This is a genomic window from Lysinibacillus sp. NPDC096418, assembly GCF_044762775.1.
GTDB lineage: Bacteria > Bacillota > Bacilli > Bacillales_A > Planococcaceae > Lysinibacillus.
The window spans coordinates 1-54584 of sequence record NZ_JBIWEY010000032.1 but is presented as its reverse complement, the minus strand read 5'-3'; the positions used below and the strand labels follow the sequence as shown (position 1 = coordinate 54584).

The window sequence follows — 54584 nt, the reverse complement described above, 5'->3', positions numbered from 1 at the left end:
CAAAAATCTTATTAAATTTAAAGTATAAAGAAATCGGGGTTCATTTGGGTTAAGGTGCTGTAAATTTACAGCACCCCAACATTTGATTTAGAACCTCTATTATGAACGGAAGGTCTTTTCTAGACAACTATTTTATTTAAATTAATCCATTTTTGATGATGGTGCAAACTGATACATGTTGTACAATAGAAATGTATTAGGTGTGTTGATTAAGGGGATATCGTATCAATTCATCAAGATTTAACGGATTGTAGTAGTGGGCGGCTTTCACACTCGCAAAAACAGGAAAGCGAGTAGCCAAAACCTGAAATCCACTTTTCAATAAATAGGATTGGACAAAATTAGTTGATCAATACAGCTGGTACATTATTTTTTTGCAAAGTAGGGATTCACATGTTAGAAGTTTATATTGATGCTGCAAGTGCCGGTAATCCTGGCCCAAGTGGCATTGGCATCTTCATCAAAGGTGAAGGTCATCATGAGCAAATTAGTGAATTTATAGGGTCATCCAATAATCATATTGCAGAATTTACCGCTCTCATACGTGGTTTAGAAGAAGCAAAAAAACTTGGCACATCACTTGTTTCCGTTCGTTCCGATTCAAAAATTGTTGTTGCCTCTATGGAAAAAGAATATGTAAAAAACGAAGAATTTAAACCTCTCCTTGCGCAGGCATTACAACTTGCTGCGAGTTTCGATCTATTCTTCATCAAATGGGTACCGAGTGACCAAAACAAAGCCGCAGATGCGTTAGCACGTGCGGCGATTTTGAAAGGTAAATAAAGCATAGTGTCTTGTCGCACAAGTTGAGTGAATTCACTCCCATCTTGAGCGACTTCACTCGCAACTTGAGCGACCTCACTCCCAACTTGAGCGACCTCACTCCCAACTTGAGCGACTTCACTCTCATCTTGAGCGACCTCACTCCCAACTTGAGCGACTTCACTCTCATCTTGAGCGACCTCACTCCCAACTTGAGCGACCACCAGTATGGTGAATTATGTAGTGCAATTTTATCTTCAATCTTCTTCTAATGAAACTGGAGAGAAAACATAATGTTCTCTTTCTATAGGGGTAGCAACCGAAATAGGAACACGTTCAGAGAAAATTGGTCCATCCACTACGATTGTGTGAAATTCTCCGTTCTCGCCACAAGCATCGATGCCTGCTGCTTCTAGTTCCTCCATTAAATCTTTTGTTAACCTTTTACCGACATAGGAAGCAGGCATCATCTTTGTATTCACGACAATTATCCACGCTTCAAAACCAGCTTCTAATAGTTCTTCCACTACTGAGCGTCTCGCAAAGTTCCACAACGGATGAACTGCGACAATATCCGATTTCGCACATGTTGTTTGGACCCATTTTAAATGATCTTCCAAATCAATATCACCGAACACGCCGTGTGTAATGCCTTCCGCTCGACATGTATCCATCGCATCGATAAATTCTTCTTCATAGGAGCCCCAACTTGCAGATTTAGTTAAAAGAGGTACGCCTAATCGATCGACTTGTGCTTGTACAACGTCTAAAGGAATTGCATGAGACTTAGAAATCTCGTTATCTTCCTCAAACATCGTCAATATTTTTTTCGGAACCATGCCTATTTGCAATGCATGATAATAAGCTAGTGCCGAATCTTTCCCACCACTCCATGAAGCAACGAAAAGTTCGTTTTTCATAGTAGATTCACTTCCTTTTTAATAGTTGCTACCTCGTTAAATTATTCAACTCAACATTAGCGTAATTTTTACAGCTCTATCTTAATGTAAGAGAATATTTAGGGAATGTCGAGTTATTCATTTTGAGAGATAAACTGTTTAATTTCGACTCATCCATTTCCTCATTTCACTCACCCCTCATATCTCCTTAGACTGTATTTTCTAAAAAAGGTATGGCACAAATTAATTGCAACTCTCTCAATACAAAAATTTCTAAATAGATTCGTTTTTCCAATTATTCAGAATAAAGTATTGACAACTTATTATCACGGTGGTATCCTTTGACACATTAGTAGTTTAGCGAACGAAAGCGTAAAATTACTATATTCTAGCTTTCTAGTAGGACATTTATTATTTATGTGAGGGGAAAATGACTATGAAACGTATTTTTACATTACTTTTCGCGTTCACAGCTGTACTTTTTTTAGCAGCTTGTGGTACATCTGATGAAAAGAAACCAAATTCAGACAACTCGACTGGCAAAGAAGAAACACCACAAACAGAAAAAATCATTGTTGGGATCGATGACCAATTTGCACCAATGGGCTTCCGCGATGAAAACAATGAAATCGTAGGCTTTGATATCGACTATGCTCGCGCAGCTGCGGAGCATATGGATGTAGAATTTGAATTCCAGCCAATTAACTGGGACTCAAAAGAAGTAGAACTACTTAGTGGTCGTATTGATTTAATCTGGAATGGATACACAATTAATGATACACGTAAGGAACAAGTATTATTTACGAAGCCTTACTTAGCAAATGCGCAAGTTGTGGTAACAAAAAAAGATTCTTCCATTAAAGAACTTAGTGAATTAGCTGGTCTAGAAGTTGGACTTCAAGCTAAATCGTCTGCACTTGATGCATTAAATGCTCACCCAATTCATAAAGAAATTAAAAAAATTACTGAATTTAAAGATAACGTTTTGGCATTAACAGATTTAAAAACAGGTCGTGTGGATGCTGTCGTGGTCGATGCGGTTGTAGCAGAATATTACATGACACAACAGCCTGATACATTCAAACTATTAGAAGAATCACTTGCACCTGAACAATATGGTGTTGGTGTAAAACCTGGCAATGAAGCTTTACTAGAAAAACTTCAAGCAGCTTTAGATCAAATGAACGAAGATGGTACTGCAGCTGAAATCTCTGAAAAATGGTTCGGAGAAAACAAGGTTTTAAAATAATTGAATGTGATGAAAGAGGCTGTCTAAATCGTATTTGAGACAGCCTCTTCTGTGCGAAAATTAAGGCTATCCACTAAGTGATAATTCATTTAGTGGATGACCCCTTTTGGGAGGGAAATTATTATGGCGGACTACTGGCAAACAATGATCATGCCGATGCTTGAAGGAGCAAAAATGACAGTACTGCTGTTCATCATTGCAATTCTTGTATCGATTCCACTAGGCTTCTTACTTACATTAGCTGCGAAAAGCCGCTTCAAACCGCTAGCTTGGTTTGCACAAACGTATATTTATGTAATGCGTGGTACGCCACTATTACTACAGCTTTTATTAATTTGCTTTGGTTTACCAATGATGCCGGTAATCGGAGAATACCTTGTACTTGATCGATTCGTAGCGGCTTGCCTCGGGTTTATCTTAAATTACGCAGCGTACTTTGCAGAAATTTTCCGTGGAGGCTTGCTTGCCATTGATAAAGGCCAATATGAGGCTGCACAGGTACTCGGTTTATCAAAATGGCAAACGACAACTCGTATTATTATGCCACAAATGTTCCGTGTGGCACTGCCCGCATTGTCTAATGAATCCGTGACACTTATAAAAGACACAGCACTTCTATATGCAGTAGCCGTTCCAGAGCTACTTCACTTCGCACAAACTGCCGTAAACCGTGATTTCACGATTGTACCGTACTTTATCGCAGGGGCTATTTATTTAGTGATGACGCTCATCTTAACGGTAGTATTTAAGTGGTTGGAAAGACGTTTTAAATTTGAATAGAGGTGAATCATATGGCACTTGTTGAAGTAACGAATTTGAAAAAATCATTCGATGAGCTAGAAGTACTCAAGCAAATCACATTCAATATTGAGAAAAATGATGTTGTTGCCGTAATCGGTCCATCTGGTTCGGGTAAAAGTACCATGCTTCGTAGTTTGATTCATTTAGAAGAAATTAACGGTGGTAGTATTTTTGTGGACGGTGACTATTTAGTAAAAGACAATACTTACGCCAAACCACAAGACATTAAAAAGATTACAGCGAAAATGGGCATGGTGTTCCAACACTTCAACTTATTCCCCCATTTAACTGTGCAACAAAACCTAGAAATCGCACCAGGCTTACTGAAACCCGAATCGCCTGAAGCAATTGCTCGTCGCTGCCAAGATTTACTACAAAAAGTAGGATTGCTCGATAAAGCAAAAGCCTACCCTGCCAATCTATCGGGTGGGCAAAAACAGCGCGTTGCCATTGCACGTGCACTAATGATGAATCCGCAAATTTTATTATTTGATGAACCAACCTCTGCCCTCGATCCAGAGCTGACTGGTGAAGTATTAAAAGTAATGAAGGATTTAGCCGAGGAGCATATGACAATGATTGTCGTAACGCACGAAATGGGCTTTGCCAAAGAAGTGGCAAACAAAGTTGTGTTTATGGACGGCGGAGAAATTATCGAAGCCAATTCTCCAGAAGAATTCTTCACAAATCCGCAAAACGATCGTACAAAAGCATTCTTGCAGAAGAACTTGAAGTAATAGGTTAAGGGGATGTCCAATAAGTCTCTTTCAGTAGAATAACTACCTTTCTATATAGTAAAAATCCGCTTCGCTTTCCGCAGGCACAGCATAAGTCGCAACCCTCGCTACGCGCGGTTTGTTACGTCTTACTTCTTGTGCTATTCCTGCAGGAGTCTATGCGGATTTTTAACTGTATATCAATAAAAAGCTACTCTCAGTAAACTATTTTACTTTTAGGACAGTGCATATATAAATGATTACTGTATTGGCATATTAAATGAAGTCTGCCAAATTCCTTGTTCATTTTTTAGCATCCCTACTAACATATCTCTATTTGTAAGAGAGGCTTTCAATCTACTTAAAGTACGAATATGTACTCTTTCTATATATGAACAACATTCTTCGCCTTGATTTTTGCTAAGCGAAGTAAATATACTATAAATACTACCACTAGAACCCCTGCCCCTGTTAAGTAAACGGATGCATAGCCTGCTTGTACCGCAACGATTCCTAAGATGTAGGAGCCTAGCGCAATCCCAAGGTCAAACATTGTAAAGTATGTCGCCGTTGCATAGCCGCTACGGGTATGTGCCGTCGATTGCACAGCTAATGCCTGTAAGCTAGTCGTCACAGCCCCGTAGCCAAAACCGACAAAAATAGCCGCCGCTAGAAACAATACAGGACCTGACACAAAGGCAAGCATCACTAATCCTATAGCAAATAAAATGATCCCCGGAATAATTACATATTGCGCACCTTTTGTATCATAAAGCTTCCCTGTATACGGGCGTGTAATCAACATTGATGCGGCAAATACGGCATAGAAGACGCTCGCTATCGCCATCAAATCCTTTTGCTGTGCATACACCGATAAGAACGATAAAACACTCGCATATGCGAATGCTACTAAACTAGCAATCGCAGCAACCGGCAATGCACGGCGTTCAAGTAAATCACCGAATGTAAATGTTAGCTTCCCTTGATGTGCTGGCTGCGGTAAGTCATCCGTATTCACAGAAATCGCCAATAGCCCGCCAGCTAGGACGCAAATACTCATCACAATAAATAACACATTAAAGCTACTATACTGAATTAGTAGTAAGCCAACAAATGGACCAATGACAACTGCCAGATTCGTAGACATAGCAAAATAGCCAAGCCCTGCCCCTTTTCGACTTTTGGGCACAATATCCGCCGCTAACGAACTAACAGCCGTTGTAATAATACTAAAGAAAATCCCCTGAATAAAACGTAAACCAAGTAGAAGTCCAAATGGATCAATCAATAAATATAAAACTGTACAAACAAAATAGCCCACAATCGAAAGGACTAGCAGTTTTTTCTTGCCGAATACATCCAATAGTTTACCCGAAAACGGACGGACAATAATGGCAGATAATAAGAAGCTTGATAGTAATAAGCCAGCTTCTTTATCAGTTTGATGCAGGATGCCTATTGCATATAACGGTAACGTTGTCACTAAACCATAAAACACAAAAAACACCGAAATGTTGATCAAAAATAAACTGATGAACCTTTTCGTCCAAATTTGCGTATTTTCTTCTTGTTGCATATCAATCAACCTTTCATTTTTTGCAGTAGATTCATAAACTGTTGTTGCTCTTGAACCGTCATCGAGCCAATCATTTCTTCCTCAAACGCTAAAATTGTTTGCTCGATGGCCGGTAAGGATTCCTCTGCCATTCCTGTCAACGTTACAATCTTTTCGCGCTTATCTGTCCCATCCACTCTTTGCACCCACCCTAGTGTTTCAAGCCTTGCGACAGCTCTAGTAATACTCGGTGCCTCAACATTTAAATACTTCCAAATTTGCGTCAATGTCATAGGGCCATGCGTATGTAAGCAATATATAATTGTCCATTGTGAGCTATACAAATTATGCTGTTTCAATGTTTCATTTAAACAATTCGTTAAATACCTATTTTTTTGGAATAGCGCATGGAATATCGGATTCAACTTTTCACCACCTAAATTATTTACCTAGTTAAATAATTACTATACTCTTCTGTTTTAGTGTTGTAAAGGATTGCTTTTACTCTCGCCATTATTACTTATTTGCATAGAATGAAATTTAATGGACATAGTTTTTATATTGCAAAAAAATAAATGCCCCCAAAGTTTGTACATCCTACTCCAGGGACATTTGTATTCGCATTGCCTTATTTATTGCTTTGTTTTGGTTGTTGTGCGTTATTATGAATCACTGCATTAAACTCAGCAGAATATTCTTCACGATCATTTCTTTTGTGTGTATCTTCTTTCTTTTTCTTCTTAAAGCTCGTTTTACCTTTCTTTGCCATTACCTGTCCACCTCCAAAATTTAAAAACCAATAGTTATTTTCAATTTCAGGAATATAGGGTTGTTGGTTTCCGCACAAACTAGTATAAGTTAATACATCTCTGCTGATTGTAGCGGAGGGTGCGCGAGCTTCCTGCGGAAAATGTAAGCGAACCGAGACCATAATCAACCCGCTTGCTTCAATTATATATTTTTCTTTTTATTGGATTGTTGATTTTTATCGTGGTTTGTTTTATTGTTTGCATTTTTTGCTTTGGCATCCCATTCAGCAGAAAATTCTTCGTTTAGGTTGTCATTCGGGTTATTGTTGTTACTGTTACTATCGTCAAGGTCTTTACTTTTGTAGGTACCATAAGGGTTATGCGTTCTTGTATTCAATGTCTTGTTATTGTTTTTCCCCATCTACGTTCACCTCCTAAAACCTAATGTGCGCAAGATAGAAGGTTTTATTCTTTAGGGATAATTCTTATTTGAGGGGGAAAAATATACACATAATAATGGGGTCATTAGTAGCAGAGAATAAAAAAATGGGGATAAAAGAGGTTGTGTACTGAGGGTACTTTAATTATGCTATGTTTTGATATAAAGGTAAAAATCCACGTGAACTGCACAAGAAGTAAAACGCAACAAACCGTGTGTACCGAGGGTTGCGACTTACGTTGTACCCGCGGATTTTTACCATTTAGAGAGCCAGTTGTATTGCTTAAAGGGACTTATTGGATAGTCTCATTAAAAAACTTTATTAAGTACAAGCCCTAATTACTTTCCATGTTAAAAAATATTCATGTTCCATTCACTCGTAATATGCTTTAGTAATCGAACGCCAACAACACTATTTCCAATGTCATCTATTGCCGGCCCATATATGCCAATTCCACATCCAGTAGGGAATGGAGAATATAAACTTGCGTGACTTGGAACAGCAGCAAGAATCGCTCCTGAGACACCACTTTTAGCAGGTAATCCTATAAAAGCTGCAAATTTACCTGAGTAATTATACATGCCACAAGTAACCATTAACGCTTTCGTTAATTTTGCCACTTCCTTTGGAAATAACTGTTCTTTCAAAATGGGATGATAACCGTCATTGCCAATCACCAATCCAATCATTGCTAAATCCGAAACATCTACTTCAATGGCACATTGCTTCAAATATACTTCTAGAGCTTGCTCTACTTCGCAATCTAAATAGCCTGAATCCATCAAAAAGTAGGCAATTGCTCGATTTCGATTTGCCGTTCCCCATTCGGATTGAAAGACTTCTTCATTTACAATTAGTTTTTTTCCAACCATCTTTTCTAGTAAATATAGTATATTATCTAATTTCTCCTGTGATGAATTTCCTGAAACCATAGAAGATACTGTAATAGCACCTGCATTGATCATAGGATTGAAAGGCTTTCCAGGTTCATGACTTTCTAGACGAACAATTGAGTTATAAGTATCACCTGTAGGCTCTACATCCACACGCTCTAACACATAAGACAATCCCCTATCCATACAAGCTGAAATAAAAGCAACAATTTTAGAAACACTTTGTAGTGTAAACTTGTCAGTCGTATCTCCAGCTTTCATTTCAGTTCCGTCTGAGCCAATTATTGAAATTGCTAACCGATTAGGATTTTCCAGTGCTAGTGCAGGTATATAGTCAGCGCAGCTCCCCTCTTTTGCATAAGGACGAAACTGCTCAAGCCACCCTTCTAAGAACTGACTATTTTGATGTTCAATATTTTTTTTATTTGATAAATCCATTTTGCTCTCTCCTTCAAGTAAAAACAGAGCCCCCATAGATTTATGCTATGAAGACTCTATTTCGATTGCTCGAATCTGTTGGATATTTTGTGTCTTTCATCATTCAACAATAAATAGTATATCCAAGAAATTATTTGCTAGCAAAATATCGATACTCCTTGTCTCAAAAAGCTAATTTCGCACTTAATTGTGCAAAATTAATAACAGATTCGTGTTACTAATTAACTAGTCCGATTCACTAAAAAATGGAGATATCTCAAAATATTTTGAGACACCTCCATTCCTGCCTGTCGCTCAGACAATCGTATATTCAGTTATGTTTAGTAGCGCACCGACTGCACCTGAGAAGCCATGGTCATTGATGAAAACCGGCGTATGTTTCTTAGTACGTGTGTAATTGGCAATGACATTCGTTAAATGCTCATTGTTGCTCAGTGTAGACCCAATATACACGATATGTTGGGCTTTTTTTTCCTCTGCGTACTGAATGCTAAGTGTTGTAATGACCTCACCGACTAGTCCTTGGACAGTCGCTATAATATCTTCAGAGTGGTGTTTAACATCTTCTGTAATTCCGACTTTCCCGAAGTTACTCGCCGTTAATTGACCATCTATCGGTGTGTCCATCCCTTGATAAATATCGCTGACACGTAAATCAATGTCTTCACGCTTCCCCTTTGCTGCCATTTCACGAATGGAATTGTAATCCGTAATACCAGTTGTTAGCGCGGATAGACCGATTAATGTACCACCACCAATACCTGTCCCACCTACTCGAATATCCGTATTGCCTTCCATGTAGTGAATAGATGTACCCGTACCAATGTTTGTAATCATACTGCGATCAAAGTGATGGCCTTCTTTTTTAAGCAAAAAACGTACACCTTTCAACGTTGCTTCAAACTCTACTATATAATGAATTGATTTCATCATTTTAATGACGTCAAGTAATTGCTCAGTACGTCCCCCCGTAACTCCAATATCCTCGATATCTGGATGATCTAAAATCCAGTCTTTTACAGCCTGCAAATCATTAGACGGAAATGTCGTTAAAATTAGCTCATTGTGTTCATCTAAATACGCTATTTTCGTCAATGTGCCGCCTGTATCAATACCTATAGCCTTTGGCATACTATTTCTCCTTTAACTTTATTCAGTAAAAGCCCTTACCTCTAAAAAAGGTGAGATGAATACTGAGTTTTGCTTTTATTCAGCAGTAATTAAACACCGACTGAATAAAGTTAATGCCCCCCTGCGGATGTCACAGTTGAATTATACTTTTACAATTCAAAATCCCGACTCAATTACGCCGAGGCATAATTGATTATTCGCCCTTATTAAACTTTACCCCTGTTGAAATGATTGTGCAATAACTTGATAGTCATTCGTATGAAAAACATAAAAAATAATCAAATTTATGCTATCAAAACCGCATTCCATTCCTTTTTATGTAAAAAAAAGAGCCGATGCTAATGCATCCGACTCTTTGATTATTGCTATTATAACATGAAAATATTATTGTGCAGAGTATCCGCCATCAATTACAAGTTCGCCACCTGTAATGTAAGAAGCTTCGTCTGATGCTAAGAATAAAATTGCGTTCGCAACTTCTTCTGGTTGTCCAAGACGACCCATTGGAGTAGCTCTTACAAGCATGTCCATAGCTTCTTTGAATTGACCGATGTTTGCAGTCATTGGTGTTTCAATTACGCCTGGGAATACTGTATTTACACGGATATTGTGTTTACCTAATTCAGCTGCTGCAGCACGTGCGATTGCGCGTAAAGAACCTTTAGATGCTGAGTAAGCGTTTAAGCCAGACCCGATAAGAGCTGTATATGAAGAAGTATTTACGATAGCACCTTTACCAGCTTCTTTCATATATTTAGAAACATGTTTAATGCCTAAGAATGGACCGAATGAGTTGATTTTGTGCATTAAAGCCCAGTCTTGATCTGTAAGATCTTGTGGTGATTTTTGAGACGAAATTCCAGCGTTATTGATTAAGATGTCGATACGACCATATTTGTCAACGATAGCTTTTGTTACTTCCGCCCAGTTTTCATCAGAAGAAACGTCTAATTTCATGCCTTCTACGTTTTCTAATTCAGAAATTTTAGCTAGGTTGTCCTCATTGATGTCGGCAGCAATTACTGTTGCGCCTTCGTTTGCAAATAATTGTGCCATTGAAGCGCCCATTCCTGAAGCTCCACCCGTAATAATTGCAATCTTGTTGTCTAAACGACCCATAATTAAATCTCTCCCCTTCTTGTTAAACTCACCTTTACGAATTTGAGTCTATTTCGTTAGCTCTCTACCACTAACTGAAATAGTCTAAATAGTTTACAGCTAAACCTTATCATCTTTTTTAATAGATTTCAAAGAATTTGTCCAAAAAATGAACAATATATTTTTTATTTCCTCTTTTTTGCGATACCATATACTATAGAGGCAGGACAACTTGAACGGAGGATCACACATGAAAGATCAAAAAAAACTTTATAAAGAAGCGATGCAAGTTTTAAAGGACACGAGTCGCACCTTTTATATACCAATTACTTTTTTAAAAAACGATCTAAAATTGTCTGTCGCAGCAGCATACTTAGCAATGCGTGCGATTGATGAAATCGAGGATCACGAAAACCTTTCAAATGATGTAAAATTCGACTTATTATCTGCAACAAGCGAGTTTTTAAAAGGAGAGTTCGATGCAGCTGCATACGATGCATTACTGGCACCTTATGCTAGCGAGTTACCAGAAGTAACATTACGTCTAGCAGATTGGGTACTTTTCTGCCCAGAAGGTTCTCGTCCTATTGTTCAAGCTTCGACAAGTGAAATGGCTTTTGGAATGGCGAAATGGTCAAAAGCAAACTGGCAAGTCCACACGCGCGAAGATTTGGATGAATATACATACTACGTGGCAGGACTTGTCGGGACAATGTTATCGGAGATTTGGGAATGGGGCGCAGGCATCAAGACAGATCGTGATTTAGCCATTGGGTATGGACGTGGCTTACAAGCAGTCAATATTTTACGCAACCAGCACGAAGACATGGACGAACGTGGTGTAAGCTTCGTACCAGATGGCTGGACTCGTGATGATTTATTTACTTATGCAGAGGAAAACTTAGCAAAAGGTGACCTTTACATGAAAGACATTAACAAACGAACAGTTCTACTATTCTGTCGTCTACCACTAGCATTAGCACACAAAACATTAAAAGCTATGCAAGAAGGTCGTGAAAAAATGTCACGTGCCGAGGTAGAACAAACTGTCGAGGAAGTACAAGCAGACTAATCAGTGAACTGATACTCATATACTTCTACGGAGTGCTTACCGTACCTCTAAAATGCAAAAAAGTAAAACCCCTCCATGAATTATTTCATGAAGGGGTTATTTTTTACACAACGCTCACTATATCCAATATAATTTCATACCCAAAGTACAGCGACAGCATACAAAGCCCTGCAAAAATAATTTTCTCCGCACTGCTTCCTGTTTTAATAGTCAGTGGAAAACGCACCGATATTTTAATCGGGAAAAACAACTTAATGCCCTTCTTCGTCCCCATATCGAGAATCAAGTGGCTAGCCATCCCCAATAAAATACCTATTGTCAACGATCTGTACGGGACAATAGCATCCATTAGCAGTGCTACTAAAACCAAAAATAGCAAACTATGCGTGAAAGACCGATGCCCAAACAACCTATTGACGATTTTTGAACTAATAGGAAACGTTCTCCCTATCTTACTACCACTGTGGCATATATCGGGTAGCAACGCACCGACCACACCTGCCCCAACTAATAAGAGCGGGCTTTCATTTGAAGTTTGCGCAAAAGCAAGACTTGCTGTGATGCCTCCTACGATATGTGTATTCCCTAGCATAGCCTTTATTCTCCTTGCAAGTTAATGATTTCTGTATTCCAAATTTAACATACTTTCAACCAAAAGAGAACACACATCCCAAACATATGTTCATATTTTTTTTGTACCGCGTATTATTGGGAGATGCTGAAATATTTCTTTGAACGATAATCTATAAATATTAATTTATTTAAAAATAGATGTCTCCTTTTCAGCCCTACGACTGTATATAACTGTTGAATTGAAATATGCGACGATTTGCATTTCTCATTTCATAAACAAACGTAAAGGGGCTTGAAACATATGAACTTACTTATCAATGAATCGCCATTACAAGTATTGCCATCGCTTGCTGTAAAAATCGGTCTAAATCAAGCACTAGTATTACAACAAATGCACTATTGGTTACGTATTTCTAAGAACATCCGAGATGGACATAAGTGGGTCTATAAAACGTTGGAGGATTGGCATAAGGAATTTCCTTTTTGGTCAAAAAGTACACTGGAACGCATTATTCGCAAACTGGAGGAAGATCGACTGATTATGGTCGGCAATTACAATCGCATGAAGATGGACCGTACGAAATGGTATCGCGTGAATTATGAAGCCGTAGAGATTTTTCAGAATGAGGATTTGCGTTACGGAAAATTGACGATATCCAATAACGAAACTTGCGAACCACCATGTCAGCAAAATGCCGAAAACGGTGTCAGCAATTTGACGACACCAATAACCAGAGATTACACAAAGAATACGACAGAAAATCCCTCAATAGATTTACAACATGCACCTGTAAAAATAACAGCCTTTCAGTTTTATGAAGAAAATGGATTCGGACTATTAAATTCTTATGTTGCAGAAAAAATAGGTTTTTGGATTAATGATTGCTGCGAGGAATTGGTGATATACGCCATGAAAACAGCGGTTGAAAATCATGTAGCGAAATGGAACTACGTTGAATCGGTATTACGTGATTGGCAGCAAAAACACCTAAAAACTGTTGCGGAGGCAGACGCCTATAAACAATCGTTTAAAAACAAAAAGCAAGTACAGCATAACCAAAAACGCACCGAGGTCATCCCAGAATGGTTCCACAAACGCCATGAACAATTCACGCCTGTAGAAGCCCCTCTCTCCTTCGACTTTGAGGCAGAACGGTTGAAAATTCTTGAGAAACTGAGGGGCCCTAGTTCGCAAACAATTAAAACATGAATTATCGGAAATTTATCGCTATTAGCGATTTTACTAAGTTGAACAGCCCGAGCTGTATGTTTGATATTTCTACCAAACAAAATAAAAGACTACTTGATAGTGAATCATCAAGTAGCCTTTAAATAGCACGTTCCCTCAAACGTTAAGATATTAAACCAATGTCTTCGTCGGTAGCAAATAATATCAACTGAAAACAAAATAATGTTCGTTTCTAGTTGATATTATTTAAAGAAAGATAGTTTATTTACTAACGATATCTAGGCACCAACAGAAGTTATCCCATGCAGAATACCAGCCATTGAAAATTTCAGAAGAATCGTCCCAACGAACCTCGAATTTCTTTTGACCGTTAATGTCCAATAAATACAAAGCAAGGGTATCATCTGCCTTAGAGACAGCGATTTTCATACCTGTTTCAAGTTCTTCTTCAGTGAATGGTACGTCCGACACTGAGCGTAGTTGTGCTTGTTCAAATACTGGTTTGTTGATAATTTTGTAATTCATAATAATCCTCCAATAAAACTTTGTATTAATTTACGTTCCTATATTCTCTATAAATCATAGGACTATAAAAGTATATACTATATTCTTTCCGCAATGAAAACAATAAGAAAATTAGCTTAGCTTTTTTAAAATCGGACAAATAATAGGTAAAACACTTTTATTATATAGTAAAAACTATGAACCAGAAATGGCAAGTGTGAATTCAATAGTGAATTCACACTTGCCTATAACCAGCTATCCCCAATTGTTGGTAGCCCTAAGAGAACAACTAGCTTGTTCTTTAATTAATGTTAGTAATTTGGTCGATATAAAGAGAATAATTTGTATCTAGTTTTTTGCTGTTTTCATTGATGATTTTACCTTCATACAATGATTCCCCTGTACGCAAATCACCAATATAGAACGAATGACTGTCAGAAACACGATTCACAAAATAAAGTTTATCATCTGTAATCTGCAAAAAAGGTGTGTCTTTTTCATCAACATCACTTGGATAATTAAAGTTTACAGGCTCTTCCCACTGTTTCTTTTCGATATTATAACGATTCAGCTTTAAATCGTTGGCTGAAAGAACTGGAATGAATATTTCTGCCTCATGAAGAAACATCAAGCCCTTATTTGGTTTTAATTCGGCAGGTAGCTCCCATTCTTCCACTTCATTATTAACATTATTATAAAGATACATGTGGCTAGAGATAATATCAGGCCTACCCCCGCCCATTCTATCTTTAGATTTTTCTACCATATAAAAGTAATAGTTTTCATTTTGAATTTTATTGAAATCATTAAACATTGTGATATTTGAATAAAATCCTTCTTCTTGCTCTATTTTCGCAATCATTGAATCCAGTTCTAATTCCTTACTCTTTTCATTTACTGTATAAACATGCAACTCTTGCCCACCTGTAAGGAGATAGCCAGTTACTAATATCTTTATTTCTTCATCTTCTACATAGACATCATTCACATACATACTGCCATAGCTTGCTTTGGCTGGCGCATTGATTTCAAACGATGAACTGTTGTTTGTCTGTTTATCGAGTATATCGATTTGAAGTGCAACAGATTTCCCTTGAATTACTCTCTGGGCATTATTTGGATCAGTTGTGTAAATCAAACGCTCTTCGTCTTCAAAGTACTTCCATGGAGCTAAATGTTTTCCACGCATAAACTTACGGTGTTCTTGAATATATTTTTGAAACATTAAAGGTACTGAAGGAGCTATTAAACCTTCAATATCTGCTTGGCGACTCGACTGATTAGTCGCCCCCTCCTTTGATATGTTCAACAAACGATAAATAGCTCCATTGTGATAATTCCCTTGAAGGATAAGGTTTTCGATTTCTTCCTTATTTCCGCTAGTCGTTTCAATTTTAAAGGGGAAATCGTTTTTAGTTGCCCTTGCTGCTTGGATATAGTGAGATCCAATTGCCGTAACGATTACAAAACTAATCAATATCATTTTCCAATATTTTTTCATATTAATCCCCCCTATTAAACCCTGATTTTATGCTTTAGTAAATGATTCGCAATCCAAATGGCACTTCCTAAAACGATTATGCAAGTTACCAATTCCATTAGATAGATTTCAATTAGGTAAAAATAGCTTGTGTATAATTCATCCAATACTAACGGTGTAATAAGAACGCCGAACGATAACATTCCATATAAGACCCCACAAAAAATACCTTTTAAACCATAGCTTCGCTCAAACAATATGGCCGTGAAAAGTATCGCTACAAAAACTAGCCCTATTCCATAAATCAGGAAAAATCCAGTAAATGTGTTCGGATACAGAAAGGCCAACATATCTGTATTATATATTTCAGAAAGCGGGAAATATGCTCTAAAATCTGCTGGTACTATACTTTTCACAATCTGCATTTCGATAGGAATCAATAATATTTGTAAGGTTATAAAACCAAATACCAAAAACATAACGGTAGACAATTTGGCGAAATAAATATTAATTCTACTAGTCGGTAACATTAATAATCTGTAAATGAACGTATTTTTTCCGAACCAATCGCGATACCAAATAAAGAAAACATAAATCATCAACATGGCGATACAAAAAACAATCGGCAATATAATCCAACTAGAATTAGCGAGATGGCTAAAAGAAAACACACTGTATTGCTCAATATATTGGCTCACTGAAAGTTGATTTTCATACATCATCTGATTTGCATTTTTTATATATCCTTTTGAGACAATAACCGCACCGATGAGCTGCGATACAACTGTCAATCCAATTAGAACTAGATACAATTTGAAAAATCGATTGATTTCGAAATTAACTAGTTTTAAATAGCTTTTCATCTACGATACACCTCCCGCATCACATCAACGACTGATTTCCCTTCATTCTCACGTACTTCCTCTACGCTAAAATCCTTTAAAACTTCACCTTCATCAATAAGCACTGCTCTATCTATCAAGTGCTCAATATCATTAATCTCATGGGTTGTGAGAATTACACCACGATCTTCAATCAAATGGCTTGTAAACACTTCTGCAATTTGTTCACGAGAAAATATATCAATACCCGAGAATGGTTCATCCATCAGTAAGTAATCTACATCCAGTGCCAAGCCTAATAACATATTGACTTTAGCTGTATTCCCCTTCGATAAATTAGCAATCCGTTCAGTAGGGTCTAATTTGAAAAATTTCAGCAACTCCTCTGCTCTTTGAGGATTCCAACTTTTATAAAAATCCGCCATGAACGCGAAAGCTTCAGCAATTTTCATTTGTGGCAACATCGTGATTGTATCTGGAATAAAAGTGATTTTGTCATAGCTTTCTTTCTTGATTTTTTCCCCATCTATCAAAATCTCACCGCTATTAATCGGCGTGAGGGCCATAATCGCTTTCATAATTGTGGTCTTCCCTACTCCATTTATCCCGATTAAACAAGTAATTTCACCTTTTTTAGCAGTGAAGGAGATGCCTTTTAAAACCTGTTTTCTACCATATTTTTTCTTGACATTTTTCACTTCGATCATTTCGATTCCTCCGCTTCCCCGCTTTCGGCATCATACTTTTGCTCGACTAATTCCAACACCTCGGATAAAGGGACATCAATAGATTTTATTGAACCTACAAATAAGTCAATCGCTTCGATAATCAATTCTTCACGGACACTTTTTAGAACCGCTTCATCTTTCGTAATACAACTTGGCATATTTCCTTCAGTAAAAATCAATCCTTGTTCCTCCATTTCCTTATAAGCTCGTTGTGCGGTATTGGGGTTAATCTTCAGCTGATTGGCCAGTTCCCTTCTTGATGGAATCTCCTGACCGGGTTCAAAATATCCCTTGGCGATTTGCTCTTTAAAATGCCGGATAACCTGAACATAAAGCGGATCCCGATTATTAAACTTCACATTCAATACACTCAACTCCCAAAAATCAATTTTTCGCGTATTAATCACTTAATACACACCGCGCATAATAATAGGTTATATACTTAACCACGCACTAAATAATCTTGCACATGCTCCCGCTAATGCAGCCTGTGTATTAGCCATTTAATACACTATCCTCAAAAAATGTATTAAACTGTTAATACACTCCTCGGAATGTATTATAGGCTTAATACACATTTTATGTCAACCCAGTTTTAACAATAATTAACATCGTTGTTTATTCCCCCTTATTCTCTATCCTTTTCACAAACGAAGCCATTCGATTTTAGAACTTGAAATATATTTGGATAAATTGACTATTTCAGTAATTCTCGCTGGCACCTTTATTAGATAATTATCGTCAATAATACCAACACACAGAAAGAGTGATTCTATTGACTACTGAGCAAAAATCTATCAATACACAATACCGCACTTTGCGAACCGTTTATTTGTTAGCTATAGTTATCACTATTCTATTAGGACTAGCCTCTAGAAAATGGGGTTCTCTGCTGCCGCCATTTGTAGTGCAAAACGCAGGAGACATGCTATGGGCGACGATGGTCTATTTTGGATTTCGATTTTTATTCGTACGTAAAAGCACACTCGTAGCTATTTCGTTTAGCTTTTTGTTTAGCTTCGGTATTGAGTTTAGCCAGTTGTATCAACAAGACTGGATTAATCAGATTCGTGGGACATCGCTCGGGGCTTTAATATTAGGCAGAGGTTTTCTTGTAAAGGATTTGATTCGATATACAGTGGGGATAATACTCGCTACTATATTAGATAAAGTCGCACGTACGTTCAACTTGGCGGGTAAATAAAACGAAATATCTCGTGAATAAGGTCTGACGCTTTCAACATAGCCGGTGATTATCTAAAAATTATTAAGGATTCTCAAAATCATAAATAGTAATTCACAGTGTTGAAGTACGAAGAAAAAGAGAAGTAGGTGATATTCCGATACACATCCCCTGCTTCTCTCGTTAAATTGTTATTTAAATAAAGGATGTTCCACAATAAAGCTGATCCAACCATCCTTGTATTCTGCACGAATGTCCCCATTATGAAGCTCGACGATTCTTTTTGAAATCGAAAGTCCAAGACCAGTTCCTTGTGCATCTATTCTCGCTTTATCTCCTCTAAAAAACCGTTCAAACATTTTATTTACGTCTTCTTCAGGAGGGTTTTCCACTCTGTTTGATACTTGTAAAACGGCGGTATTCCTTCTAGACGTAAAGGATATTTGTATCTCAGAAGGTTTCACGCTGTATTTAATGGCATTCATAATTAGATTTTCATAAACACGTACCATTTTTTCTACATCAATTAAAACAGGGATGTCCTCATCTGTTATCGAACTTCGAGCAGCTAATTGTTCTTCTTCAAACATTGGAATATATTCGCCAACTATTTGCTGCAACAAACTCGCCAGGTCAACTTTACTCAGGTTTAACATAGCATCAGGACTCGATAAGCGGGTAAATTCAAACAGTTCATCAATTAGGTGTTTTAGTCTATGTGATTTTGAATAAATGGTTTCAAAGTATTCGTGGAATTGATCTTTATTTTCATATTGCCCTCTTTTTATTAAATTCAAATATCCAATAATTGATGTTAATGGCGTCCGTAAATCATGGGAAATATTTGTTATTAGTTCATTTTTCACCTTTTCTAGTTGTCTTTCATGGATAAATTTATTTTCTAACTCCTTTGACATGTAATTAATGTTCCCTGCTAGCTGCGATAATTCATCCTTCCCTTTTATGTCAATTGTTAGCCCGAGTTTACCATTAGCAATTTGTTGAACGGTTTCAGAAATATAACTCAAATACAGTATTTTTTTCCTTATGAGCAATGTAAAAATTACAATGAATGTTAGTATTACAATAGAAAACCAAAATGTCAGTAACAAACCAGCTTTCAAAATACTTCCATTCGGATTGATGAAAGTATCCATTTTAGAAATGACGATCATTACAGCATACGTTCCAAAAAAACTAATGACAATCATTAAAAGTAGATTTACGGTTAGTGTATTTCGAAACTTAATTGGTTTCATATTTTATACCCAACTCCCCAAATCGTTTTAATATATAATGGTCGTTTGGGATCTTCCTCTATTTTATTTCTAATTTTTGTAATGTGTACCATCACTGTATTATCCGATTTATAAAAATCATCCTTCCAAACTGCCTCATAAATTTTTTCTATACTTAAGACAATCCCCTTGTTTCGAGCAAGAAGTTCTAAAATATCAAATTCTTTCGGCGTCAACCTAATTTCTTTCCCTTGTACCCAAACCTGACGTGTATCTGTATTTATCGTTAAATCGTCAATCTCAATAACGCTTTTGTCGAAAGATGACTCATTATTGTACTTTTTATATCTTCTTAATTGGGATTTCACCCTAGCGATTAATTCCAATGGGTTAAATGGTTTAGATAAATAATCATCGGCACCAGAAGCAAGGCCTTTGATTTTATCTAGATCTTCTGATTTTGCAGAAAGCATAATGATCGGCATGCTGCGTTCTTCCCTAATCTTCATGCATGCTTGAATACCATCCATTTTCGGCATCATAATGTCTAAAATAATTAGGTCAAATACACGTTCTTCTAACATTTTCAATGCTTCAATAGCATCTTCAGCCTTTTGAGTTTGCATACCTTCATTTTCCAAATAAACTGCAATAAGATTTCTGATCGCTTTATCGTCATCCACAATTAGTATTCTTGACATTGTAAAACTCCTCCGTATGATTTGTTAACCTAGTACAACTAAAGATGTAGGCAGGTGGAAAATTTCTATATTCTCTTTTCACATCAATTTTGGTGAAAAATTGATTAAAGAATGCCTTTTTTATTTTTGTATATTGGAACGTAATGAATTGCCCATCCTCTTTTAAAATTTTTGTGGTATTTAATAAAATTTCATTTGAAACCTTTTTGGGTAAACTCGCAAAAGGAAGACCCGAAATAACATAATCCACATAAGGGATTCCGTACTCCCTCAAATATCGTTCAATTTTTTCGGCAGATTCATGTACAATAAATAAATTATTTTCCTCTTTATATTTTTCTTTCAACGTTGAATAGAATTCTTTATTATTCTCCACTAATACTAGCACCGTCTTAGGATTTCTTTTTTTAATTAATTTTTCTGTGAACACCCCTGTACCTGGGCCATATTCAACAATATATTTTGCTTCCTTAAAATCGATTTTTTCAATCATTCTATCACCAAGAAAATTTGAACTAGGAAGAACAGCCCCTACTGTTTTTGGATTAATAAGAAATTGAAGTAAGAATGATATTTTTATCATATTTAAACACCTCATTGGTTTGAATTGCTAATTATATTTTAGGATTCAAACCTTAAGAGGAAGTGACGAAAATCCTTAAGAATTCTTAAGTTTTAATTGCGCTACCCTGCCTTGTTTGTGAAAAAAACGTATATTTGGAAATTTTCTTTTTCAAAATACACGTTTTGTATAAATGCTAGTTTAATGATCTTCAAAAATAAATAGCTCATTGACTGTAACCTGTAAGACTGATGCCAATTTAAAAGCTAAATGCAAAGTTGGATCATACTTTGCATTTTCAATAGCATTAACAGTTTGTCTTGAAACACCACAATGTTTTGCCAGCTCATCTTGAGAAAGTTTTAATTGTTTACGGACTTCTCTAATATTATTTTTCATTAGGCATACTTTCTTGAAAAAAATAAAAGTGAAGCAAGATAAACAATACAAATTGTAAATAAAAGAACATAGGAACTCATTCCGAGATTGATCGATTGTTCTGTACTACTGCGATAAATATCTACACCTACTTCAATGACTAATAAACCAATAATAACACTGAACGTATACGACATTGCTTTAGATTTTATATAATCCTGGCGTTCATCTTGTCGTTTTGCGATAGAATACAAAGTGAAAATAATAATGCCAATTGAAACTGCAATTAAACTTAAAAAGATAACAACAACAATATTCATTTCATTCACCCCAAACACTAAAATGTAAAAACCTTTTGACATTTAAAGTGTAATTCAACTTTATTTTTATGTCAAATACTTTTGACATTTTAAACCCACTTTTTGACTGTCCTTCTTAGCAAAAATAAACCCTCCTAAGATTCGTCTCTTAAGAGGGTTGCTATATTTTTAATCATTTTTATTTAACCAGTATTTTAACTGAAATTAATATCAGAACCCTAATGAAAGCGATTTAATAATTTCTGCACCAAATTCCAAACAACTCTTGCATATCGTCACTCCTGGCCCATTTACTAATTCGCCTACTTCTTCTTTCGTTCTTCGGCAAAATGAACAAGTCGAGCCTTTTTCTGAATTGCTTATATTTTTTTCGTTTGAAGTCTTCTCTAAGCCATTGTACAGTTCATCGAACACTTCTGGTTTATCATAATCGAAATCACCTTTTAACCTTACCGCAATATTTGTTTAAGCAACCGCCATTCCTTCGTAAAAGCGTTGTCTTTCTAATTGCTCACTACTTCTAGACTTTTCTTCGCATAACAAACTTTGTTTCTCTAATTCCAAAATAAAAAGGCAACAACATCAGGGGTTTGGCCCTTTATGTTACTGCCTATTTCGGGTGATATATATTAACGGATTATTTTAAAAGTTCTGTATAAATAAAAAATTATACCATTATCTCTCTCTGCCGTTCTTACAAACCGAATTGCTTCAATGCAATTTTTTCGTTTTCAAGGCAACGATTACAGTTCTTTAACTTCGATTTCTCCGTTTTTGATAATCACAAGTGAACCTTTATTTATTTCTTTCCCAAGTTTAAATGGTTTTGAAGTTTTATTCTTGATACCTTGACAAGGCGAACAACCAGAAGTACAAAAACTAACCAAAAGGGCTTCATCCGGTACTGTTTGAGAGCTAGAAATAGTAATAGAATTTCCACCTTGATCAAAACCGGATGCTGAAAAGAGCAGCTGATCGTCACCCACAAAGTTTTCCAGTAGCTGAAGCATAAAAGCACCCTGAGCTACTAGTAGGTCAAATGTTATTATACCAAACCCCGTGACTTGTAAAATAGTTCCTGCATCGGTAGATATACACTGAGGGAGATTAACCACTGTTGAGTTAAATGTTGTGTTCAAAAATCCGATTGAAACCAAACTATCTTGAAGTATACAGTTTGGGCAAATATTTACGATAACCTTACTATCCGCAGTTTGAAGATTTACACTACCTGAACAATCACATTTAGGTATTTCGCATACATCTATTGCTTTTAGTACTTTTGAAACAGGTACAACATCACATGGTTTCAAACGACTTTTACAACGGCAGCTTGAATAATTTTTTTTACCCGAACTCAAAAAAGCATCTCCTTTTTTCTTATTTAATAATAATTTACTCAAATTATTATTTTTTGTTTGTACACTTTTCCACTGATACACATTGTTAAGAAGTACAAGATCATATTGTTTTATATTTCAATTTCTAGTTAAAAATGACATATAAATAGAAAAGAGTAGTGAAAGTACCCTACTTCAATACTGGCTGTTTTCGTAGTGATAATTGCTGTTAAAACATAAAGACAGAATTCATCTACAATATGTGTAGAACGAACTCTGTCTTTATGTTTTAATATTTCGTGAATCGAGTATTTATCTAGCTCTCTCTGTTTATGTACAATTCTTCATAACCTAAAGTCATAATTACTATTATAGATATCGACCTGCTTGCTCTCTACAAAGCAGGTGCATCAGATATGCTAACAAAAACATCCCCTTTAAAAACTCTTCCATCAGATGTTGTTACCACTATTGTATGGTCACCAGAAGAAGCAGCTGATTGAACCCATGTAGTAGAACCATTAGCCACTAAATTATAAGTTTGAGTGTAACTACCCTGTTGAATTTGAACGGTTACATTTGTCCCTGTATTGTTTGTAACATGAAATTTATAGTCCTTCGAATCTGATGGTTGCGCCCAAGTCATTTTATAGATACCATTACCTTTAAAAATATCTGTATCAGAAATAATTAAATGGTTTGCTGTTCCTTGAAAATCTTCAACATCATCGCTTATTTCGGCATCTGATTCAATAGGAATTTTATCAGTACTCTTTATAACCTGTATTTTATAGGAAATATCTTTTTTGGTAGTTCAGAGTTCTTGGAAACTAATAAATCTTCTAATTCCATTTTCAAGCTTTCGCTAGATAATTCACTGTACTCAGGAATAGTTATTTTTAGTATTGGTTCAGGTTCAATTGAAGGATGATAAAGTTCCACATCGTTATAATTTTTTTCTTGTATATAATCAGATACAAGATCTGAAACTCCCCTCATAAACCACTCTGTCTCAACTTCTTGTAAGCTTCTTTTAGTAATTTCGATGTTATAGTGGCTCAAATCTGTTTTATTTACATTTTCCTCTAAATACTTTTTCAGTTGTACTTCACTTTTAGTTTCATCCATTACAATCCAGATTATCGGGTCTGTATCACCTATTTGAAAACTAAATAATCCAAATTCATCCCACACATTATCAAGTACAGATGCAATACGGCCTCCTTGTTTCTCATCATCATCATCATTATTAGAAGAGAAACTATCATTTTTGTCGATGTCTATATTAATTACTAAGACGACTACAACAATTATTATGAAAACAGAAATAAAATTTCTCACTACATTTCTTCCCATCTAGACACACTGCGTTGTTAGAACAAAAGTTCATCAAAAAAGCGTTAATCCTTCTAGATCAACGCACGTCATTAGTCTAATAAAATATTATTCAGGTAATTTAAATTCAATTGATTTTGCTTGATACATCTTATCCTTAAACTTATAGGTAATTTGAATATCACCAATTCTTCCACCTGCTAGCGAAATTTGACCTCCAATTTTCGCAATAAGATGATTGCCGTTTATTTCAAAGTTGATAAGATTGCCGAAATATATATCTTGAAATGAGTGTTCAGGGTCAATATTTAAAGGGGTTGTATCAATTGTATATTTCTTGTTAGCAATACAAATGATTGCTTTGTTAGTCAATAACTCAGTTTTTACATTTTTTAACACGATGGCAATCGGATCATCAACAAGTATTTCAACTGGTACTTCAACAAGCTTTTTATTTATTCTTTGCGTTTGGATATGAAAAACATGCACTTCTCGTTCTATTATTCCAGTACCAGTACCCTTGGTCAAAATTATGATTAGCTCACTTTTTCCATCTTGATTGATATCCTTATATATAATTTGAGGAGACCAAGCTGGTTCTGTTGTGTTGATCCAAAAAGGTCTAGAAAAGACGCTACCTTGAAAATCAACTTTAAAATCTGTATATACGCCATTTATCTTTTTGGCCAAAAGGGAAACATCTGCTGTGTCTGATTTTGCAATTTCATCATATTCAGTAATGATTGCATTTGCTTTAGTTAAAAAAAGAAAAAGAGAAATTACAAAAACTAAAATAATAACTTTTTTCATAAGAAAACACCTCACTATAGTGTTCTCTAGCGTTAACTGTTTATTCAAGTAAAACAATCGTTAGCACATGCATTTATTAGTAAATATCGATACTTTCTTTCATATGACGCAGTTCGTATTATATGGTCAGTTAAAGTTTGTTAACTACTAGTTTCTATAGTCCACTCTTTTGTTTTTTACGGAACATATTAAACTTCGTTTGAAAAATTGAATTTGTTAGAATGCCAGCGATTAATCCCCAAAAGGCAGCACCAATACCGAAAAAGGAGATACCTGAAATCGTCACTAGAAAAGTAATTAATGCGCTTTCCTTTTGAGTACCTTCCATCGCTGAAGTTAGGCTCGCGCTAAGTGAAGCAAACAGCGCCAAACCAGCAATAACTGCTATAAACTCACTAGGGAGTACTTGAAAAATTGATGCAATTGCCGCACCAAACATACCAAAGATTAAATAAAATACTCCGCATGAAATCCCTGCAATATATCGTTTGTTTTTATCTTCATGGGCCTCTTTTCCAGTACAAATTGCTGCAGTAATTGCCGCTAAATTAATAGCATGGGAACCAAATGGTGCAAGTAAAATAGAAAAAATGCCCGTCGTTGTAACTAATGGACTTATAGGAACATTGTATCCATCTGCTCTTAGTACCCCTATGCCGGGAGCATTTTGAGAAGCCATCGTTACAATACATAATGGAATACCAATTCCAATCAACGCATCTACCGAAAATGTAGGAATTGTAAAAATAGGATTCACGAAAGATAGTTCAATACTTTCAGCCTTTAAATTTCCAGTAAAGTACGTAATCAGTAACCCTAAAAATAATGTAATTACAACTGTGTATCGTGGCGAAAACCTTTTAAAAATTAAATAGCACAGTATCATTGGGAAAACCAATTCAGGTAGGTCTTTTAAAGATGTAAAAACTTCAACGCCAAAGTTTAAAAGAATTCCGGCAAGCATAGCAGTTGTGATTGAATAAGGTATTCGATTCATGATTTTCTCAAATAATCCTGTCCAACCTAATAAAGTAATAATGGCTGCTGAAAGTATGAACGCTCCTATCGCATCTGTATAAGAATAAATTGACCAGCTTGAAACTAGTAAAACCACTCCTGGTGTAGACCAAGCTGTTATAATTGGCGCTTTAAACCAAATACTCAACAAAATACAGGTTATCCCGCTACCGATCGAGATCGCCCATATCCAAGAGGACAAATGAGAATCACTTAAATGTGCTACCTTAGCAGCTTGGAAAACAATTACTAAAGGTCCAGCATACGATACCATTGTAGCGATTAAACCGACAACAACAGCTGATACTGACAAATCTTCTTTTAACGTTCTCATATTAATAGTATGTCTTGAATTTTTAAACACAAAGCAACCCTTCCTCCAGTTTCTATTTCCATCAATTCACATTCCTTTATCTCCTTATTTTTCTTTGAATTTTATACTAGCACAACAAACTCTTAACTAAAACCATTTTTTACCACGTGTTTTTTGACAGTTGACCTATTATGTAATCCGATAAAATGTTGAGATAAAAACATAAGAGCCTTGCTACATTTTTTCGTAGTAAGGCTCTTTTACTTTTGATGTTTTTGAATAAATTAAATATATTTGCACGATAAATTCAATTACTTAATTGCGCTCATCTAGTTTAACTCTTCCTAGTTCTTTATCTTTAACAGTGACAATTAGTGTTGCATCTGACGCACTTGCCAATAAATATTCTAGTTCTACTGTAGATGGTGCAACTAGGAAGCGATTCGATTGTTCTAACACACCTAAATTGTAATCTAACTGATAGACCCCCTCTTCCTTCCTTGTTAATTTCGTTGCTCCGGAAAAGGCTATTCCAAAACCTGCTCTTTCTCTTTCAAATTTATCAAATACGTTTATGCCAAACGTTTTAGTAGATAACTCAGCTAATTCAGGACCAGGTTCGATTGTAACTTCTATTTCTTCAACAGCTTTGAATCCTGTATTTTTTATGCCAAAATGATAACTTAGATAGACAGATGAATAACTTTCTTCTTGACCGTCACTTGAATGTACAGATATGTCTTTTTCAACTGTACGAATGTTAACCGTTGCATCCTTTACCTTAAGAGATGGTTCATATAAACTTGAACATCCCGCTAAAAAAACAATCAATAAAATACACGTTAATCTTGATACTATTTTCATGTTATCTCCCTTATAATTGAATCTAATTCATAGATACTAACTGTTTCGAGTTTTAATAATTGGCATGTCCTATTTTTCTTCTATAGCCAACTGTTTGTAGTATTCATCTACAATTGGATGAATATCTGGGTTTGAATCGTAATAGATATCATCAATTTCATTTAATGTGAATTTAAATTCTTTTTCGCCATCCAATAGAGTGATACCGTATCGCCATCCCACCCGTTGTTCCTGATGATCCTGTGGAGTAAATTCTATATCTTTAATAAGCGATAAAAATTCACTAATTTGCTCTTGTTCAAGAATCGTTTTTGAAGCACCAGTTGAACCATCCTGTATAACGACTTTATCTACAGCTTCAATTTTTGCATTCTTATAAAATTGTTCTAAAGATTGGATTTTTGCAGCCGTACATCCAGATAAACCTAACAATAAAATAATGAATAGCAATCTTTTCAAAACTCCACCCCCAATATGGAATGTTATAAATTTTTATTCAACTACTGAAATCTAACTGTATCAACATAGACAGCTAATCCTTGTTCAAATTGGACTTTTACTTGCATGTAATATGTACCTATTAGAAATGTACCATCTTCATTAATAATCTTGGCTACCTCATTCATTTGCTCGTCAAAAAACGAGATTTCACTGTGCAGTATGTCTAATCCATCCACTATCAGTTTAACCTGTTCCGGCTTTTTAAGTGTGGTCGCTTCATTAAAGGATGCTTGTATATTGGACGACGGTAATTCGTGTTCGATGTGCTTTTCCTCGTCTGTTGTGAGATCAGTATACGTCCATTCATACCGTTGGACATATAAGGATAAATGATCCTCCTGATTCACTGCAAATGCTACATTAGGTGGTTGCTCATAAATCGGTTGCTCAAGTGAGATTGGTTGTTGGTCCGGTATGACCATTCCGACAAGCATATCTCTGCCCCCTGCATCTACTTGATATCGTAATGTCCATGCTTGCTTTTGGCGATCATAATTCACATTCGTAATGATTGGATTATGGTCAAACTTCTTTGCTACACTGTCAATGATCTCTTTTGTAGATAGAATGGTATTAACGTTTTGGGGTATAATTTCAATTTTATCTGCACCTGCTTGACCAGGGTAAGACGTTAGAATTGCACCTGCCCATACCTTCACATAATCCCCAACTTCCAAAACTTCTTTTGTCGTTACCCATAATGCATCCACAAACTGAGGATGCGAATCATTTAAATGAATCGGTTCATTGCTGACGACTAGGTATCTTCCCAGTTCTGCTGCTGTTATATATCCCTCAATTGTTGGCGTATTTAGTGCTGTTGCATTGTCTTTTAGAGTCGTACTACAACCAGCTAAAATGAGGATCATCAACCCTAACAATACTAGTTTTTTCAAGTAAACCCCTCCCATTTTCCAATTAGACGTATCCATTTTCAGGGAAGTTACAGTTATCCCCAAATTAGATTAATATAATGTAGGTTACTTATACTATCTGACGCTGCGAGCAATTAGAGCCATTACTTTACAAATTATATAATTACCAACATATAAACCACAATTTTAATGTATAGTTAAAGTGAATTTTAAAAGCTAAGCACTAATAAAATGTAGGCTGGAGGAGATTTATATTGAGAAGAATTATTTTTTCGACTGAGAGTGGTGCAGATTTGCCAGAAGTTTTAGCGGACAAACATAATGTACAAGTGGTACCGATGCACGTAATCATGGATGGTCAGGATTATTTAGATGGTCATCTATCTGTAAATGAAATTTATGATTTTTATGATCGCACTAAAAAGATACCATCTACTTCTGCCACTAATGTCCATGAGTATCATGAGCTCTTTAAGAAAATTAGAACAGATTTTCCTGATAGCATCATTATACATATTGGTTATACGTCAAAGGCATCTGCTTCCTTTCAAAATGCGTTAATTGCTGCGGAAGATTTTACGGATCTTTTTTTAATTGATGCTTTAAACGTTACAGGTGGGTTAACTGCAGTTGTGATGTATGCCGTTACTTTGCTAGAAAAAGAGCCTTTGATTGATCCTGTTCATTTAATAGAAAAAATCGAAGCAAAGATTCCCAAATCTAGGCTTGCTTTCATTCCTGGCAGCTTAGATTTTTTAAGAGCCGGTGGACGAGTAAGTAATCTTGCTTATCTCGGTGGTGCTTTGTTGAAAATAAAACCATGTATTGAATTAGTAGAAGGAAAGCTTGTTTCAACTAGAAAATATCGTGGAAATATGAGCACTGTTGCTGAAAAATTAATGCGTGATTATTTAAATCAATATGACATTGATAAACAACAAATTTATCTTATCTACTCAATCGGACTCAGTGAAATGATCAAGCAACGAATAAATGAAATTGCAAATGAAACTGGATTCGACAATATAACGTGGATTCAAGCCGGTGCTATGATTTCTACTCACTCTGGCCCTGGCGGATTCGGGATTGCTGGAATAGAAGTTTGACATTGTATACAGTCTATGAAAACCTAAAAAGGCTTCATCGATAAAAATGAGCTTTTTTTAAGGCAGTTTATTTAAGAATAGCATCAGAAAAATGCGGATTTACAACGATAAGTAACTTCAATAAATAAAAAATCACTTACCTATGTCAGTTCCCTGTTCAACAAATACCCTTCGTTCATATTATAAGGTCAGCCAGAAATCTGGCTGGCTATTTTATTATTCAATTTATAGATTGATAGTGGCCGAGGTAAGTTATTTGTACCCCGATTTTACGATAATCCTTAAATCATTCATACATATGTAAAACCTATCTTTATGTTCCTGTCGTATACCTATTTTTTAACTTTTTTATATTTAAATCTTTTCTACAACCATTAACTGTGCAAATGTGGATTGATAAATTTTTATATTTTCTAAATAAAAGCAACTATTGATTGGATAGATAACACCTCTCCTTTCCACAACAATGCATATTATGGGGTGTGGAAAGGAGGTTTTATCGTGGGATACTCAGTAAATGTAGCTATTTATAATGCTGCGGCGGTAGAGAAAACTTTAACTATCGCAAGATTGATATCTCATGGAGCAAATCCAATTTCTTGTTCAACTAACTGACAGATTTGTTGAATAAAATTACTACTGACCATTCGTCACCATTACAATTTCAAAGCCGATCGTAACAGGCTTATACACCTAAAAACAAGCGTTTGTACTATAAACAATTAAATTATTGATGTAGTCAAACTAACTAGAACAATAATTTACAAACTCATATGCTATAGAGGCAAGATATATAATTTCATCTTGACCATTAATTTAGAAAGGAGAAACTACTAAATGAGTAATTGGAAATGTAGATATTGTAAGACCAGAAGTAAAGATAATAGTAAAAAATGTAAGCGATGCAATGCTTGGAATCCGTGGATCAAGGAGGATGAGGAGGAATTAAACCTAAAAACATCATCTGATGCTCAGGCTTGTGCTGATGCCGATTCTACTTCTGAAGTTCGCTCTACTATAGATGCTGACGCTACTGCTACAGCTGATTCTACTGCTGACGCGGACGCTACTGCCGACGCGGACGCTACTGCCGACGCGGACGCTACTGCTGACGCTACTGCTGACGCTACTGCCGACGCTGATTCTACTGCTGATGCTGACGCTACTGCCGACGCTGACTCTACTGCCGACGCTGACTCTACTGCTGACGCTGACTCTACTGCTGATGCAGATTCTACTGCTACGGCTGACACTGACTCTACTGCTGATGCTGATGCTACTGCTGACGCTGACTCTACTGCTGATGCGGATTCTACTGCTACTGCCGATGCCGACGCTACTGCCGACGCTGATTCTACTGCTGATGCTGACGCTACTGCCGACGCTGACTCTACTGCTGACGCTGACTCTACTGCTGACGCTGACTCTACTGCTGATGCCGATTCTACTGCTACGGCTGACACTGACTCTACTGCTGATGCTGACGCTACTGCCGACGCTGACTCTACTGCTGATGCAGATGCTACTGCTGACGCTGACTCTACTGCTGATGCGGATTCTACTGCTACGGCTGACACTGACTCTACTGCTGATGCCGACGCTACTGCCGACGCTGATTCTACTGCTGATGCTGACGCTACTGCCGACGCTGACTCTACTGCTGATGCGGATTCTACTGCTGACGCTGACTCTACTGCTGATGCGGATTCTACTGCTACGGCTGACACTGACTCTACTGCTGATGCCGACGCTACTGCCGACGCGGATTCTACTGCTGATGCTGACGCTACTGCCGACGCTGACTCTACTGCTGATGCTGATGCTACTGCTGACGCTGACTCTACTGCTGATGCGGATTCTACTGCTACGGCTGACACTGACTCTACTGCTGATGCTGATTCTACTGCCGATGCGGACGCTACTGCCGACGCTGACTCTACTGCCGACGCTGACTCTACTGCTGATGCTGATGCTACTGCTGATGCTGATGCTACTGCTGACGCTGACTCTACTGCTGACGCTGACTCTACTGCTGATGCGGATTCTACTGCTACGGCTGACACTGACTCTACGGCTGATGCCGACGCTACTGCCGACGCGGATTCTACTGCTGATGCGGACGCTACTGCCGATGCGGACGCTACTGCTGACGCTGACTCTACTGCTGATGCTGATGCTACTGCTGACGCTGACTCTACTGCTGATGCAGATGCTACTGCTGACGCTGACTCTACTGCTGATGCGGATTCTACTGCTACGGCTGACACTGACTCTACTGCTGATGCGGATTCTACTGCCGATGCGGACGCTACTGCTGACTCTGACTCTACTGCCGATGCGGACTCTACTGCCGATGCGGACGCTACTGCCGACGCTGACTCTACTGCTGATGCGGACGCTACTGCCGACGCTGACTCTACTGCTGATGCTGATGCTGATGCTACTGCTGACGCTGACTCCACTGCTGATGCAGACGCTACTGCTGACGCTGACTCCACTGCTGATGCGGACGCTACTGCCGACGCTGACTCTACTGCTGATGCGGATTCTACTGCTACTGCTGACACTGACTCTACTGCTGATGCGGATTCTACTGCTACTGCTGACACTGACTCTACTGCCGATGCGGACGCTACTGCTGACGCTGACTCTACTGCCGATGCGGACGCTACTGCCGATGCTGACTCTACTGCTGATGCGGATTCTACTGCTACTGCTGACACTGACTCTACTGCCGATGCGGACGCTACTGCTGACGCTGACTCTACTGCCGATGCGGACTCTACTGCTGATGCGGATTCTACTGCCGATGCGGACGCTACTGCTGACGCTGACTCTACTGCCGATGCGGACGCTACTGCCGACGCTGACTCTACTGCTGATGCTGACTCTACTGCTGATGCGGACGCTACTGCCGACGCTGACTCTACTGCTGATGCTGATGCTGATGCTACTGCTGACGCTGACTCCACTGCTGATGCAGACGCTACTGCTGACGCTGACTCCACTGCTGATGCGGACGCTACTGCCGACGCTGACTCTACTGCTGATGCTGATGCTACTGCTACTGCTGACACTGACTCTACTGCCGATGCGGACGCTACTGCTGACGCTGACTCTACTGCCGATGCGGACGCTACTGCCGACGCTGACTCTACTGCTGATGCTGATGCTACTGCTACTGCTGACACTGACTCTACTGCAGATGCGGACGCTACTGCCGACGCCGACTCTACTGCTGATGCGGATTCTACTGCTACTGCTGACACTGACTCTACTGCCGATGCGGACGCTACTGCTGACTCTGACTCTACTGCCGATGCGGACGCTACTGCCGACGCTGACTCTACTGCTGATGCGGATTCTACTGCTACTGCTGACACTGACTCTACTGCCGATGCGGACGCTACTGCCGACGCCGACTCTACTGCTGATGCGGATTCTACTGCTACTGCTGACACTGACTCTACTGCCGATGCTGACGCTACTGCTGACGCTGACTCTACTGCCGATGCTGACGCTACTGCCGACGCTGACTCTACTGCTGATGCGGACGCTACTGCCGACGCTGACTCTACTGCTGATGCGGATTCTACTGCTGACGCTGACTCCACTGCTGATGCTGACGCTACTGCCGACGCTGACTCTACTGCTGATGCGGATTCTACTGCTACTGCTGACACTGACTCTACTGCCGATGCGGACGCTACTGCTGACGCTGACTCTACTGCTGATGCGGATTCTACTGCTACTGCTGACACTGACTCTACTGCCGACGCTGACTCTACTGCTGATGCTGATGCTACTGCCGACGCTGACTCTACTGCTGATGCCGATGCTACTGCCGACGCGGATTCTACTGCTGATGCTGACTCTACTGCTGATGCCGATGCTACTGCCGACGCTGACTCTACTGCTGATGCGGACTCTACTGCCGACGCTGACTCTACTGCTGATGCGGACGCTACTGCCGACGCTGACTCTACTGCCGATGCAGACGCTACTGCCGACGCTGACTCTACTGCCGATGCGGACGCTACTGCCGACGCTGACTCTACTGCCGATGCGGACGCTACTGCCGACGCTGACTCTACTGCCGATGCGGACGCTACTGCCGACGCTGACTCTACTGCTGATGCTGATGCTACTGCCGACGCGGATTCTACTGCCGATGCGGATTCTACTGCTGATGCTGACTCTACTGCTGATGCTGACTCTACTGCCGACGCTGACTCTACTGCTGATGCTGACTCTACTGCCGACGCTGACTCTACTGCTGATGCTGACTCTACTGCCGACGCTGACTCTACTGCCGATGCTGACTCTACTGCCGATGCTGACTCTACTGCCGATGCTGACTCTACTGCCGATGCTGACTCTACTGCTGATGCTGACTCTACTGCCGATGCCGATTCTACTGCTGATGCTGACTCTACTGCCGATGCCGATTCTACTGCTGACGCTGACTCTACTGCCGATGCCGACTCTACTGCTGACGCTGACTCTACTGCTGACGCAGATGCTACTGCCGATGCCGACGCTACTGCCGACGCTGACTCTACTGCTGATGCAGACGCTACTGCCGACGCTGACTCTACTGCTGACGCTGATTCTACTGCCGACGCTGACTCTACTGCTGATGCTGATGCTACTGCCGACGCTGACTCTACTGCCGATGCTGACTCTACTGCCGATGCTGACTCTACTGCCGACGCTGACTCTACTGCTGATGCTGACTCTACTGCCGACGCTGACTCTACTGCTGATGCAGATGCTACTGCCGACGCTGATGCTACTGCCGACGCTGATGCTACTGCTGATGCTGATGCTACTGCCGACGCTGACTCTACTGCTGATGCTGACTCTACTGCCGACGCTGACTCTACTGCTGACGCTGATTCTACTGCTGATGCTGATGCTACTGCCGACGCTGACTCTACTGCCGATGCTGACTCTACTGCCGACGCTGACTCTACTGCTGATGCTGACTCTACTGCCGACGCTGACTCTACTGCTGATGCTGACTCTACTGCCGATGCTGACTCTACTGCCGATGCTGACTCTACTGCCGATGCCGATTCTACTGCTGATGCCGATTCTACTGCTACTGCTGACACTGACTCTACTGCTGACTCTGGACACAATACTTTTACAAACGGAAACAATACTGTCATCAACGTATCCGATAACAGTGCTGGGTATATGGCTATGACTCTATCTACACTTATTATGATGGAAAGCTTAATGGGTAACAAGAATTCAGAAAATGTAGAACCCCTAGTTTCAAAATTCACTAATATGATGAATGAATTATTAAAAGGAGAAAATAGTAATCGTAAAGCTATCCTAGATGCTATTAAATCTCTCAAAAAAGATTAAAAAACAAAAGAATTGGAGGAGACTACATGTCTAACACAAGTGTCTCACGCTGTACGATTCCCACGCAGGAAGATAGCGATAGTCTATATGTGAAAGTTAAAAATAAAAACCAAAAACTTAGTCGACAAATCACTATAAATGCATACAGTAAAAATTCCTCAACAAAAGAATCATTGCCTGTTTATGTAGATAACCAACTTACAAAAATAGATACACTGGAGCCTGAAACAGAGAAAGTCTATAGAATAGACGTATCAAATGTAAAAGGTCAGGTTATTTTTGAGATTACTCAAAAAAATGGCAGCTCAGGTATCAAAATTTCAAAAAACAGTAAAAACCCCTCTGCTGTAGAATTACAAATCAAGTAATTTCTTATAAAAGAATACCTTTGCCTAAATTGTATATCCACGATCACATACATGTTGGGTATAACAAGACTTGTTCCAACGATAGTGAACCTGTTAGTTTTATGACAGGTTCACTATTTTTTGTTATCATACTTTCCATCACTTATTTATACTCTCTTCCCGTTAACAGGCTGGTTGAGACATAGTATTCCCGTATAATAAACAATCAAATGAAAAAGCCGCATATCCGATTAAAAAATCGAAATATACGGCTATTTATTTTGCACTAGTTTTTGCTTTGTTTTATACGTCTTTCAAGTTCTTGAATGAACGCTTCCCGGTCAACTGGAGAAATTTTCACTTCCCCTAACACAACTGTATCAGACAATATCGCAATTCCCTTGGAAGATGCCGAGCGAGTACATGACTCACTCGAGCGTTCTATAGGCAGACTTGAGCGAGTACATTACTTACCCGAGCGTTCGCTAGGCTGACATGAGCGAGTACATTACTTACCCGAGCGTTCTATAGGCGAACTTGAGCGACTACATTACTTACCCGAGCGTTCTATAGGCGGACTTGAGCGACTACATTACTTACCCGAGCGTTCTATAGGCGGACTTAAGCGACTACATTACTTACCCGAGCGTTCTATAAGCTACCATGAGCGATTTCATGACTTACCCAAGCGTTCTATAGGCGGACTTGAGCGACTACATTACTTACCCGAGCGTTCTATAAGCTACCATGAGCGATTTACTTAAGTATTAACCTATTCAGCAATTCATTAGGAATATCTAATACATAGACTTCTACTCCGATAGACTCATTAATCCCCTACCCTCTGTTTGATAAAAGTGCTTCTTGACCACAAGCGGCTACAAGCAGCACCCCTGCAAGGACTGAGAACATTCTTATTTTCATCACAATACATCCTCGTATTCAATAAATAAATATATTAATTTCTTTTTATGACAAAGTTTAAAACAAGTGCATAACCAAAAACTATGGCCGTACATCCCAATAAAGCTATCGCTAGCATTCCAAGCCCAATTCCGAGCCAAGGATCCACCATAACGACCCCAATAATACTAATGATAAATACGAGAACTGTAAGAAATAGACTGGCAATAGCGGGCATATAACTTTTTCTTTTAGAATGATATTGCTGTAGATAGGTAATTAATAAACCCATCATGATTATATATAAAGCCGCAATTGTATACCCGTTTACGAGCTTGTTAATTCCTGCTATAAACCAATGACTAGAAACTTGTTTTGACAACCCTAATTCAACAGGATGTATATCTTCAGTGCCAAGGTCTAATACATATAGATCATTTTTAGCAGGGTCAGTTGGCCAATTCGTATGTTCTAAAAATGCTATTTGATTTGCATCATTGAAAAATCTCGGTGAATCTACAGATGAATTAAAATGTGTCAATCTTTTCGGTTGCCGCTGTTCGATATCCATAACAAATAACTCATATTTAAAAAGAGAGGTATCTTGTGATTCTTCTGAAACTGCGGTGTAAGCCAATTTATCCTCATTTGGTGATAGTTGATAATTGTAGCTATCCTTTGGGAGCACATCCGTTATTGACGCTTGTTTTTCCTCACTGTTTTCAAGTGAAAACGAAGTAACTTTGTCTTTATGACCATCGAACAAGCTATAATATAATGTTTTTCCATCAGCTGAAATCGAAAGTGAATTCATGTAAAAATAATCTTTTGAAGTCAATTTCTCACTATTTTCACCATTGATATTAATGCTATACAAATAAGACCCCTCTGTCATTTCACCCTCTGATTTTTTTAAATTCTCCGCGGGCTCACCTATATAATAGATGGTTTCTCCTGTAGATGAGAAAACCGCTTCAGAAACATGAACGTTGTTTGAGGTTAGTGGTTTCTGCTGACTTCCATCTGCATTTGCTACATAAAGCGAGTTTACCCTACCTGAATTTTCGGACAAAAATAATATTTTAGTTCCATCACTGGAATATTTCGGAGCATTATGTCTTTCCGTGTCAGAACTAGTAATTTGCTTAACATCTGAGCCGTCCACATTCGCACTATAGATTCCCTTTTTACCATCCACGTAATAGGAAAAAAGAAATTGTTTATCGTCAGGTGAAATTTCAAATTGCTCGCCCATACCTGTGAAATACTTATATGGATCGTCGTCCCGTACAATAGCATATGTAATGGCTCCAACTAACAATAAAGCTGTAGCCACTATTGAATAAACAAAAAGTCTTCTCTTCTTCAAACTCTCCATCCCACTTCCCCCTTCTAGGTACTAAGAATTTTAAATGAAATAGCCCATTTTTTCTAACAATGATTTACGCAAAAAACTGAACGTAGCCAAGCCGTACTATCCCCTCTGTATTGTAAAAATAACGAATGGCATTATCACTAAATTAGACGGAAATGATTGGTAAAGGTTTCTAATTTGATTATAATCTTTATGCCATAACGAGCAGTATTCGAATAATACGTTCGTAAAGTATTAATTCTCCGTGCCGTGCCGCATCATACTTATTTTATTTGTTTTTGTACTCTTTATATCTCCTATCTATAACCTCTTTTATTTTAAAATAGTTTTCCCAGTTGTCATTTACATGGTAAAGAGTGGCTATATTTTGAAAAGTTTCTTCATAATCTTTCAAATAGAGTCCTGTTTCAAAATCGAAGTAACACGTGGCGAATTTATTCCCTTCATCGTTTAACATATCATCTGCTAAGACGCCATCCCATAGCTTATATATTTCTGTTCCAGAAATGTCCCGTTGTTTAAATTTGTTTATTTCAGTTTGTGTTTCTTCCTCAAACTCTTCACTAAATAAATTTTTATCAATTATCCAACCTAAGAACATACCTGTGTGCACAAACGCTTGATTAGTTGAGATATCATTAGGAAATTCACCTTGGTAATGATATTTCGCTTTATCATATACAACAATATCTGACATTACCTAGCCCCCTTGTTATATTCTTTCTCAATCAATAGTAGTCGTTATGCAAATCTTTTTTGTTGAGGTTATCTTTATTAAAAAAATGAAATAAACCCAAAAATAAAGAATTTTATCCAAGATAGTTTCAACTTTTATCTGCCACCCATTTTCCAGATATGGCAGCTAACATCAGCCATGGCTCTATTACCATATTGATGAGAATATGCGCAATTATCGGTGCAAAAGTGCTCCTTCCTGTAAAAATATAGAGCATCGCAAGCAGACAACCTAAGATTGCCGTTGAAAGAATTGCTGGAAGCGCGATTTTTATCTCTCCTCGCAATAACACCCATGCGCCATGGACTATTCCAAACGCAAATCCTGAGATCAAAACTTGTGAAAAGTCTGAAAATCCAATAGATAATACATAATCCATGAGCAAATGTCTAAATACAACTTCTTCTACAATACCGCTTACAATAGCAGCCCAAATACCAATCAATTTAAGCCAAGAAAATGTTAACAAATTGCTTTTCACGAAAGGAATTGCGACCATTGTATAGGAAATATATCCGATTACGATGAATGCAGTAAAAAACCACATAGGAAAGTTAAGGTACATATCCTGTGAATAGCCCAATCCATTCTCAATAAATTTCTTAGGATTATTTACATACCAAAAAATAACACTTATTGAAAGCATACTTGATATGCTTGCTAATATCCATCCTGCCTTTCTTCGCTCTTTTAGTGTGGTAATCTCGTTCATAATAACTGCCTCCTTACTTTTGATAAGGACTAATATAACGACATCAAAGTTTAGCAACAATACATTACCCATAACATGTCTTTATTGAAAGGTGAAAAGCCTATTATCACGGACAACCTGCATTATTCAATTGGTAATGTATGCTATATTTTTAAGGAGAGGTGATAAAGGTGAAGATAGACATAAAAATTGATCCACAAATCGACGAACCCTACATAACAATCTGCGCATCCAAATTAACACCAACTATTCAAGCTGTAATCTCACTCTTATAACAAGAAGAACAACAGGTTTTAACAGGGACTGCAAACAATAAAGTACATATAATCGATCCAAGTTCTGTAATTGTGATTAGGACGGAAGGCAAAGAATTAGTTCTATACAGCGATGATGGTAATCGTGTACTTATGAATAAACCTTTGTACGAGCTAGAACAGCAACTAGGTGATACTTTCATCCGAATTTCTAAATCTGCCATCATAAATCCTAGAAAAATAAAAAATATCGAAGCTTCCTTTAATGGCACAATGGAAATTGAGCTTACTTTAGGCATAAAAGAAGTCATATCTCGGAATCATAAAAAGTCATTTAAAGAGCGGTTGGGGGTATAGATACATGAACTTTTTTAAGAATTTATGGTTTGGTATTAGTATGGGATGTGCGGTTTTTGTTTTTGTAAATCTAATTGGATATTGGTTGAAAGGGGATTTATTTTTAGAAGCTGTTATGTCTAATTTCCCACAACAAGTTTTCGAATCAATTATTGTTGGCATTGCTTGTATACTTCCTTCATACATCTATAAAGCAGAGCGTTTAACATTTTTACAACAAAGTGCTTGCCACTTTGTTATCGCTATAGGTACCTTTATAGCTGTCGCCTTTTCTTTAAAATGGCTTCCAACATTTTCGATAAAACTAACAAGCCTATTACTGCTAGTCAATATAGTAATTTTCGCACTAGTTTGGCTGTTATTTTATCTATATAGCCAATCAGAAGTTAAGAAAATGAAAGAAAAAATCCTTGAACAGACAAACAGTAGTAATCATCCTTAGAACGGTTTGAAAGATATTCAATATAAAAAGGCTTGCCAACAAAACAAGCCTCTTTGGTATTTAAACAAATATTCAAACCGCATTTAGCAAAATAAATTCTTTTACAAAAGCAAAGACTTTATCTTAAGGTAGATCTACATCATATCCAATTTCCCAGGTAATATGTATACAATTCATTAGCTTGTGTGACAGTTACAGTCATCGTATCCATGAATTCATCATAATCGTAATAGTGATACAAAAGTGCTCTAGAAGAGGTACGGATTTGATGAATCAGATTTGTCGGTAGTATAGTGCTTCTAATCCCACTATATTACCGACAGCATCCTTTATAAAAAGTAGAGAAATAAGCCAACTCAAAAGGATTTGTATTACTTCTACTAACAGAAATAATCATAAATTAAGTCATTATTCTATTTGAATATTCTTTACTATAATTGAAATGTATCTCTATAGTAGCGTTGGTCTTGGTTTCATTGTATTGAGTACAAATAAGAATCTGTAGATTTTGGAGAAAGTTTCATTAAAAAATGTAAAGGCACTCATTTTAAATCTAGAAGTACTAAAATAATGACATATTTGCAATTCCAATCAGTAGAGCCCCTAAGATATATAAGCTAAAATCATTAAATACACTTTTTAAGGCAAAGAAATGAACACCTATAATGAAGGAAACCCACGGACAACTTGATCATTCCTTTTTTTACTAAATTAATCTATTTGTTTCATTAAATAAACGCTCGGCTTTATTCTTTTCAAATGTTGGCATCGACAGATTCACTTCTTTTCTTTGAAGATATGCACTTAATGTTGCCTTGGGTGGGGCATCTAATAAATCAATTACTGGAAGAATTGCTTCTGCAGGAGATTTCCCAATTAATTTATAAATGAAAGCATTGATTCGTTGCTGCATTTTATTTTTTGCTGAAGCATTTGCACCCGTTGTTCGAACAGCCCACGGGTTAAATAAAATGTATTTAATATGCTTCGCTTCATTTTTTTCTTCAAATGAAACAGCTAACAAATCATTCAACCGGCTTCCGTGCCGCTGCGCTTTAGTACTATCAAAGTTTTGGCTCATTTGAATATCATCCCAATTCACTTCACCTTTTAACCCTGGAGCACTTATGTTAATAATAATTGGTTCCTTTGATTTTTCCATTAATGTTTTTAGACCATAACTTAATACATGACGACTTAAATAATATAAAGCAAATGTAAACTCAAAACCTTCTTTGGTTTCTCGTTTATTTGGACGAAACGATTGATCCGCTGCTGTTAAAATTAACGTGTCTAATGCTTTCATTTCTTGTTCCATAAATTCGATTATTCTTTTATTTTCACTAATTAGGCTTAAATCGGCTTCAAGAAAAACAGCGCGATTCGAAGCATTTAATTGCTTCGCTTCATTTATAAATTGGGCACCTTTATCTTTCGAACGTCCGACAATAATCACACGATGTCCATTTTTTAATTGTGTTATTGCCAAAGCTTTCCCCATTCCATCTGTACCACCAGTAATTAATATTGTTTTCATATTATCTCTCCTCTAACCAACAAATGCTTTTCATGTGTTTTTTTATTGATGATGTCTATAATAGAGGGATTACTATTAGAAAAACAGTAGTCACTTTTTTGTGACCAGCTTATACTATTTATTCCGAGGTGAACAAAATAGCTAAATTCAATTTCAACCTAGACAATCTTCCCCCATCAGAAATCCGAGAAGAGATTTGTTCTTTGACCATTACCCAAAATGTACTTCAAGGTAGGTGGAAGCCGCTTTTAATCTGGTATATTTCACTTCAACCACAAAGATTTGGTGAATTAACACGGCTTCTTCCTGGAATCTCAAAAGGGATTCTCGCCAAACAATTAAAAGAATTAGAAGATGATGGTTTAATCCAAAAAGAAATTTTTGATGAATTACCTTTCAAAGTAGAGTACACATTAACTGCTTTAGGTGAACAAATTCTTCCTGTGATAGCTGTTATGCAAGATTGGGGTAAAAAATATATAGATTCTCGACAGAAATAAAGGAGTTAAGTGTAGATTACTTAACTCCTTTTTGAGAAAACATCCCTTATTTAGGATACGGGTCATAAAAACTGATATTTTACTTGTAGCACTGCTCATTTCTTTAACCCTTTATCAGTATTGTTAAACAGCACAACAAACTTGTTATTCATCCAAACGCCATTAGTTAAACATACGTTAACTCAGTAGCTTGTTAAAAATACTTTCCCTTTGCTCTCTCTTGAAGATTCGACATCGACAACTGCTTCTTTTACGTTTAATAAGTCATATTGAGAAGCTACCGTCATTAACTTTAATTGTTTGTCTTCTACTAGGGTGATCAAATGATTGAATGTTTCTTGCCATTTTTGTGCTGAGACCGTTTTATTCCAATGTCTCAAATGAAACATATTTGCATTCACTTTAGCCCTTTTCACAATATCTGCCCAATTTACTTGTATTCCTGACAAAAGGCCGATTGTTAAAAAGTTGCCATTTGGGCGCACACAAAAAGCTAAGTCATTTCCTGCTGCACCACCAATAGAATCAATAGCAGCATCTGCACCAGCGCCATCTGTTAATTTCATAACGGTTTCATTGAGTGGTACAGTAGAAGTATCTATTACATAGGATGCGCCAAGTTGAAGTAAATCTTCTGTATATTTATTATTTCTAGTGACAGCAATTAATCGGAAACCTAGTATCCTCGATAATTGAGCAAAAATATGCCCGATAGAAGAACCACACGCATTCACTAACAACACATCATTCGGTCTTAACTTTAAAACCTCCGTACAAGTCACCCACGCTGTAATTGGATTGATGTACATTTGTGCTGCCGTGTAATCATCAATAGTATCTGGTATAGGTATGGCAAACTCCGCAGATGTCTTAACATATTCTTGCCAAGTGCCTCCCCCCCGTAATGGCAATACACGTTTTCCTATAAGCTTTTTAGAAACGAAAGGCCCTACGTCTTCTACAATACCTACTCCTTCATACCCCGGAATATTCGGTAAAGAAATACGGTGCGAATATGCCCCTCTAATTGGGATTAAATCAGATGGATTTATAGGTCGAGCTAACATTCGAACAATTACTTCATTATCTTTTGGTGGTTCTATCCCTTTATTTTCAACTTTTAATACTTTACTTGGACTACCAAATTCAGAGAATCTAACACATTTCGCAATCACAACGATACTGCCTCCTTATTACTTTCTAATACTATACTTATCTTGCATATTCCCCCTACTAGCTTATTAAGAAACTTCCTTCATTTAAATCAAATGGCCTTTTTTCGATATGAACTAAAACGTACAACAATACATATTATAATAATGAAATATTTTAAAAAGGATGATGTATAACATGTCATTGATGGAATTATGAATATTTCTGTAGCAAGCACTGGTACTGTACCTAATGGCGGAGAAATGCCCGATAGATGGGACATTGACCGCTGGGAAAATGATGGCGGAAGAAGTCTTAGTGCAAAATAAAACCGGTTTCGTGATGGGCGCCTGTGATACATTTGCGAGTTAAAAGGGAGGCTATTGTCTCCCTTTTATACATAAGCGGTTATTTACAGGCCATTTCACTTGTATAAAAATAAGGGCCACACATATCTTCATGAGTATGTACATATGTCCAAGTAAAGCTAGTGTCACAAATATAAATATCTTGTTGCGAATCAAAGTCACTGGCCACAACACATTCTGCTTTTTTACATATAAAAGTGAATGGTGCATTCTGATAGAATATATACAAATCATTTTTTAATTGATGATTAAAAGCGTTTCTCGCCGCTTCCTCTTTCAAGCACGGTAGTTTGCCAAAGCTAAACAAATGCCACTTGAACTGCTCATAATGGATTTCTAATTTCGTTTCCTCATTTACAGACGATACAAATGCATTTTCCCAAAGCTCAACGATATCTTCCGCCCCTTCAAAAAAATCATCCAGAATAACACCCTTGTTCATTAAATTTTGCTTGTATTCATATTCCTCTTGAATCCACACGATAGTGGAATAAACTATTTCTAATTCTTGTTCCGGTAATTCATCTAAAATTTGATTTATTTTTTGTCTAAGCATTGAAACCTCCTAAACGTTTATTATTTTCAGTTTACCTTCGACGGTAGCACAAGCATACTTTGCTGTTCTGCTCCTATATACAAGCACAGTAATTGTATTTAATAAAATCGTAACGATAAGTAGAATTGCAGCTGCATACACACAGCACCCGTCATGTCTATAAAAGCAACCATACCTCAATCCTCTATTGAAAGGATGAGTTGACGCTATTCCGTTGACTTTACCTTACATCTCAAAACAGTTTTTAATTTTGCTGGTTCAACTTTTCTAAAATCTGAAAGATATATTTCTCGATGTCGTAATGACGTTCTTTCAAGATTATTATTTGTAATAAATTCATTCATTAATCCAAAACTTTGTGGTTCATCATCATATGGACCTACATGCAGTATTTGTACACACAAACCATCTTGCACCGTGCCGAATGTTACATCATTTAAGAATGGATGTGGTTTCTTTTTTTCTACATGTTCGAACGCTCTTTCCACGACTTCCTTTGTTACAAAATCTGGTTGTCTGATCATAATTGTATAGACTAATTCATCTTTATTTAATGTATTTAATTTCCTTCCCTCTTCTGTTAAATCCCAAATCCCTTCTAATGGATAGACAGTATATTCATAATAACCTTCCGGCGTATAGCCTTGCTTCGGCATCATTCTGACCGCGTAGGCTAATGAATAAAGCACACCTATCTTTTCAGCGAATTCGGCATCATTTGGATTACCCTTTCCCTTGATTATAAAAAATTTCTGCTCTGGAACCGTTATAAGTTCAGGCTTTTGTTTTGGGATATATAATCCCTTCTCTTGCTTTCTCCATTCGAATTTCATTAGCTTTTGTTCCCCCTCAATCATATTTATTTCAACCTTCAGATAAAGGCTTTTTCCGAAAAGATTGTTGTTATTCAATTAACCTGCTCTGTTAGTTCAATAAGAAAAGAAGCGCTTGTTCCACAATTGCGCCCGATTCTTGAACAGAGTAAAACCATTGATTTCCGTTCCAGACGGACGCGTTCCGGAGGCGTGCGGTGAACCAACTCGTTTGCTTCGCTTCCGTTGGTTGATTCACCTGTCCCGCCGATCCTCCCGCCATCTGCCACTCCATTTAACTTAGAAGCTACTTCCTCATTTAGTCGGATATTCATATTCTTTTGGCTCCCTGCAATACTTCTTTAACATCGGCATTACTGCCCCAAAACTTTGATAATTCTTCCTTGCTTCAGTCAATGTTAAGCCATGGTTTTGGTCACTTGCCTCAACATTACTTTGAATAAACAAATCTATCTCCCAAAAACATATGGGGCAAATGTAAGCAGGGGCTTCGCCATTATTCGGAATTGTAATAAATTCGCAGCAAGGGCAAGGTGAATTTCCAACTACTATAACAGATTCAATGTCATGTTCGCAGTCAGTTGTATCATCGTAGTTTATTTTTGGCACGTATTTATTTGTATTATTTTCTTCGTTTTTCATTTTCATAGACCTCCACATACCCGTCAACTTTATCCTCATTAATTTATCACACTCCTGAGGGTGAAAGAGATGAATGATAAAGTAGTAAAAGGTTGTAGTATATTCATTGTTATATTAACTGTAACAGTTTTATCTTTAATTGTTGCCCTACCGATATTACTGGCTGCAATTAGGGCATACAAGATTTAATCGTTCCCCTTCCAAACGAAATAGATAGTTATTCAAGGATTAGTATTCGTTTAATTAAAAAAAGAAGACATCCATGAAGAAATGCTTCAATCTTTTATTAATTATTTACAAAATGAATTGAATGTTAAGCATGCGTTTGTAATTATTTTGTATGAAAACGAGAAATGGAATAGCCACTTTTAATAGCTAAAGTATGAGGATACCCTTTCTTATGTTTTTGCTTAATTTAATTTCAAGTACTTTTTATTTTAAGTGAGGCAACCTCTGCATAAAGTAACGCAATAACTCATTTAAAAATAGAGGTAACTGAATAAATCCCCTTGGTTATGCGATAAAACCTTTGCTGTTAGAAGCTGTAGTGGCAATAGATACTGCGGTTTTTCATTTGATTTTAAAAATTTCAATTTCTAATAATGCCATCACCTTTAGTAAAAAAATGCATATTATGCAGTTAAGAGCATTTACTTTTGGTAAGGAGGGGCTTAAAAATGAATGACAGTAAAAAAAATTCAAATCAATCCGCCGACTTACAAGATATTTATATTGCTAGACTTGCATTTATCGGCACTTCAATTTCTACATTAGGTGATGGTATACAAATGGTTGCTGCTGGTCTTGCACTAGAGGCTTTAGAAAAATCAAATAACCAAAGTGCTCAAAACTCGAATGGACAATCAAAACAGACAGAAAACATGGAGAAGCAGATTGACTATTTAATAAATGAGTTAAAACAAATCAAGCGCGTAATGAAATAAAGCGTAGTTCCAAAAGCCACATGTATTTCTCTAAGTATTTGCTTCGGGAATTTTTCAAGATCGAATTTACTGCGACTCGTATGCTGCGGTTTTTTTATTTTTACTGAAAAAGGTATAACTGCAATAGCTGATGATCGTTACTTTCTCAAAATGTTCAGTAAAAAGTGGTTTTAACACCCAGTTTATGTTAACCTTAAAGCACGATTTAATTTACATAAATTGGAGGTACACAAATGCCTGGAAATTTACGTTTTATTACCCAAGTTGTTTCAACAATTTTAGCTATCATCTTCGTCTTCATGAACTTTTTGGGGCATTGGACAGCAGACAGATTCGTTCAAATCCTATTTTTTATTGGTATGATATTCGCTGTTTTCGGTGTAGGTATTGAAACGGAAAAAAAACTAAGAAACAGACGCTGATTGGAATATAAGCCAATTGGCTTTTTTACTGCACAATATGTTCAATTTATTCAGTAATTATATTTAATGAACAATAAATTGAATAGTTGCTGATACTCCATCCGCAAAGGCACCTCCAGTTGTTGTGATTTTTACAGCTAGAAGAGTATAGCTATTTACTGAGAAGTTTGTTGTTGTTGTTGCGCAACAATTTGGGGTTGTAGATGAATTTGGTCCAATTATAGTTGCAATAATTCCAGTAGCTATAGGAGCAGTAAAACCACAATTTGTGCTTATAAATATTTGTGCTGATGCTGTTGTGCCTGCACTTAGGGCATGATTACGTATATTGAAAGTAAAACTTGTAATAACTGCATTTTGGGGCACTACTATTGTATTTTTAATGAAGGATGCTGTTGAAGTTCCTACCCCCAGAAAGTCATTGTCTCCTACGGACTGATCTGTACTAAAATAAATTTCCATTGATTTAGCACCAGATATACCTGTTGCTCCTGTTATTCCCTGCAGACCGGTTGGACCCGTTACTCCCGTTATTCCTTGCAGACCTGTTGGACCCGTTACTCCTGTTATTCCTTGCAGACCTGTTGGGCCCGTTACTCCTGTTATTCCTTGCAGACCTGTTGAACCGGTTACTCCCGTTATTCCTTGCAGACCGGTTAGACCCGTTGCTCCCGTTATTCCCCGCAGACCTGTTGGGCCCGTTACTCCTGTTATTCCTTGCAGACCGGTTGGACCCGTCACCCCAGCTACTCCTTGCAGGCCAGTTGAACCTGTCACCCCAGCAATTCCTTGCAAGCCAGTTGGACCCACTGACCCTGTTATTCCTTGCAGGCCAGTTGGACCCGTTGCCCCTGTTATTCCTTGCAGGTCTATTATTTGTAAGCCGGTTGAACCTACTGCTCCTGCTAGTCCTTGGAGATTTGTTAAACTGGTTACTCCTGTAGCACCTGTTTCTCCGTTTAGCCCTCTTTGAAAGTAATTATATTTCATTAGATCACCTCCTCCATTTTTATAATATTCTTATTAGAAGCAATGAAATAGACATAGCACTGCATTTGGTTATTTGATGAAAAATTGCTACCTTTTTAACTTTCCAAATCGGGCAGATGATCTGGTATTTTTTTAACCTGTAGCGAATACGTTTCTAGCCTGTACGTAATCCAGTAGTGATTTTCTAGCATCTTTTTAATTTGACGTGTTGATTTTTCTAAAAAATAATTTTAATGGTAAAAACTAGATACTTTCCATCGACATACAGACTTAAAATTTCATAACAAATTCAAAAACCCCAAACTATTTGAGCTTAAAAACTTCTCAAATGTTTGGGATTATCGATTGCAGTGTGTTATTTCCCTTTGAAATCCTGGACTACAGAATTTTTAAATAAGGCAAGTTTTTGCAACAATACGCCGTATGCGTCACGCTCGTTGATGGCTTCTTCAATAACCTTTTTAGTTTTTTCGCGATAGACATTAAAATCGTCCAAATCGAGGATTTCAACATAATCAGATTTTAACGTACCGGCTTTTAACTTTTCCTCGTATAATGCCATCATTCGGGAAACGCCCTCCTCAGAATGATGAACCTCCCCACTTCTTATGTCTAAAGCATTGACAAGAAACATTACCATATCGCCTCTTGCCTTCATTTCCTTAAAATTGTTTTGGAAATGCTCATTTACGAGTTTAACATTAACTTCATCAACCAAATCTAAAAAGCTGTTCTGAAAAATTTGGTTGGCATTTTGACCGTCTGCCTGTCCGCCAAATATGCCTTTTTCTTTGAAGTCATTATATTTCGCCATAAACTCGTCTATTAATTTACTGTCAGCATTGCGATCGGAACTATTTTGTAGACTTAACTTTAATCGAGCTAAATCATTCGTAAAATCTTTTAATGTCTCGTCTGACACGTTCTTTTTTAAAGGTGAACTGCTAAAAATAACCCCAGCACTATTTTTTTCGCCTGCATTTGCTTTAATAGCGTCTTTATTGATTTTGTTCAACATGTCGATAGTGTTTAATTGTATTCTGCTAGCAACAGATGGACCATTCAAACCCACTTTCATAATATTCCCCCTTTGTTTACTGCGAGTAGTCTTTGTGATCTTTATATATATCGGGTAAATTACAAAATTATTTAACTTATTACTTATTTTACCATATTAGTATCCCCACCATTTTTCGGTTCATCATCTAAATCAATACCCATACATTCTACTGGGAAGACGTGATCATATACTTCTGTAGAATTTTCTCACTGTCCCCTAAACGTCAATTGTTGCAACAATATTTCGCTACATTTTTGAAAATCCCCCACTTTTTCTAGCATTACTGCTTCCCACTCTAGTACATATTTTCAAGTGATACATACGTTTTTAAACGAACACGCTAATACGTATCTAACTGAAAGAAGTATTTAATATGCATGTTTGTGTCCATTTTGTTAAATATGTATTTTATATATTGTTTTAATTAGTATATAGGAATAGTATTTAAAACAACGAAAGGACGTGTCCATCATGTTAGATCAACACACAATTAACGTCATTAAATCAACAGTACCGGTATTAGAAGTTCATGGAGTTGCTATTACAAAAACTTTTTATAGCAACCTATTCAAGGATAATCCATCCCTATTAAATATCTTCAACCAAACAAATCAAACAAAAGGTCGCCAACAAGGCGCTTTAGCAAATACAGTTTACGCTGCTGCTCAGCACATTGAAAACTTAGAACCTATCGTCCCTGTAGTAGTGCAAATTGCACATAAACACGTAAGTCTTGGCGTTTTACCAGAACATTACCCAATCGTAGGACAATACCTACTTGCGGCAATTAAAGAAGTATTAGGCGATGCAGCAACAGACGAAATCATCGATGCATGGGGCAAAGCATATGGCGTTATTGCAGATATCTTTATTTCAGTAGAAGAAGATTTATATAAAGCTGCCGAACAAAATGGTGGTTGGCGTGCATTTAAACAATTCAAAATTGATCGCACTGTAAAAGAAAGTGATGAGGTTACATCATTCTATTTAAAACCAGTAGATGGCTCAACCGTACCAGCGTATAAACCAGGTCAATATGTATCTATTCGTGTAACTGCATCTGGCGAAAAATACATGCTTAATCGCCAATATACGTTATCACAACCAAGTAATTCACAGGAATTCCGAATTTCCGTGAAACGTGAAAGCGAGCATAATCCAAAAGGAAAAGTATCAAACTTCCTACACGAGGCTGCTATTGGCACAACAATTGATGTGAGTGCTCCAGCAGGTGTATTCACATATGAACCAACAGAAGCACCAGTACTATTCATTAGTGGCGGGATTGGTGTAACACCGTTAAATGCAATGTTCCAATCTATACAAAATAAAGAAAATGTGACATTCATCCAATGTGCACGCAATGAAAATGTTCTTGCGTTCCACGAAGCTATCCAAAATAAAATGAACGCTTTAAACGGCCCAACAGGTTTAAAGAAATTGTTCAGCGCTTTCAAAAAAGACAGCAATCCACATCACAAAGTGTTATACTCTGACAAAAATGAGTTCATTGATGCAAATATACTTCGTCCAATCTTAACAAAAGATACACAAGTATATATCTGCGGGCCAACACCATTTATTGAAGCAGCCATTAACGCTTTACATGAATGTAATATCCCTAACAGTCAAATTAATTACGAATTCTTCGGCCCTGCACTACAATTAAATACGAAATAAACAATAGACTAGCCCATCAAGGAAAATGGGCTAGTCTTATTTTTTGGCACTGTTTAGATTGATTATTGTATACATTTGTATGTTATATTCAATGTAGAAAATCAACTATGGGGGGAATTATTATGCTATGTGTAGAAAACACACCCAATTTAACTGGTGTACTAATAAAAGGGGACACTGAGGATTTTGAGAATCTATATGATGCACTACATAAAATAGTTGGTACTGAGGATACAATGAATGATCATTACGAAGCGCGTCTTCGTGTTCTCAATCTTTGCTATAATATACGGCAGGCTCGTATGGGAAATAGAAATGCATTTTTTAAGCCTCATGGATTAGAGGATGAACAAATGGCTTACATGTCATTAGTAGGCTCCAAGCAAAACCTTTATGTATCTTTTGAAACATTGTGGCCAGAGCTACTGTTTAACGTTTTTGCTTTAGAAGACTTTATTTCGTTGTATATAAAGCGTGAAAAAGCACATGCGTGGGATGCGAATGTTATGACAGTTCGTAGATTCCAATCATTGATTGCTAATTTATTAGAGGAAACGTTAACACCTAGACAATTTAGTTCATTGAAAAAATCGATGAATCCAACGTCAAAACAATTCAAGGGATTTGCCACTCAATATATTGATCTTCTAAATCATGAATGGCTTGATATGAAGCGTGAAAAACGTTTAAAAAACTTAAGCATCTATGCAAAAAAAATAACACAACCTGACATCGAATACGAGATTGTCAAAGAAGATGTTACTGCCGCTGCCAAAGAACACTACTGCCATCCTTCTGAAATTAAATTTAATTTTGATTTTCCGGATGAGATTGATTGGTAAAAGCATATTATTTTTATTTGAGGCGGTTTTCTCAAAGTTTGTTGTTATTCAACTAAACTAGCTAATAGAATGTCAAGGAAAACATTTCAAATCAAAAAACACTTCATGTTATACTAAAAATGTTCAACATAAATAACCCTCTATTGGTCTTACCCCTGTCAAGTAGACAACTATAAAAGACTAAGCAGCCATCTGGTGTCGATATTCTATCGGTGCCAGATGGTTGAGTCGTTTTTGGAAGCGTTAATAGTTATAAAAGTAAATATATTCTTCAACTGCCTGTTTAATTGCCTCAACTGAATCCACATGTAATAGATACAGGCACTCGCTTTTAAAGTGTGAGAAGAACGATTCAATGCAGGCATTATCGTGGCAGTTTCCTGAATATACTTATAAAATTACCAAATATATCAAACTTAAATAACTTCAAATATAGAAGTATCATTTAATGAATGCTTTAAAGTTGCAGTTAGATGTGCATATTATAAGAAGCATATAAAGAATTTAAAGTCACACCATTTTGAGATGTTTTCTTCCTTTATAAAATTTATTTTATAGGGCATTCATTATACTTATTAAAACAACAACATGAAATAGACAAAGCCAAAGAATAAACATAATGGACTATAGAACCAAGTGTCGTATCTAGCAAACATAGAATGTTTAATTTTTTTAAAAAATCCAACAAACTTAAAATCACCAATTGCCCTAATAATGAAGACTAAAGCACAGACAATACTTCCGATTTTAGATAAACTATTTGGTTGGAACCCCTGCAAATAACCTACTTGAACAATAATAATGACACTAGCCAGTAGAATAAGAATGGCTACGAATAATGTTCCCCATATTCTCGGAGTAAAAGCAGGCCTATGTTCTCCCTCTTTTACTGGGAGAACAGCCGCAGAACCCCATCGACCACCAAAAGCCCAATAAATATGCAAAAAACTGATAAACCACAAAAGCCCTACAGCTACTAATATTAATAGTAATTTCATTTATTCGCCTCCAATCTCGTAACATTAAATAAAACATACACCTCCGTATGCTGCAGTAAAAATTTTGTCCCATCTGGTTTTATAACCATATTAGGGACATTTATTATCGTGACATCCGCCGGAGGCTTTGGGCCAACAGGATGTTGGTTACTTAGGCGTTGCTGCAGGACGCGGCGCTTTTAGCCTAAGTTCATCTATTTCAGCGGATGTTTGGACACCCGCTGAAAGAAGTTAAAAGCTCAACCATTTTATCAATATCAAAATTAGGATTTGCTTCAAACCTTGTCATCCATCCTACATACGTTAAATAGGCAAGTCTCGCTCGATCAATTGATTCAGTTTCGTCTGTGCCCATTTTTTGATACAATTTTGCAACACAAGAAATTCTCTGTTCTTCCACATCTACTAAACGTGCTGCCACAACAGGATCATATTTAGCCCAAGTATAAATACCATTCTCAATTTTTTTATCTCGATTAAAACTAATCTGTAATAGCTGTTCTAAAGAGGCATTCTGTTGCTCCATACTTTGAACAATCAGCTTTGTTGCATGTACTTCCCAAAAGTCTAGCATAGAATCTAAAAGCTCTTGATGGTCACGAAAATAGTGATAAAAGCTTCCTTTGCTTATTTTAAGCAATCGAGCAAGTGCTTCAATGCGAACTTTATGAATCCCTTCATCAGCTAATTGTTGTAATCCTGCTTTTATCCAATCTTCCCTCGTTAATTGCATATCATCTCTCCAATAAAATACGATAGCGTATGTTTTACGTTAGATTACTACCATTCTCATTTTTTGTCAATTATTCATTCTGTTTATTTTTATGAACTTTAATGTTGTTGTTAATCGTAATATTGATCGTCATCACCCTTGGTAAAATACAAGCACATACTAAAATTATTGACACATGTTTTTCGTTATTCTTCTCTTTTTCTCATTTCTTTGTGGGAAAATCCAAGGTTTTTAAGTTACCTTGGCCATAATCACAACAACTAAAATGTATTATCATTAGATTTTCTGTTATGCCCAGTAAAATATCTTCCTCTGTAAAATCCAAGAAGATTTGGGTGGTCCACAATCTAAAACCCCTGAATTAGCAGTTTTTCAGGTAGTTACACTGAATTTTACTGATGAAAACTAGTAGAATAGACTGATAAACAGCTTCACCAAATGAGCATTTGATGCATGTTTAGTTAAAACGCAATATTTATAAAATCCGTTAGATGTGCTTTATGTAATAGCACATCTAACTTTTAACCTGTAAATAAGCATTAACAGCGCCAAAAATAAAAACCACCTCTTAGAAAAAATAAAAGGTGATTTACAAATGAATTACAGTCAACAGCTCATTCACTTATTAAGTGACGTCTTATAATTTATTCAATGATTCTTTCATCGTCTGCAACTCAGCAAGGGTAAGCGTAACACCCTTCCCCATTTTCGTATGATCCTCCGACCACTCGCGCAAATCATATTTAGGCTCTCGCCCATTCCAACTGATCAAATTCAGCTCTTTCTTCCACCCTTTACTACTTTCAGATAAGACTGCTAGTGTTTCGATGATTTCGTATTTGATTTCCGCCATAAATTCCACTTCCTTAAAGTAATTTTCACTACATGTAAGTCGTTTCTCAACAATACATACTACCGACTCTTCATGAATATTTCAATAAACTATTATCATCTGCATTCTAAAAATGCGCATCTATATTGTATGATTCACACGCCACAAATTTAAATAATAGGTTATGTTCTAAAAGAATGTTGCTACTGTATTAAATAAAAGAAGACCTCAAAATAATATGGTACCTGTAGTTAGGACACTTGAAAAAGAGTGTGCTAACTGCCGGTATTTTTTATATACTAGACTTTCAAGATTAAAGGACGGACTA

At 37.1% G+C, this 54584-nt stretch carries 60 protein-coding genes and 1 pseudogene; 19 read left to right on the top strand and 42 right to left on the bottom strand.

Annotated elements, in window-relative coordinates; translation table 11 throughout:
* The first annotated feature begins 393 nt into the window (after positions 1-393).
* A complete protein-coding gene (locus tag ACIQZG_RS19330; RefSeq protein ID WP_402757101.1) occupies positions 394-783 on the top strand; it encodes a ribonuclease HI family protein in 390 nt (129 codons plus the stop codon).
* Positions 784-1019: 236 nt separating this feature from the next.
* Here the strand turns inward: ACIQZG_RS19330 and ACIQZG_RS19325 are convergent, their stop codons facing one another.
* Positions 1020-1682: a Dph6-related ATP pyrophosphatase gene (locus ACIQZG_RS19325; protein ID WP_402757100.1), complete on the bottom strand. Its 663-nt coding sequence runs from the start codon at positions 1680-1682 to the stop codon at positions 1020-1022.
* Between the two features lie 415 nt (positions 1683-2097).
* Here ACIQZG_RS19325 and ACIQZG_RS19320 point away from each other — a divergent pair, with 415 nt between their 5' ends.
* The 3 genes from ACIQZG_RS19320 (at position 2098) to ACIQZG_RS19310 (ending at position 4448) form a co-directional block, all read left to right on the top strand.
* Positions 2098-2910 (top strand): transporter substrate-binding domain-containing protein, encoded by an 813-nt coding sequence (locus ACIQZG_RS19320; RefSeq protein ID WP_402757099.1) that lies wholly within the window; start codon positions 2098-2100, stop codon positions 2908-2910.
* A gap of 123 nt (positions 2911-3033) precedes the next feature.
* Positions 3034-3690 carry an amino acid ABC transporter permease gene (locus ACIQZG_RS19315; protein WP_402757098.1) on the top strand — a complete coding sequence of 219 codons (657 nt, stop codon included), beginning with the start codon at positions 3034-3036 and terminating at the stop codon, positions 3688-3690.
* 11 nt (positions 3691-3701) lie between these two features.
* Entirely contained in the window at positions 3702-4448 is a 747-nt protein-coding gene (locus tag ACIQZG_RS19310; protein WP_402757097.1) for an amino acid ABC transporter ATP-binding protein, read from the top strand.
* A gap of 364 nt (positions 4449-4812) precedes the next feature.
* Here ACIQZG_RS19310 and ACIQZG_RS19305 read toward each other — a convergent pair whose 3' ends face one another.
* The 7 genes from ACIQZG_RS19305 to ACIQZG_RS19275 form a co-directional block, all read right to left on the bottom strand.
* Positions 4813-6003: an MFS transporter gene (locus ACIQZG_RS19305; RefSeq protein ID WP_402757103.1), complete on the bottom strand. Its 1191-nt coding sequence runs from the start codon at positions 6001-6003 to the stop codon at positions 4813-4815.
* Positions 6004-6008: 5 nt separating this feature from the next.
* Positions 6009-6407: a MarR family winged helix-turn-helix transcriptional regulator gene (locus tag ACIQZG_RS19300; RefSeq protein WP_402757096.1), complete on the bottom strand. Its 399-nt coding sequence runs from the start codon at positions 6405-6407 to the stop codon at positions 6009-6011.
* A gap of 203 nt (positions 6408-6610) precedes the next feature.
* The gene (locus ACIQZG_RS19295; protein WP_402757095.1) at positions 6611-6913 is read right to left on the bottom strand and encodes a hypothetical protein; all 303 of its coding nucleotides are present in this window, start codon (positions 6911-6913) and stop codon (positions 6611-6613) included.
* A 20-nt stretch (positions 6914-6933) separates the two neighbouring features.
* On the bottom strand, positions 6934-7152 hold the full coding sequence (locus ACIQZG_RS19290) for a hypothetical protein (protein WP_402757094.1): 219 nt from the start codon (positions 7150-7152) through the stop codon (positions 6934-6936).
* A gap of 369 nt (positions 7153-7521) precedes the next feature.
* Complete coding sequence (locus tag ACIQZG_RS19285) at positions 7522-8502, bottom strand: glutaminase (protein ID WP_402757093.1); 981 nt, start codon at positions 8500-8502, stop codon at positions 7522-7524.
* A 294-nt stretch (positions 8503-8796) separates the two neighbouring features.
* Entirely contained in the window at positions 8797-9633 is an 837-nt protein-coding gene (coaW, locus tag ACIQZG_RS19280) for a type II pantothenate kinase (protein WP_402757092.1), read from the bottom strand.
* Positions 9634-10017: 384 nt separating this feature from the next.
* Positions 10018-10752, bottom strand: a complete 735-nt coding sequence (locus ACIQZG_RS19275) for an SDR family NAD(P)-dependent oxidoreductase (protein WP_402757091.1) — start codon at positions 10750-10752, stop codon at positions 10018-10020.
* Positions 10753-10981: 229 nt separating this feature from the next.
* Here ACIQZG_RS19275 and ACIQZG_RS19270 point away from each other — a divergent pair, with 229 nt between their 5' ends.
* The gene (locus tag ACIQZG_RS19270; protein WP_402757090.1) at positions 10982-11803 is read left to right on the top strand and encodes a squalene/phytoene synthase family protein; all 822 of its coding nucleotides are present in this window, start codon (positions 10982-10984) and stop codon (positions 11801-11803) included.
* Positions 11804-11906: 103 nt separating this feature from the next.
* On the opposite strand, the gene ACIQZG_RS19265 is transcribed toward ACIQZG_RS19270, so the two are convergent.
* Positions 11907-12395: a metal-dependent hydrolase gene (locus tag ACIQZG_RS19265; protein ID WP_402757089.1), complete on the bottom strand. Its 489-nt coding sequence runs from the start codon at positions 12393-12395 to the stop codon at positions 11907-11909.
* Positions 12396-12677: 282 nt separating this feature from the next.
* Between ACIQZG_RS19265 and ACIQZG_RS19260 the strand changes: the two genes are divergently transcribed.
* Positions 12678-13586 (top strand): DnaD domain protein, encoded by a 909-nt coding sequence (locus ACIQZG_RS19260; RefSeq protein WP_402757088.1) that lies wholly within the window; start codon positions 12678-12680, stop codon positions 13584-13586.
* A 240-nt stretch (positions 13587-13826) separates the two neighbouring features.
* On the opposite strand, the gene ACIQZG_RS19255 is transcribed toward ACIQZG_RS19260, so the two are convergent.
* From ACIQZG_RS19255 to ACIQZG_RS19235, 5 genes are all read right to left on the bottom strand, one after another.
* Positions 13827-14090 carry a hypothetical protein gene (locus ACIQZG_RS19255; protein ID WP_402757087.1) on the bottom strand — a complete coding sequence of 88 codons (264 nt, stop codon included), beginning with the start codon at positions 14088-14090 and terminating at the stop codon, positions 13827-13829.
* Between the two features lie 280 nt (positions 14091-14370).
* Positions 14371-15570, bottom strand: a complete 1200-nt coding sequence (locus ACIQZG_RS19250; RefSeq protein ID WP_402757086.1) for a hypothetical protein — start codon at positions 15568-15570, stop codon at positions 14371-14373.
* Positions 15571-15584: 14 nt separating this feature from the next.
* The gene (locus ACIQZG_RS19245; protein ID WP_402757085.1) at positions 15585-16412 is read right to left on the bottom strand and encodes a hypothetical protein; all 828 of its coding nucleotides are present in this window, start codon (positions 16410-16412) and stop codon (positions 15585-15587) included.
* The gene (locus ACIQZG_RS19240) at positions 16409-17098 is read right to left on the bottom strand and encodes an ABC transporter ATP-binding protein (RefSeq protein ID WP_402757084.1); all 690 of its coding nucleotides are present in this window, start codon (positions 17096-17098) and stop codon (positions 16409-16411) included. The genes ACIQZG_RS19245 and ACIQZG_RS19240 overlap by 4 nt, the downstream gene beginning before the upstream one ends.
* Complete coding sequence (locus ACIQZG_RS19235) at positions 17095-17484, bottom strand: GntR family transcriptional regulator (RefSeq protein ID WP_402757083.1); 390 nt, start codon at positions 17482-17484, stop codon at positions 17095-17097. The genes ACIQZG_RS19240 and ACIQZG_RS19235 overlap by 4 nt, the downstream gene beginning before the upstream one ends.
* A gap of 401 nt (positions 17485-17885) precedes the next feature.
* On the opposite strand from ACIQZG_RS19235, the gene ACIQZG_RS19230 reads away from it, so the two are divergent.
* The gene (locus ACIQZG_RS19230) at positions 17886-18323 is read left to right on the top strand and encodes a ribosomal maturation YjgA family protein (protein WP_402757082.1); all 438 of its coding nucleotides are present in this window, start codon (positions 17886-17888) and stop codon (positions 18321-18323) included.
* 170 nt (positions 18324-18493) lie between these two features.
* Here the strand turns inward: ACIQZG_RS19230 and ACIQZG_RS19225 are convergent, their stop codons facing one another.
* The 14 genes from ACIQZG_RS19225 to ACIQZG_RS19160 all read right to left on the bottom strand — a co-directional run bounded on the left by ACIQZG_RS19225 (position 18494) and on the right by ACIQZG_RS19160 (position 28577).
* Positions 18494-19561 (bottom strand): sensor histidine kinase, encoded by a 1068-nt coding sequence (locus ACIQZG_RS19225; RefSeq protein ID WP_402757081.1) that lies wholly within the window; start codon positions 19559-19561, stop codon positions 18494-18496.
* Positions 19558-20241 carry a response regulator transcription factor gene (locus ACIQZG_RS19220; RefSeq protein WP_402757080.1) on the bottom strand — a complete coding sequence of 228 codons (684 nt, stop codon included), beginning with the start codon at positions 20239-20241 and terminating at the stop codon, positions 19558-19560. Before ACIQZG_RS19220 ends, ACIQZG_RS19225 begins: the two co-directional genes overlap by 4 nt.
* Positions 20216-20824, bottom strand: coding sequence for a class I SAM-dependent methyltransferase (locus tag ACIQZG_RS19215; RefSeq protein WP_402757079.1), 609 nt, complete (start codon positions 20822-20824; stop codon positions 20216-20218). Before ACIQZG_RS19215 ends, ACIQZG_RS19220 begins: the two co-directional genes overlap by 26 nt.
* 180 nt (positions 20825-21004) lie before the next feature.
* Complete coding sequence (locus ACIQZG_RS19210) at positions 21005-21202, bottom strand: helix-turn-helix transcriptional regulator (protein ID WP_402757078.1); 198 nt, start codon at positions 21200-21202, stop codon at positions 21005-21007.
* A complete protein-coding gene (locus ACIQZG_RS19205) occupies positions 21202-21543 on the bottom strand; it encodes a DUF2178 domain-containing protein (protein ID WP_483869794.1) in 342 nt (113 codons plus the stop codon). Before ACIQZG_RS19205 ends, ACIQZG_RS19210 begins: the two co-directional genes overlap by 1 nt.
* 168 nt (positions 21544-21711) lie before the next feature.
* Positions 21712-21915: a ClpX C4-type zinc finger protein gene (locus ACIQZG_RS19200; protein ID WP_402757076.1), complete on the bottom strand. Its 204-nt coding sequence runs from the start codon at positions 21913-21915 to the stop codon at positions 21712-21714.
* A 329-nt stretch (positions 21916-22244) separates the two neighbouring features.
* Positions 22245-22904 (bottom strand): hypothetical protein, encoded by a 660-nt coding sequence (locus ACIQZG_RS19195; protein ID WP_402757075.1) that lies wholly within the window; start codon positions 22902-22904, stop codon positions 22245-22247.
* Between the two features lie 331 nt (positions 22905-23235).
* On the bottom strand, positions 23236-23487 hold the full coding sequence (locus ACIQZG_RS19190; protein WP_402757074.1) for a hypothetical protein: 252 nt from the start codon (positions 23485-23487) through the stop codon (positions 23236-23238).
* 128 nt (positions 23488-23615) lie between these two features.
* Positions 23616-24182, bottom strand: a complete 567-nt coding sequence (locus tag ACIQZG_RS19185) for a YolC/YozM family protein (RefSeq protein ID WP_402757073.1) — start codon at positions 24180-24182, stop codon at positions 23616-23618.
* Positions 24183-24284: 102 nt separating this feature from the next.
* Positions 24285-24986, bottom strand: a complete 702-nt coding sequence (locus ACIQZG_RS19180; protein ID WP_402757072.1) for a hypothetical protein — start codon at positions 24984-24986, stop codon at positions 24285-24287.
* 154 nt (positions 24987-25140) lie between these two features.
* Positions 25141-26367 (bottom strand): benzoate/H(+) symporter BenE family transporter, encoded by a 1227-nt coding sequence (locus ACIQZG_RS19175; RefSeq protein WP_402757071.1) that lies wholly within the window; start codon positions 26365-26367, stop codon positions 25141-25143.
* A 264-nt stretch (positions 26368-26631) separates the two neighbouring features.
* Positions 26632-27180: a hypothetical protein gene (locus ACIQZG_RS19170; RefSeq protein WP_402757070.1), complete on the bottom strand. Its 549-nt coding sequence runs from the start codon at positions 27178-27180 to the stop codon at positions 26632-26634.
* 69 nt (positions 27181-27249) lie between these two features.
* Positions 27250-27639 carry a hypothetical protein gene (locus ACIQZG_RS19165; RefSeq protein WP_402757069.1) on the bottom strand — a complete coding sequence of 130 codons (390 nt, stop codon included), beginning with the start codon at positions 27637-27639 and terminating at the stop codon, positions 27250-27252.
* A 41-nt stretch (positions 27640-27680) separates the two neighbouring features.
* A complete protein-coding gene (locus ACIQZG_RS19160) occupies positions 27681-28577 on the bottom strand; it encodes a DUF3221 domain-containing protein (protein WP_402757068.1) in 897 nt (298 codons plus the stop codon).
* A 233-nt stretch (positions 28578-28810) separates the two neighbouring features.
* On the opposite strand from ACIQZG_RS19160, the gene ACIQZG_RS19155 reads away from it, so the two are divergent.
* The 4 genes from ACIQZG_RS19155 to ACIQZG_RS19140 all read left to right on the top strand — a co-directional run bounded on the left by ACIQZG_RS19155 (position 28811) and on the right by ACIQZG_RS19140 (position 35409).
* Complete coding sequence (locus ACIQZG_RS19155; RefSeq protein ID WP_402757067.1) at positions 28811-29662, top strand: DegV family protein; 852 nt, start codon at positions 28811-28813, stop codon at positions 29660-29662.
* Positions 29663-30683: 1021 nt separating this feature from the next.
* Positions 30684-34874 (top strand): hypothetical protein, encoded by a 4191-nt coding sequence (locus ACIQZG_RS19150; RefSeq protein WP_402757066.1) that lies wholly within the window; start codon positions 30684-30686, stop codon positions 34872-34874.
* Positions 34865-35041: a hypothetical protein gene (locus ACIQZG_RS19145; RefSeq protein WP_402757065.1), complete on the top strand. Its 177-nt coding sequence runs from the start codon at positions 34865-34867 to the stop codon at positions 35039-35041. The genes ACIQZG_RS19150 and ACIQZG_RS19145 overlap by 10 nt, the downstream gene beginning before the upstream one ends.
* A 26-nt stretch (positions 35042-35067) precedes the next feature.
* Positions 35068-35409, top strand: a complete 342-nt coding sequence (locus tag ACIQZG_RS19140; RefSeq protein WP_402757064.1) for a hypothetical protein — start codon at positions 35068-35070, stop codon at positions 35407-35409.
* A 937-nt stretch (positions 35410-36346) separates the two neighbouring features.
* Here ACIQZG_RS19140 and ACIQZG_RS19135 read toward each other — a convergent pair.
* From ACIQZG_RS19135 to ACIQZG_RS19125, 3 genes are all read right to left on the bottom strand, one after another.
* A complete protein-coding gene (locus ACIQZG_RS19135) occupies positions 36347-37669 on the bottom strand; it encodes a DPP IV N-terminal domain-containing protein (protein ID WP_402757063.1) in 1323 nt (440 codons plus the stop codon).
* Positions 37670-37934: 265 nt separating this feature from the next.
* On the bottom strand, positions 37935-38363 hold the full coding sequence (locus ACIQZG_RS19130) for a DUF7832 domain-containing protein (protein WP_402757062.1): 429 nt from the start codon (positions 38361-38363) through the stop codon (positions 37935-37937).
* Between the two features lie 127 nt (positions 38364-38490).
* Positions 38491-39114: a CPBP family intramembrane glutamic endopeptidase gene (locus ACIQZG_RS19125; RefSeq protein ID WP_402757061.1), complete on the bottom strand. Its 624-nt coding sequence runs from the start codon at positions 39112-39114 to the stop codon at positions 38491-38493.
* A 323-nt stretch (positions 39115-39437) separates the two neighbouring features.
* Between ACIQZG_RS19125 and ACIQZG_RS19120 the strand changes: the two genes are divergently transcribed.
* On the top strand, positions 39438-39725 hold the full coding sequence (locus tag ACIQZG_RS19120; RefSeq protein WP_402757102.1) for a LytTR family DNA-binding domain-containing protein: 288 nt from the start codon (positions 39438-39440) through the stop codon (positions 39723-39725).
* 4 nt (positions 39726-39729) lie between these two features.
* Positions 39730-40167, top strand: a complete 438-nt coding sequence (locus ACIQZG_RS19115) for a DUF3021 domain-containing protein (RefSeq protein WP_402757060.1) — start codon at positions 39730-39732, stop codon at positions 40165-40167.
* A 706-nt stretch (positions 40168-40873) separates the two neighbouring features.
* Here the strand turns inward: ACIQZG_RS19115 and ACIQZG_RS19110 are convergent.
* A complete protein-coding gene (locus ACIQZG_RS19110; protein WP_402757059.1) occupies positions 40874-41704 on the bottom strand; it encodes an SDR family NAD(P)-dependent oxidoreductase in 831 nt (276 codons plus the stop codon).
* A gap of 128 nt (positions 41705-41832) precedes the next feature.
* Between ACIQZG_RS19110 and ACIQZG_RS19105 the strand changes: the two genes are divergently transcribed.
* Positions 41833-42204 (top strand): winged helix-turn-helix transcriptional regulator, encoded by a 372-nt coding sequence (locus ACIQZG_RS19105; protein WP_402757058.1) that lies wholly within the window; start codon positions 41833-41835, stop codon positions 42202-42204.
* 182 nt (positions 42205-42386) lie between these two features.
* Here the strand turns inward: ACIQZG_RS19105 and ACIQZG_RS19100 are convergent, their stop codons facing one another.
* The 4 genes from ACIQZG_RS19100 to ACIQZG_RS19085 form a co-directional block, all read right to left on the bottom strand.
* Complete coding sequence (locus ACIQZG_RS19100) at positions 42387-43379, bottom strand: zinc-dependent alcohol dehydrogenase family protein (protein WP_402757057.1); 993 nt, start codon at positions 43377-43379, stop codon at positions 42387-42389.
* Positions 43380-43764: 385 nt separating this feature from the next.
* The gene (locus ACIQZG_RS19095) at positions 43765-44280 is read right to left on the bottom strand and encodes a DUF4275 family protein (protein ID WP_402757056.1); all 516 of its coding nucleotides are present in this window, start codon (positions 44278-44280) and stop codon (positions 43765-43767) included.
* Between the two features lie 206 nt (positions 44281-44486).
* On the bottom strand, positions 44487-45113 hold the full coding sequence (locus tag ACIQZG_RS19090) for a GyrI-like domain-containing protein (protein WP_402757055.1): 627 nt from the start codon (positions 45111-45113) through the stop codon (positions 44487-44489).
* Between the two features lie 294 nt (positions 45114-45407).
* Positions 45408-45755, bottom strand: coding sequence for a CPCC family cysteine-rich protein (locus tag ACIQZG_RS19085; protein ID WP_402757054.1), 348 nt, complete (start codon positions 45753-45755; stop codon positions 45408-45410).
* A gap of 547 nt (positions 45756-46302) precedes the next feature.
* On the opposite strand from ACIQZG_RS19085, the gene ACIQZG_RS19080 reads away from it, so the two are divergent.
* From ACIQZG_RS19080 to ACIQZG_RS19070, 3 genes are all read left to right on the top strand, one after another.
* The gene (locus ACIQZG_RS19080) at positions 46303-46440 is read left to right on the top strand and encodes a hypothetical protein (protein WP_402757053.1); all 138 of its coding nucleotides are present in this window, start codon (positions 46303-46305) and stop codon (positions 46438-46440) included.
* On the top strand, positions 46433-46699 hold the full coding sequence (locus ACIQZG_RS19075) for a translation initiation factor 2 (protein ID WP_402757052.1): 267 nt from the start codon (positions 46433-46435) through the stop codon (positions 46697-46699). Before ACIQZG_RS19080 ends, ACIQZG_RS19075 begins: the two co-directional genes overlap by 8 nt.
* A 233-nt stretch (positions 46700-46932) precedes the next feature.
* Positions 46933-47121 carry a hypothetical protein gene (locus ACIQZG_RS19070; protein ID WP_402757051.1) on the top strand — a complete coding sequence of 63 codons (189 nt, stop codon included), beginning with the start codon at positions 46933-46935 and terminating at the stop codon, positions 47119-47121.
* Between the two features lie 63 nt (positions 47122-47184).
* On the opposite strand, the gene ACIQZG_RS19065 is transcribed toward ACIQZG_RS19070, so the two are convergent.
* Positions 47185-48111 (bottom strand): collagen-like protein, encoded by a 927-nt coding sequence (locus ACIQZG_RS19065; protein WP_402757050.1) that lies wholly within the window; start codon positions 48109-48111, stop codon positions 47185-47187.
* A 355-nt stretch (positions 48112-48466) separates the two neighbouring features.
* Entirely contained in the window at positions 48467-49189 is a 723-nt protein-coding gene (locus ACIQZG_RS19060) for a hypothetical protein (RefSeq protein ID WP_402757049.1), read from the bottom strand.
* Positions 49190-49642: 453 nt separating this feature from the next.
* On the opposite strand from ACIQZG_RS19060, the gene hmpA reads away from it, so the two are divergent.
* Together hmpA and ACIQZG_RS19050 are read left to right on the top strand one after the other, a co-directional pair.
* Entirely contained in the window at positions 49643-50851 is a 1209-nt protein-coding gene (gene hmpA / locus ACIQZG_RS19055) for an NO-inducible flavohemoprotein (protein ID WP_402757048.1), read from the top strand.
* Between the two features lie 122 nt (positions 50852-50973).
* Positions 50974-51693 carry a DUF6904 family protein gene (locus ACIQZG_RS19050; RefSeq protein WP_402757047.1) on the top strand — a complete coding sequence of 240 codons (720 nt, stop codon included), beginning with the start codon at positions 50974-50976 and terminating at the stop codon, positions 51691-51693.
* Between the two features lie 180 nt (positions 51694-51873).
* Here the strand turns inward: ACIQZG_RS19050 and ACIQZG_RS19045 are convergent.
* From ACIQZG_RS19045 to ACIQZG_RS19030, 4 genes and pseudogenes are all read right to left on the bottom strand, one after another.
* Positions 51874-52074: pseudogene (locus ACIQZG_RS19045) on the bottom strand (IS3 family transposase); the annotation flags it as partial.
* A gap of 194 nt (positions 52075-52268) precedes the next feature.
* Positions 52269-52691 carry a DUF3995 domain-containing protein gene (locus ACIQZG_RS19040; RefSeq protein WP_402757046.1) on the bottom strand — a complete coding sequence of 141 codons (423 nt, stop codon included), beginning with the start codon at positions 52689-52691 and terminating at the stop codon, positions 52269-52271.
* A gap of 199 nt (positions 52692-52890) precedes the next feature.
* Positions 52891-53424, bottom strand: coding sequence for a TetR/AcrR family transcriptional regulator (locus tag ACIQZG_RS19035; RefSeq protein WP_402757045.1), 534 nt, complete (start codon positions 53422-53424; stop codon positions 52891-52893).
* A gap of 637 nt (positions 53425-54061) precedes the next feature.
* Positions 54062-54277, bottom strand: a complete 216-nt coding sequence (locus tag ACIQZG_RS19030) for a YdbC family protein (protein WP_402757044.1) — start codon at positions 54275-54277, stop codon at positions 54062-54064.
* Between the last annotated feature and the right edge of the window lie 307 nt (positions 54278-54584).

Coding starts and splice junctions, on each gene's coding strand:
- ACIQZG_RS19330 (WP_402757101.1), top strand. CDS start 394: ATGTTAGAAGTTTATATTGATGCTGCAAGTGCCGGTAATCCTGGCCCA.
- ACIQZG_RS19325 (WP_402757100.1), bottom strand. CDS start 1,682: ATGAAAAACGAACTTTTCGTTGCTTCATGGAGTGGTGGGAAAGATTCG.
- ACIQZG_RS19320 (WP_402757099.1), top strand. CDS start 2,098: ATGAAACGTATTTTTACATTACTTTTCGCGTTCACAGCTGTACTTTTT.
- ACIQZG_RS19315 (WP_402757098.1), top strand. CDS start 3,034: ATGGCGGACTACTGGCAAACAATGATCATGCCGATGCTTGAAGGAGCA.
- ACIQZG_RS19310 (WP_402757097.1), top strand. CDS start 3,702: ATGGCACTTGTTGAAGTAACGAATTTGAAAAAATCATTCGATGAGCTA.
- ACIQZG_RS19305 (WP_402757103.1), bottom strand. CDS start 6,003: ATGCAACAAGAAGAAAATACGCAAATTTGGACGAAAAGGTTCATCAGT.
- ACIQZG_RS19295 (WP_402757095.1), bottom strand. CDS start 6,913: ATGGTCTCGGTTCGCTTACATTTTCCGCAGGAAGCTCGCGCACCCTCC.
- ACIQZG_RS19290 (WP_402757094.1), bottom strand. CDS start 7,152: ATGGGGAAAAACAATAACAAGACATTGAATACAAGAACGCATAACCCT.
- ACIQZG_RS19285 (WP_402757093.1), bottom strand. CDS start 8,502: ATGGATTTATCAAATAAAAAAAATATTGAACATCAAAATAGTCAGTTC.
- coaW (WP_402757092.1), bottom strand. CDS start 9,633: ATGCCAAAGGCTATAGGTATTGATACAGGCGGCACATTGACGAAAATA.
- ACIQZG_RS19275 (WP_402757091.1), bottom strand. CDS start 10,752: ATGGGTCGTTTAGACAACAAGATTGCAATTATTACGGGTGGAGCTTCA.
- ACIQZG_RS19270 (WP_402757090.1), top strand. CDS start 10,982: ATGAAAGATCAAAAAAAACTTTATAAAGAAGCGATGCAAGTTTTAAAG.
- ACIQZG_RS19265 (WP_402757089.1), bottom strand. CDS start 12,395: ATGCTAGGGAATACACATATCGTAGGAGGCATCACAGCAAGTCTTGCT.
- ACIQZG_RS19260 (WP_402757088.1), top strand. CDS start 12,678: ATGAACTTACTTATCAATGAATCGCCATTACAAGTATTGCCATCGCTT.
- ACIQZG_RS19255 (WP_402757087.1), bottom strand. CDS start 14,090: ATGAATTACAAAATTATCAACAAACCAGTATTTGAACAAGCACAACTA.
- ACIQZG_RS19250 (WP_402757086.1), bottom strand. CDS start 15,570: ATGAAAAAATATTGGAAAATGATATTGATTAGTTTTGTAATCGTTACG.
- ACIQZG_RS19245 (WP_402757085.1), bottom strand. CDS start 16,412: ATGAAAAGCTATTTAAAACTAGTTAATTTCGAAATCAATCGATTTTTC.
- ACIQZG_RS19240 (WP_402757084.1), bottom strand. CDS start 17,098: ATGATCGAAGTGAAAAATGTCAAGAAAAAATATGGTAGAAAACAGGTT.
- ACIQZG_RS19225 (WP_402757081.1), bottom strand. CDS start 19,561: ATGAAACCAATTAAGTTTCGAAATACACTAACCGTAAATCTACTTTTA.
- ACIQZG_RS19220 (WP_402757080.1), bottom strand. CDS start 20,241: ATGTCAAGAATACTAATTGTGGATGACGATAAAGCGATCAGAAATCTT.
- ACIQZG_RS19215 (WP_402757079.1), bottom strand. CDS start 20,824: ATGATAAAAATATCATTCTTACTTCAATTTCTTATTAATCCAAAAACA.
- ACIQZG_RS19210 (WP_402757078.1), bottom strand. CDS start 21,202: ATGAAAAATAATATTAGAGAAGTCCGTAAACAATTAAAACTTTCTCAA.
- ACIQZG_RS19205 (WP_483869794.1), bottom strand. CDS start 21,543: ATGTCAAAAGGTTTTTACATTTTAGTGTTTGGGGTGAATGAAATGAAT.
- ACIQZG_RS19190 (WP_402757074.1), bottom strand. CDS start 23,487: ATGACTTGGGCGCAACCATCAGATTCGAAGGACTATAAATTTCATGTT.
- ACIQZG_RS19180 (WP_402757072.1), bottom strand. CDS start 24,986: ATGAAAAAAGTTATTATTTTAGTTTTTGTAATTTCTCTTTTTCTTTTT.
- ACIQZG_RS19170 (WP_402757070.1), bottom strand. CDS start 27,180: ATGAAAATAGTATCAAGATTAACGTGTATTTTATTGATTGTTTTTTTA.
- ACIQZG_RS19150 (WP_402757066.1), top strand. CDS start 30,684: ATGCTGACGCTACTGCTACAGCTGATTCTACTGCTGACGCGGACGCTA.
- ACIQZG_RS19145 (WP_402757065.1), top strand. CDS start 34,865: ATGGCTATGACTCTATCTACACTTATTATGATGGAAAGCTTAATGGGT.
- ACIQZG_RS19140 (WP_402757064.1), top strand. CDS start 35,068: ATGTCTAACACAAGTGTCTCACGCTGTACGATTCCCACGCAGGAAGAT.
- ACIQZG_RS19135 (WP_402757063.1), bottom strand. CDS start 37,669: ATGGAGAGTTTGAAGAAGAGAAGACTTTTTGTTTATTCAATAGTGGCT.
- ACIQZG_RS19130 (WP_402757062.1), bottom strand. CDS start 38,363: ATGTCAGATATTGTTGTATATGATAAAGCGAAATATCATTACCAAGGT.
- ACIQZG_RS19125 (WP_402757061.1), bottom strand. CDS start 39,114: ATGAACGAGATTACCACACTAAAAGAGCGAAGAAAGGCAGGATGGATA.
- ACIQZG_RS19115 (WP_402757060.1), top strand. CDS start 39,730: ATGAACTTTTTTAAGAATTTATGGTTTGGTATTAGTATGGGATGTGCG.
- ACIQZG_RS19110 (WP_402757059.1), bottom strand. CDS start 41,704: ATGAAAACAATATTAATTACTGGTGGTACAGATGGAATGGGGAAAGCT.
- ACIQZG_RS19095 (WP_402757056.1), bottom strand. CDS start 44,280: ATGCTTAGACAAAAAATAAATCAAATTTTAGATGAATTACCGGAACAA.
- ACIQZG_RS19090 (WP_402757055.1), bottom strand. CDS start 45,113: ATGAAATTCGAATGGAGAAAGCAAGAGAAGGGATTATATATCCCAAAA.
- ACIQZG_RS19085 (WP_402757054.1), bottom strand. CDS start 45,755: ATGAAAAACGAAGAAAATAATACAAATAAATACGTGCCAAAAATAAAC.
- ACIQZG_RS19075 (WP_402757052.1), top strand. CDS start 46,433: ATGAATGACAGTAAAAAAAATTCAAATCAATCCGCCGACTTACAAGAT.
- ACIQZG_RS19070 (WP_402757051.1), top strand. CDS start 46,933: ATGCCTGGAAATTTACGTTTTATTACCCAAGTTGTTTCAACAATTTTA.
- ACIQZG_RS19065 (WP_402757050.1), bottom strand. CDS start 48,111: ATGAAATATAATTACTTTCAAAGAGGGCTAAACGGAGAAACAGGTGCT.
- ACIQZG_RS19060 (WP_402757049.1), bottom strand. CDS start 49,189: ATGAAAGTGGGTTTGAATGGTCCATCTGTTGCTAGCAGAATACAATTA.
- hmpA (WP_402757048.1), top strand. CDS start 49,643: ATGTTAGATCAACACACAATTAACGTCATTAAATCAACAGTACCGGTA.
- ACIQZG_RS19050 (WP_402757047.1), top strand. CDS start 50,974: ATGCTATGTGTAGAAAACACACCCAATTTAACTGGTGTACTAATAAAA.
- ACIQZG_RS19040 (WP_402757046.1), bottom strand. CDS start 52,691: ATGAAATTACTATTAATATTAGTAGCTGTAGGGCTTTTGTGGTTTATC.
- ACIQZG_RS19035 (WP_402757045.1), bottom strand. CDS start 53,424: ATGCAATTAACGAGGGAAGATTGGATAAAAGCAGGATTACAACAATTA.
- ACIQZG_RS19030 (WP_402757044.1), bottom strand. CDS start 54,277: ATGGCGGAAATCAAATACGAAATCATCGAAACACTAGCAGTCTTATCT.